At 63.8% G+C, this 41,313-nt stretch carries 36 protein-coding genes (1 of these 36 cut by a window edge); 23 read left to right on the forward strand and 13 right to left on the reverse strand.

Annotated features, from left to right (window positions below; all coding sequences use genetic code 11):
* From K1X71_07840 to K1X71_07855, 4 genes are all read left to right on the forward strand, one after another.
* On the forward strand, positions 1 to 2,554 hold the 3' portion of the coding sequence (locus K1X71_07840) for an error-prone DNA polymerase (protein ID MBX7073045.1). Its footprint begins 650 nt before the window's first position; the window shows 2,554 of its 3,204 coding nt (coding positions 651-3,204); its start codon lies off the left edge, out of view; the stop codon is at positions 2,552 to 2,554.
* 121 nt (positions 2,555 to 2,675) lie between these two features.
* Entirely contained in the window at positions 2,676 to 3,761 is a 1,086-nt protein-coding gene (locus tag K1X71_07845) for a saccharopine dehydrogenase NADP-binding domain-containing protein (GenBank protein ID MBX7073046.1), read from the forward strand.
* 4 nt (positions 3,762 to 3,765) lie between these two features.
* Positions 3,766 to 4,968, forward strand: coding sequence for an exo-alpha-sialidase (locus K1X71_07850; GenBank protein ID MBX7073047.1), 1,203 nt, complete (start codon positions 3,766 to 3,768; stop codon positions 4,966 to 4,968).
* 164 nt (positions 4,969 to 5,132) lie between these two features.
* Positions 5,133 to 5,873 carry a hypothetical protein gene (locus K1X71_07855; GenBank protein MBX7073048.1) on the forward strand — a complete coding sequence of 247 codons (741 nt, stop codon included), beginning with the start codon at positions 5,133 to 5,135 and terminating at the stop codon, positions 5,871 to 5,873.
* An 87-nt stretch (positions 5,874 to 5,960) separates the two neighbouring features.
* Here the strand turns inward: K1X71_07855 and K1X71_07860 are convergent, their stop codons facing one another.
* From K1X71_07860 to K1X71_07875, 4 genes are all read right to left on the reverse strand, one after another.
* A complete protein-coding gene (locus K1X71_07860) occupies positions 5,961 to 7,511 on the reverse strand; it encodes an HDOD domain-containing protein (GenBank protein ID MBX7073049.1) in 1,551 nt (516 codons plus the stop codon).
* Between the two features lie 173 nt (positions 7,512 to 7,684).
* The gene (locus K1X71_07865) at positions 7,685 to 9,895 is read right to left on the reverse strand and encodes a penicillin acylase family protein (GenBank protein ID MBX7073050.1); all 2,211 of its coding nucleotides are present in this window, start codon (positions 9,893 to 9,895) and stop codon (positions 7,685 to 7,687) included.
* A gap of 160 nt (positions 9,896 to 10,055) precedes the next feature.
* On the reverse strand, positions 10,056 to 10,859 hold the full coding sequence (locus K1X71_07870) for a UvrB/UvrC motif-containing protein (GenBank protein ID MBX7073051.1): 804 nt from the start codon (positions 10,857 to 10,859) through the stop codon (positions 10,056 to 10,058).
* 200 nt (positions 10,860 to 11,059) lie between these two features.
* On the reverse strand, positions 11,060 to 12,232 hold the full coding sequence (locus K1X71_07875; GenBank protein MBX7073052.1) for a DUF4912 domain-containing protein: 1,173 nt from the start codon (positions 12,230 to 12,232) through the stop codon (positions 11,060 to 11,062).
* A gap of 789 nt (positions 12,233 to 13,021) precedes the next feature.
* Here K1X71_07875 and K1X71_07880 point away from each other — a divergent pair.
* From K1X71_07880 to rpmG, 11 genes are all read left to right on the forward strand, one after another.
* Complete coding sequence (locus tag K1X71_07880; protein MBX7073053.1) at positions 13,022 to 13,195, forward strand: AtpZ/AtpI family protein; 174 nt, start codon at positions 13,022 to 13,024, stop codon at positions 13,193 to 13,195.
* Positions 13,196 to 13,293: 98 nt separating this feature from the next.
* Positions 13,294 to 13,659 carry a hypothetical protein gene (locus K1X71_07885; GenBank protein ID MBX7073054.1) on the forward strand — a complete coding sequence of 122 codons (366 nt, stop codon included), beginning with the start codon at positions 13,294 to 13,296 and terminating at the stop codon, positions 13,657 to 13,659.
* 14 nt (positions 13,660 to 13,673) lie between these two features.
* On the forward strand, positions 13,674 to 14,531 hold the full coding sequence (gene atpB / locus K1X71_07890; GenBank protein ID MBX7073055.1) for a F0F1 ATP synthase subunit A: 858 nt from the start codon (positions 13,674 to 13,676) through the stop codon (positions 14,529 to 14,531).
* Positions 14,532 to 14,661: 130 nt separating this feature from the next.
* Positions 14,662 to 14,898 carry an ATP synthase F0 subunit C gene (atpE, locus tag K1X71_07895; protein ID MBX7073056.1) on the forward strand — a complete coding sequence of 79 codons (237 nt, stop codon included), beginning with the start codon at positions 14,662 to 14,664 and terminating at the stop codon, positions 14,896 to 14,898.
* An 86-nt stretch (positions 14,899 to 14,984) separates the two neighbouring features.
* Entirely contained in the window at positions 14,985 to 15,677 is a 693-nt protein-coding gene (gene atpF, locus K1X71_07900) for a F0F1 ATP synthase subunit B (GenBank protein ID MBX7073057.1), read from the forward strand.
* Positions 15,678 to 15,688: 11 nt separating this feature from the next.
* On the forward strand, positions 15,689 to 16,330 hold the full coding sequence (gene atpH, locus K1X71_07905) for an ATP synthase F1 subunit delta (protein MBX7073058.1): 642 nt from the start codon (positions 15,689 to 15,691) through the stop codon (positions 16,328 to 16,330).
* Complete coding sequence (atpA, locus tag K1X71_07910) at positions 16,281 to 17,825, forward strand: F0F1 ATP synthase subunit alpha (GenBank protein ID MBX7073059.1); 1,545 nt, start codon at positions 16,281 to 16,283, stop codon at positions 17,823 to 17,825. Before atpH ends, atpA begins: the two co-directional genes overlap by 50 nt.
* Positions 17,826 to 17,846: 21 nt before the next feature.
* Positions 17,847 to 18,731: an ATP synthase F1 subunit gamma gene (atpG, locus tag K1X71_07915; GenBank protein ID MBX7073060.1), complete on the forward strand. Its 885-nt coding sequence runs from the start codon at positions 17,847 to 17,849 to the stop codon at positions 18,729 to 18,731.
* A gap of 72 nt (positions 18,732 to 18,803) precedes the next feature.
* The gene (atpD, locus tag K1X71_07920) at positions 18,804 to 20,276 is read left to right on the forward strand and encodes a F0F1 ATP synthase subunit beta (GenBank protein ID MBX7073061.1); all 1,473 of its coding nucleotides are present in this window, start codon (positions 18,804 to 18,806) and stop codon (positions 20,274 to 20,276) included.
* Between the two features lie 70 nt (positions 20,277 to 20,346).
* A complete protein-coding gene (gene atpC / locus K1X71_07925) occupies positions 20,347 to 20,826 on the forward strand; it encodes an ATP synthase F1 subunit epsilon (GenBank protein MBX7073062.1) in 480 nt (159 codons plus the stop codon).
* A 157-nt stretch (positions 20,827 to 20,983) separates the two neighbouring features.
* Complete coding sequence (gene rpmG, locus K1X71_07930) at positions 20,984 to 21,148, forward strand: 50S ribosomal protein L33 (protein MBX7073063.1); 165 nt, start codon at positions 20,984 to 20,986, stop codon at positions 21,146 to 21,148.
* Between the two features lie 76 nt (positions 21,149 to 21,224).
* On the opposite strand, the gene K1X71_07935 is transcribed toward rpmG, so the two are convergent.
* Positions 21,225 to 22,892 carry a serine/threonine protein kinase gene (locus tag K1X71_07935; GenBank protein MBX7073064.1) on the reverse strand — a complete coding sequence of 556 codons (1,668 nt, stop codon included), beginning with the start codon at positions 22,890 to 22,892 and terminating at the stop codon, positions 21,225 to 21,227.
* Positions 22,893 to 23,144: 252 nt separating this feature from the next.
* Here K1X71_07935 and K1X71_07940 point away from each other — a divergent pair, with 252 nt between their 5' ends.
* From K1X71_07940 to K1X71_07970, 7 genes are all read left to right on the forward strand, one after another.
* Complete coding sequence (locus K1X71_07940) at positions 23,145 to 23,951, forward strand: hypothetical protein (GenBank protein MBX7073065.1); 807 nt, start codon at positions 23,145 to 23,147, stop codon at positions 23,949 to 23,951.
* Between the two features lie 177 nt (positions 23,952 to 24,128).
* A complete protein-coding gene (locus K1X71_07945) occupies positions 24,129 to 25,496 on the forward strand; it encodes a hypothetical protein (protein ID MBX7073066.1) in 1,368 nt (455 codons plus the stop codon).
* Between the two features lie 54 nt (positions 25,497 to 25,550).
* Positions 25,551 to 27,527: a serine/threonine protein kinase gene (locus tag K1X71_07950; GenBank protein MBX7073067.1), complete on the forward strand. Its 1,977-nt coding sequence runs from the start codon at positions 25,551 to 25,553 to the stop codon at positions 27,525 to 27,527.
* Between the two features lie 12 nt (positions 27,528 to 27,539).
* On the forward strand, positions 27,540 to 29,273 hold the full coding sequence (locus K1X71_07955; protein ID MBX7073068.1) for a hypothetical protein: 1,734 nt from the start codon (positions 27,540 to 27,542) through the stop codon (positions 29,271 to 29,273).
* Positions 29,274 to 29,373: 100 nt separating this feature from the next.
* Positions 29,374 to 30,021 (forward strand): RNA polymerase sigma factor, encoded by a 648-nt coding sequence (locus tag K1X71_07960; protein MBX7073069.1) that lies wholly within the window; start codon positions 29,374 to 29,376, stop codon positions 30,019 to 30,021.
* Complete coding sequence (locus K1X71_07965; GenBank protein ID MBX7073070.1) at positions 30,018 to 30,425, forward strand: hypothetical protein; 408 nt, start codon at positions 30,018 to 30,020, stop codon at positions 30,423 to 30,425. The genes K1X71_07960 and K1X71_07965 overlap by 4 nt, the downstream gene beginning before the upstream one ends.
* Before the next feature lie 92 nt (positions 30,426 to 30,517).
* The gene (locus K1X71_07970) at positions 30,518 to 31,060 is read left to right on the forward strand and encodes a gamma carbonic anhydrase family protein (protein ID MBX7073071.1); all 543 of its coding nucleotides are present in this window, start codon (positions 30,518 to 30,520) and stop codon (positions 31,058 to 31,060) included.
* Positions 31,061 to 31,074: 14 nt separating this feature from the next.
* Here the strand turns inward: K1X71_07970 and K1X71_07975 are convergent, their stop codons facing one another.
* Complete coding sequence (locus K1X71_07975; GenBank protein MBX7073072.1) at positions 31,075 to 31,641, reverse strand: hypothetical protein; 567 nt, start codon at positions 31,639 to 31,641, stop codon at positions 31,075 to 31,077.
* A 160-nt stretch (positions 31,642 to 31,801) separates the two neighbouring features.
* Between K1X71_07975 and bioB the strand changes: the two genes are divergently transcribed.
* On the forward strand, positions 31,802 to 32,851 hold the full coding sequence (bioB, locus tag K1X71_07980) for a biotin synthase BioB (protein MBX7073073.1): 1,050 nt from the start codon (positions 31,802 to 31,804) through the stop codon (positions 32,849 to 32,851).
* An 18-nt stretch (positions 32,852 to 32,869) separates the two neighbouring features.
* Here bioB and acs read toward each other — a convergent pair whose 3' ends face one another.
* The 7 genes from acs to K1X71_08015 all read right to left on the reverse strand — a co-directional run.
* Positions 32,870 to 34,819, reverse strand: coding sequence for an acetate--CoA ligase (acs, locus tag K1X71_07985; GenBank protein ID MBX7073074.1), 1,950 nt, complete (start codon positions 34,817 to 34,819; stop codon positions 32,870 to 32,872).
* Between the two features lie 206 nt (positions 34,820 to 35,025).
* Positions 35,026 to 36,222, reverse strand: a complete 1,197-nt coding sequence (locus K1X71_07990; protein ID MBX7073075.1) for a Gfo/Idh/MocA family oxidoreductase — start codon at positions 36,220 to 36,222, stop codon at positions 35,026 to 35,028.
* 101 nt (positions 36,223 to 36,323) lie between these two features.
* Positions 36,324 to 37,265 carry a 16S rRNA (adenine(1518)-N(6)/adenine(1519)-N(6))-dimethyltransferase RsmA gene (gene rsmA, locus K1X71_07995; GenBank protein ID MBX7073076.1) on the reverse strand — a complete coding sequence of 314 codons (942 nt, stop codon included), beginning with the start codon at positions 37,263 to 37,265 and terminating at the stop codon, positions 36,324 to 36,326.
* 14 nt (positions 37,266 to 37,279) lie between these two features.
* Positions 37,280 to 37,873 carry a riboflavin synthase gene (locus K1X71_08000; GenBank protein ID MBX7073077.1) on the reverse strand — a complete coding sequence of 198 codons (594 nt, stop codon included), beginning with the start codon at positions 37,871 to 37,873 and terminating at the stop codon, positions 37,280 to 37,282.
* An 11-nt stretch (positions 37,874 to 37,884) separates the two neighbouring features.
* On the reverse strand, positions 37,885 to 38,739 hold the full coding sequence (gene pssA, locus K1X71_08005) for a CDP-diacylglycerol--serine O-phosphatidyltransferase (protein ID MBX7073078.1): 855 nt from the start codon (positions 38,737 to 38,739) through the stop codon (positions 37,885 to 37,887).
* A complete protein-coding gene (locus K1X71_08010) occupies positions 38,736 to 39,701 on the reverse strand; it encodes a phosphatidylserine decarboxylase (protein ID MBX7073079.1) in 966 nt (321 codons plus the stop codon). Before K1X71_08010 ends, pssA begins: the two co-directional genes overlap by 4 nt.
* 104 nt (positions 39,702 to 39,805) lie before the next feature.
* On the reverse strand, positions 39,806 to 41,313 hold a 1,508-nt coding region (locus tag K1X71_08015), incomplete at its 5' end, for a glycosyltransferase family 39 protein (protein MBX7073080.1).

The following is a 41,313-nucleotide window of genomic DNA, read 5'->3' on the forward strand; positions in this document are numbered from 1 at the left end:
GCAGGCCCGCTTGCCTTTGGCGGCCTCGGGCGACGCGCATTATCACGTCCCTCAAAGGCAAGCGCTCTGCGATGTGCTGACGGCGGTGCGCTGGGGCTGCGACGTCTCGCAGACTGGCCAGCGGATCTTTGCCAACGCCGAGCGGCATCTGCAGTCGCCGCGCGAGCGACTCGCCGCCTTCGCCGCTTGCCCGGAGACGGTCGCCCGCACCGTCGAGATCGCCCAACGCTGCCACTTTTCTCTCGATCAGTTGCGCTACGAGTATCCCGAAGAGCTTTCGCCGCCGGGCGAAACCCCCTTGGCGTATTTGCGGCGGCTCACCGAAGCCGGCGCCCAAGAGCGATACCCGCATGGCGTTTCCGACCATGTACGCGGACTCTTGGCGCACGAACTGCAGTTGATCGAGGAGCTGCGCTACGAGGCTTATTTTCTGACGGTCTGGGACTTGGTGCGCTTTGCGCGCTCGCGCGGCATCTTGTGCCAGGGGCGTGGCTCGGCGGCCAATTCCGTCGTTTGCTATTGCCTCGGCGTCACGTCGGTGGCGCCAGAGCAATTAGATGTGCTGTTCGAGCGGTTCATCAGCAAGGAACGCAACGAGGCGCCCGATATCGACGTCGATTTCGAGCACGAGCGCCGCGAGGAGGTGTTGCAGTACATCTACGAAAAATATGGCCGCCAGCGCGCCGCCATGACCGCCGAGGTGATCTGCTACCGGCCCAAGTCGGCCATTCGCGACGTCGGCAAGGCGCTGGGCATTTCGCTCGATCGCGTCGACGCTTTGGCCAAGCTGGTCGATCCCTATGGCGACTCGGCGCAAATCGCCCAGCGTGTGCGCGAGGCGGGGCTCGATCCCCAATCGCCCGTCGTTCAGCGACTCATTCCCCTGGTGCGGGAGTTGCTGGGCTTTCCGCGGCATCTCTCGCAGCACGTAGGGGGCATGGTCATCACCCGCGCGCCGCTTTGCGAACTGGTCCCCATCGAAAACGCCGCCATGCCAGGTCGCACTGTCATCGAGTGGAACAAGGACGACCTCGATGAGCTCGGCATCCTCAAGGTCGATTGCCTGTCGCTCGGCATGCTGACCGCCATTCGCAAGTGCTTTGATCTGATCCGTGAGCGCCACGATCGTCGCCTGACGTTGGCCGATGTGCCCGAAGGGGATCAGCAGGTTTACGACATGATCTGCCGGGCCGACACGATTGGCGTGTTTCAGATCGAGAGCCGCGCGCAGATGAGCATGCTGCCGCGTCTCAAGCCGCGCTGCTACTACGATCTGGTGGTCGAGGTGGCGATTGTTCGCCCCGGCCCCATTCAAGGCAACATGGTCCATCCTTACTTGCGCCGGCGGACCCAGCAGGAAAAGGTGACTTATCCCAACGAGGCGGTGCGCCAGGTACTGGAAAAAACCCTTGGTGTCCCCCTCTTTCAAGAGCAGGCCATGCGCTTGGCGGTCGTCGCGGCGGGCTTCACCCCTGGAGAGGCCGATCAACTCCGCCGCGCGATGGCGGCCTGGCGGCGGCCGGGTCTGATCGGCGAGTTTCGCAAAAAGCTGATCGACGGCATGTTGGCCAATGGACTGTCGGAGGAGTTCGCCATTCGCCTCTTTCAGCAGATTCAAGGATTTGGCGAGTATGGCTTTCCCGAGTCGCATGCCGCGAGCTTCGCGCGGTTGGTGTACGTGTCGGCCTGGCTCAAGCGCTATTACCCGGCCGAGTTCTGCGCGGCGCTCGTCAATAGCCAGCCGATGGGTTTTTATGCCCCGTCGCAACTGGTGCGCGACGCGCGCGAGCATGACGTGGAGGTGCTGCCCGTCGATGTGAATTACAGCCACTGGGATTGCGTCCTCGAAGGGGGCGCGGTGCGGCTTGGTCTGCGCCTGGTCAGCGGCCTTTCCGCGGCGCATGCCGCGCGCGTCGAAAAGGGGCGGCGTCCCTTTCGCTCGCTCGACGATCTGGTCCGCCGCACGGGGCTTAAGCCTGCGACCATCGCCTTGCTGGCCCGCTCCGACGCCTTTGGGTCGCTCGCGCTCACGCGGCGGCAGTCGCTCTGGCAATCGCTGTCGCACGAAACCAAATCGCAACCCTTGCTCGCCGATCTGGAAGACGACGAACCGCTGGCCGAATTGCCGGCCATGAGCGACCAGGAGGAAGTCGCCGCCGATTTTCGCCTGTTGGGGCTCTCGCTCAAGGCGCATCCCATGTCGTTTCTTCGCGGGGAGATGGAGCAACTGCGCGTCACGCCGGCGGCCCAACTGCGCGCTGGAAAAGACGGCGGACTGGTGCGCGTGGCCGGCATCGTGCTGGTCCGCCAGCGCCCCAGCACGGCCAAGGGAATCACCTTCGTCACGCTCGAAGACGAGACCGGCGTCGCCAATCTGATTATCCGCATGCAGGTGTGGGAGCGCTACCACCGAGTCGCCCGCACGGCCGTGGCGCTCGTTGCCCAGGGACGTTTGCAAATCCAGCACGACGTGGTCCACGTGCTCGTCTCGAAGCTGGAAGACGTCGGCGCGCGGCTGCGCGTCGCGGCGTCGCAGTCGCGCGATTTTCACTAGCGGTCTGCATCCGCTTGGCCCGCCGCGCGCCGAGCGGCGACCAACGACCAAGCGCCAACCGGCGAAACCGCCGCAAAACTGCTAAACTATCGACATCATTGGCTACCCCTGGAGCGCAATCATGAACGACTCGAACTGGATGATCTACGGCGCCAACGGCTACACCGGCGAGCTAACCGCCCGCGAGGCGGCCCGCCGCGGCCTGCATCCCGTGCTGGCCGGACGCTCACGCGACAAAGTCGAACGGTTGGCACGCGAACTCGATTGCCCCAGCCGAGTCTTCGATCTGCAAAGCCCCGACCAGATCGCGCGCGAGATCAAAGACATGGCGGTGGTCGCACACTGCGCGGGGCCCTTTTCCGCCACTGCTCGGCCGATGATGGACGCCTGCCTCAAAGCCTGCGCTCACTACTGCGATATCACCGGCGAACTCGAAGTGATCGAGGCGGGCGCCGAGCGCGACGGCCGCGCCCGCGAGGCCGGCATCGCGATGATCCCGGCGCTCGGCTTCGATGTCGTCCCCAGCGATTGCCTGGCCGCCACCGTCGCCGAGGCGCTTCCCGGCGCCAGCCAATTGCAATTGGCCTTTGCCGGCAGCGGCGGCTGGAGTCCCGGCACAATGAAGACCATGATCGAAAGCCTGCCCAAGGGGGGGCGTGCCCGCGTCGCCGGCCGCATCACCAAAGTGCCTGCCGCCTGGAAGGACATGGAAGTTCCCTTTGCCAGCGGCCCCAAGCGCTGCGTCACCATTCCCTGGGGCGACGTCGCCAGCGCCTACTACTCGACCGCCATTCCCAACATCGAAGTCTACACGGCCGTGCCGCCGAGCCAGATCAAGCAGATGCGCCGCACCCGCTGGCTGATGCCGCTCGCCGGCATCACTTTCGTGCAGAAGATCATGAAGGGACGCGTCGAGCGCTCGATCAAAGGGCCGAGCGAACAAGGCCTGCGTGAAAGCCGCTCGTCCCTCTGGGCGCGGGCGATCCATGCCGATGGACGCCGGATCGACGCCACATTAGAAACCGCCGGCGGCTATCCGCTGACCGTGCTCACCACGCTGGCCGCGGTCGAAAGGCTGCTCGCCGGGCTAGGCCCCAAAGGCTTCGCCACGCCGTCGCGTGCCTTCGGCAAGGAGTTTATTTTAGAAGCCGCTCCCGAATCGAAACTCACCCTGCAACAGCCGGTTGTCGCCGGCGCCACGAGGTAACACCATGCGTCATTGGGTCAGTTGTTTGGTTGGACTGGTCGCCCTCTCGTTTTCTCTGGTCAGCGCCGTGGCGGACGAACCGCGTTACAGCGAGTCGTTCGTGTTTCCGTTCAGCGAAGAGCACAATCACGCGCCCGGCGTGGTCGAGTGTCCCAATGGCGATCTCTTGGTCTCCTGGTATCGCGGCGCCGGTGAGCGCAGCGCCGACAACGTGGCTGTCTACGGCGCGCGCCAGCGTAAAGGGTCGGGCGAGTGGAGCGAGGCATTTCTCATGGTCGACACGCCCGGCTTTCCCGATTGCAACACCACCATGATGATCGACTCGCAGCAGCGCCTCTGGCTGTTCTGGCCCGTGATTCTGGCCAACACCTGGGAGTCGTGCCTGACCAAGTATCTGGTGTCGCAAGATTACGAGGGCGACGGCGTTCCCAAATGGCAGTGGCAAGACATCATTCCGCTCAAGCCGCAGAACTTTGAAGAGCGCATGACCACCGGCCTCGACGCGCTGGAAAAGCAGTACCCCAATGCCGGCCCGCGCGAAAAACAGTTTGTCGCCTTCGTCCGCAAGACGCTCAAGGAAAAGCTCTCCAATCGGCTCGGCTGGCAACCGCGCTGCAAACCGACAGTGCTCCCCAGCGGGCGAATCTTACTGCCCCTCTATACCGACACCTATTCGGTGTCGCTCATGGCCATCAGCGACGATCAAGGAAAAAGCTGGTACGCCAGCGAACCCTTGGTGAGCTACGGCGGCATTCAGCCCGCGGTGCTGCGCCGCAACGATGGCACGCTGGTCGCCTACATGCGCGAGAATGGGCCGCTAGAGAAGATTCGCGTTTGCGAATCGAAAGACGACGGTATCACCTGGGGGCCCTGCGGCACGATCGACTTGCCCAACCCAGGCGCCGGCATCGACGCGGTACGCTTGGCCAACGGGCATTGGGTGCTGATCTACAACGACACCACCGAGCATCGCAATAGTCTGGCGCTGGCCATCTCAGAGGACGAAGGCAAGACCTGGCCCATCAAGCGCCACCTGGAAAAGCACGAGTCGGGCTCCTACCACTATCCGGCCATCATTCAAGGCGCCGACGGCACGATTCACGCCGTTTACAGCTACTTCCGGCAGGAAAAAGGGAAGCCCGAAGGAAAAACCATGAAACACGCCGCATTTAACGAGGCGTGGATTCGGGAGGGGGATAAATCCTGACCGCCAGGGATCAGTCGCCCCCTTGCGCTTGGCCTGAGAAAACGGGCCAAAATATTGCGAAAAATAAATTTAGACATTTTTATCCAAATTTGGGAACCTGAAGCGATCTTTGGGGGTTCTATTGGTTAGCAGTACCCCCTCTTCCTCCCCAAAAGGATCGCGACATGAACCGAACGCTCTGCATCGCCGCGGCGATGGGTCTTTTCTGTCTGGCCGCCGCTTCCGCCAGCGCCGACGAGCGTCGAGACGCTCGGCTGGAATCGATTTGGGCCGCCATTCTGGAACGCGTCGACACCAACAAGAACAGCTCCCTGGAAGTGGAGGAGTTGACCAAGCAACTCGAATCGCTGGCCGCGCAGATCGACGCCGACAAGAACGGCTCGGTGAGTCGAGAGGAGCTACAGGCCGCCGCTCGTGGCGCCCGGCGCGAAGCGAAGAAGGTAGTGCAAACCGCCGTCAGCGAGTCGCGCGACAAAAACAAAGCGGTCAAGATCGCCGATGTGGAGCAGCACGTCCACCAGGCGCTGACGCGGGTCGACGCCGATAAGAACGGCGAGATCACGCGCGGCGAGGCGCGGCAGGCCGTGCGATTCGTGATGGCCCAGGCGCACAAGCGGGCCGAAGCGCATTGCAAAGCGGGGCGAACCGAAGTGGCCAAAGTCCTCGGACAAGCGAAGAAGTCCGACCAGGTGGTGTTAACCGCGGTGATTCAGCGACTCGACACCAACAACGACAAGAAACTGCAAGGCGCCGAATTGCAGGCCCGCGCGCAAGCCGTCTTCGTGGCGATCGACACCGACAAGGACCAGGCCTTGTCCAAGGAGGAGATCAACCATGCTGCGGCTCGGGCGGCCCAAAAGGTTCGCCGCGAGTTGGAAAAGCGTGTCGCGATGCTGCTGAAATAGCGATTCGCGCGCGCTCGGCGCCATGCGCCATCGTCGTCGCGACTGGCCGCTCGTGGGACGGCCAGTCGCGGCTTGGCGCGCGCCGATCTAAATAATCTCGATGCTCTTGAGCACGTCGCCGCCAGATGCTCTTGCGCCATACAGGCACCGATCGGCGGCGTGCACCAGATCTTCGGCGGGAAAATTCTTAGGAGGCAAGGTCACGCTGGCCGCGCCGATCGACACCGTGAACGCCGGCCCCTCGCCGTCTCCCAACGACGTTTCGGTCGCGCGCACCGCGCGCAATAACTCGTTGCCCAGCCGCGCCGCTTGAGCGCGATCGCAGTCGGGCAGCATCACGGCTAGCCGCGCCTCTCGTGTTTGCAGGCACACCAATCCTTCGTGGTCGATGCGCTCGCAGGCGCCGCGCAGCCAGTCGATCCACGCTGTGGCGCTCTCCAACCCTTCGCGAAAGATCACCTCGGCGAAACGATCCGCCTCGACAAGCAGCAGGCTCAGCGCGGTCCGCATCTGCCGGCATGCCGCCACTTGCTCGCATAGCCCCGCGAGCAGCAACTGGTCGTCCTCGGCCGCGATCGGCGCGCTCGCCACCGGCTGCGGCCGGCGCTGGGTCGTCGGCTGGGCGAATGCCGCCTCCAGCGCCGCCGACAGCGCCCGCGCGTCGTTGTCGATCCACTGCGGCGCATCGAGTGGGGCGCCGGCGCGCTCGCGCAGCAGGTCGGCCACCACTTCGTTGGCCATGCTGGCCATTTGTTGCCGCGCTCGATCGAGCACCTCGCGGTAGTTCAGCCCGCGCGGCAATTCCAACGACAACACATCGGCCAGTTGTTTCACTTTTTCTTCGAGCGTCGCGATCAGTTGGTCGAGCCACGACCGGGTCAGCGAGCGATTCGCCGGCTCCTTCAACAATTCCGGCAGCGCTAGCGTCCGGCCGTCGCACAATAGCGCGGTGACCAGTTCGGCCAGGTCGAGCACCCGCGACAATGGCGTCGACTCGCCGAGCGCGCCATCGCGTCCCTCCACCGCCTCCACCAGCGAAGTCGGCAATCGCCAATGCTCCAGCAAACGTGCCGAGAGCTGGATGTGATCGAAGCCGAGCGCCAGCCGCTCGAACTGCCGCAGATTTCCCTGCTCCTGCCACACGCGATCCAAAAACTGCACGTACGCCGGCCCCACCTGCTGCACCAGCGCCAAGAGTCCCAGGTCTTGCAGCAAACCGGCGATGAACGCCTCGTCGCTGTGTTTCGCCCCCGAGCGCTCGCAAATCTCGCGCGCCGCCACCGCCTTGACCAGCGTCCGTTGCCAGTAGCGCGTCAATACATCGCCCGCCACCTCCGAGAAGAGCGCGTCGGGCAGACTGAACCCCAGCACCAGCAACTTGAGCGGTTTCAGTCCCAAGAGGGCCAGCGCTTGATTCAAGTCGTGTACTTGCTTGCTCAAGCCAAACAGCGAGCTGTTCACCACCCGCAGTATCTTGGTCGTCAGCGCCGGGTCGCGCTCGATGCAATCCTTCAACTGCCGCGCGCTGGTCTGCGGATCGCTGGCAAGCTGCAACACCTCCACCGCCACGGCGGGCAGGCTATACAGCTCGCCGCTCTGCTGCACGAGGCGATCTAGTGTCGAAGTGGCGACCGACATGGCAATCTGCGCTGGGGTGGGGAGTGATCGCCAGCGGCTCGCGTGGGGGCGCTCGGCGGGGGGCAATGCAAGTCTAGCTTGCCACTGTGGTTGTGCCGGCAAATTCAAGCGTCCCATAGTTCGCGCCGCGCGACGCAGGCGACACAAGGCGCAAAACCGGCCCCGAGCGCCGATTAACTCGGGCTTTGCGGGGCGCCGTCGGGCGACAGCCGCTTGTAGACCCCAGCGCACCAGCGGGGGATTTCGTTCTTGTACCAACCGCTGAAGCGCCCCTCGCTCGGCCCCCCCGGCAGGTTGGTCCAGGCCTCGTTGGTCGATAGATCGGTGGTGAAGTGATACGACGGCGCGAACGTCGCCTCGCGCGTCGCCACCCGTAGCAGGTGCCCCTGAAAGGGAGTCGCGTGACAGCCCGGCATCGGCAATTCGCCCGTCTCAAAGCCGAGCGCCCGCCCCACCAGTTGCCCTTCAAAGAAGCGGCTGGTGAAGCGAAACGAGTTGGTCTTCGACCAGGGATGGTCGTCTTCAGGCGTGAGCTTGAGCGCCGCGATGCGGATTAGCTCTCCCTTGTCGCGCCCCTTCCACCACAGCGACTGCTCCTTTTGCAGCAACTTGTCGATCGACGTCACGACCATCAGTGAAAAGCCGGATCGCGAACAAAGAAACAGCATCCGCCGCCAGCCGATGCCCCCTTCGGGCTGGCCAAAGATCTCGAGCAGCACATTGCGATACAGCCGCGAGAACAACGTGGCCTCGTGGCTGTCCACGCTGTAATTGCCGTCCCAGTTCGCCAGGCGATCGCGCAGTTGCCCATCGGTCAGGTGCGGCAGAAAGACCTGGAGCACGTCGCGCGCCTGCGTGCTCACCACGTCGTACTGCATCGCCTGCATGTCGGCCATCGTGGCGTGAGGCAACTCCGCCAGGCGCTCGTCGATCCGCCGCTTGCGATAGTTCGGCACCGGCTGGGTGACAAGCTCTGGCCCATTCTCCGGATTGATGTTCTCGTTCGCGGTCGCCACGTAGCCGCACGGCGGATCGTAGACTCGCGGCAACTGAGAACTATCCAGCCAGCCTTGCCAATGGTTCGCTTCGTCCCAGGCGGGGATCGGCAATAGCCCACTATGCCCGTTGCCACGCTTCGGAAACCAACCGCTCGCCTGATAGCCAATATGTCCTTCGCGATCGGCCACCACCCAAGTGAGCGTGGGCTGTGGGCATTCGCGCACCAGGTCCAAGCCGTCGATGGCCGAGCGGCACTGCGGCAGATCGAGCCAGGTGGTCATCGATTGCCGAACGCCGCCATGATCGCCGGTCCAGGAAGTCGCCAGATAGTAGCCCGCGCCCCCCGCCTCTGGGTCGCTATCGAGCGTACCTTGGGGTGTCGAATAGATATGCATCGTCTCCGCGGCGCCACCTTTGGATTCGATCGTTTCGACGCGCACATCCAGATCGCGCCATTGCTCCCTTCGGCGATACTGCCAGCCGGTTTCGCCTTGTCTAACGTCCTCGATAAACGAGTCGCTCGTGTCCCCCTTGAGGTACGTCACACCCCAGGCGATCTCGGGGGTGCGCCCAATGCCGAACATCGGGCAGCCTGGCAGCGTGGCGCCCATCACATAGCGGTCGTCCCACGCCAGCACCGCCTCGTACCAGATGGCGGGCAGTCGATTGATTTCCAAATGCGGATCAGAAGCCAATAGCGTGCCGCCGCTGGCACTGCGCCGTGGCGCCACCGCCCAGGCGTTGCTCCCCGCCAGTCGCGGCAAATCGGTAATCAGCTCCATCGCCGGATCGGAGATGCGGTTGGAGATCTTGATCTGCCGCAGCAGGTCAAAGTCGGCGCGGTCCAGCGCCGGCTCGAACAACTCCCGCATCAAGGCGTCGTCGACGCCGGCCTGGATCAGTTCCAACAGCAAGCGTTCGTTCTGCTGCTGGCCCACCGCCAGGCCGCCAAAGTTCAGCAGGTTGCCAATCAACACCACCGCGTGCTGATTCCATGGCTGCACCTGAAAGCCGGTCGCCCACATCGGCAGCGAACGACCGGCCTGCTTCATGCCATCGTTCACCCCTTCGCAGTACGATGTAAGATCGCCAAAGTGGTGATCGTCTAGGTCATCGACTTCGCGATTCAGATTGAGATACAGCCCCACCCGCCGGAAGAAGCGATCGGTCTCGACCAGTTCTGGCTTGTCGGCGATCAACTCGGCCGAGCGGCCGCTCGCCACGGCGCGGGCAAACAGCATTTGCGTGGGGCGGTCGATGGCATGCAGATAGCCCAAGCCATATAGCGCGTCGCGCCAACTATGCGCCCGCACGTGCGGCACGCCGTTGTCGTCGCGCTCGACCTGAAACGGTCGGCGAGCGAATTTATTCCTCAGTGGCTTCATGCGGAAAGGCTGACAGGACTTGGGTTTGCCGTGCAAACGTAGCACAGACTCGACAGGGCGACCATTGCAGCGCCCCGCCAATCGCTACTATTGCTACGCACGGCGTAATCCATTCGCCCGAGACACCGTCCATGACGGCGTCCGACCATCGAATGGGGCCCTACAACTGCTCACCCTGTCGGGGCGAGCGCGACTCTTGCATCCGATGGATCTCGTCGCGCAGTTGGGCCGCCTCTTCAAATCGCTCCTCGGCCACGGCCAAAGTCAGCTTGTCGCGCAGTTGGACGATCGGGTCGTACGGCCGGCGCTTGCTATGACTGTTCTGCTTTGCCACCACCTGATCGCGCCAGCGCTGCATCTGCGCCAACTCGTTGCACTCGTCCGACCGCTCGCGCTGGTTGTAGTCGTCCAAAAACTGCCAGATGGCCGCCACCGCCGAATCGATCACCTGTAGCGCCGTGTCGTAGTCGCGCAGTTCCACCAGCGGCGTCGCCACCGCGCGGGCGTGCATCATGGTGACGTAGGGGCGCCACTGATCGAATTGCAACTTGTCGCGCTCGTTCTCGGCGTGATCGCGCACAAACGAAAAGAGCTTCAGGTTGCGCGCCGTGTCGCGCGCGCAAAGCTCGTAGCGACCCAGGTGCCAAAAGCTGAGATAGCGGTGGTAATACTGCACCCCTTCGCGCATCAACCGGCCCAGGCTGGCCGCGTCCAACCGATAGGGCATACCGTCAGGGTTGCCTTGATCGTGCTTGCGCTGCTCTCCCACGTAATGGTCAAGCCACGATTCGCACCCCTCGGGCCGCACGCCATCGGGCCGCCCATCGACCTCCATTTGCAACAGCCCCAGATCGAGACGCAGTTGCAGCTTCTCGCGGCCATCGTCCCCCGGCACCAACCGCACGGAGAAACCATCCGGCTCGTATTCCCAGCCATCGACGATGCTAGAAATATCCTTCGACACGTGCCACCCAACCTGTCATGGGAGGGCCCGCCAGCTCGACAGTTCGATCCGGCGCAAACCCAAGTGATGATGCGACTTGCCGACACAATGGCGGGCCCCGCTTCGCCTGCCAGCCAGCAATGCAAGTTTAGAGCCGACGCCAAAGTGGGACAATCCCGCGCCAAAGGCGCGCGCCGGCGAGAAACGCGCTAAAAATGCGCTCAGTCGGTCGTGTCGCGAGTGACCGGTTCCATCGTCTTGGTGTTCCGCTCCACCGCCAGCACCACCGTGCGCTGTTCCACGCCGTCGGCGCTGGAGGCCACGGCCGGAATCACCTGCCGGCAGTTCGGCATCGACACCCGCACCGTAAAGGTGCCGTCGGGCCGCAATTGCACCGGTTCGCCTTGCAACATGACATGCGCGTTCGATTCGGTGCGACCGTACACGATCATCTCGGCGTCGACTTCAAACTGAAACTCTTTCTTGCGCGGCGTGGCGATCATCCGCTCGCCGCCTGCGCCATAGCGCGTCATCACCGGCGAGCCCATCGGCCGACGCAAGCGCTCTTCGAACAACTCTTGCAGTTCCGAACTGTTGATCTCCGGCGAATAGCCGCCGCTCATGGCAAAGATCTTGTCGAAGTTCTCCGCCACGTCCGACCAGTTTTCGTCCAGTTCCGACGAGGCGGCCGCTTTCGGAGTTGACACCACATTGCTGCGGGCCAACGTGTAGAACTTGCCGCTCGGCGCCAGATAGCCAATATCAACGCGATAGGTGCGCGGCGAGTCGTTGAGATCGATGTACCAATTGTTCACGCCGCCATGAATGTCGATGTCGCGGATCACCCGCTCGGCGGCCGAGGTCGTGCTATTGCTCGAAACGTCCAACAGTCGCAGCACTGCCCGAGAGGCGTGCCACTCCTGGGCCAATGCCGCCTCCGCGCGAACCACCCCGTGGCGGGTGATCTCCCAATAGGCATGCAGCCAGTACGGATCGCGGACCATCACCACCAACCGGTCGCGGGCGTACCCCTCCGGCTTGCCCGCCGGCGTGCGGAACGCCAGGTTCTTCAGACGGCGCTGTTCTGTCTTGGCCTGGCCAATCCGGCGGGCCACCGCCGGCGACTTGGGCTTGGGGCGGGGAGCGGACTTGGAGCTGACTACGGACTTCTTATTGGTCTTGGTGCGATTCACCGCCGTCGCGCTGCTCGTCTGGCTGCGGCTGGTGGCGGGGCGCTTCTTCCCGTTGACCGGCGTCGACTTGGCTGCTGCCTTGGGCGCTAGCGCTTTGACAAGCTGCTCCTTGCGCATCGTTTGCCAACCGCGTACGCCTTTGCGCTTTGCGATTTGAGCCAAGTCTTTGAGAGTAAGAGCTTTAAGGGTTGCTGCGGTCATAGAGAGGGTATCTCTGTGCAGGGTGCGAAGAGGCGGGTCGGTGGACAACCTGTCCCACGGCGACGAGCTTCCCTGCTGCCGCTCTGACGCGATCTATCGAATGAGCGGTTGGGCCCCACGAAGCGGATTCAAACCAGTCGTTGCTTGCAGGCCCAGGTTGGTGATTGAGTCACCATCCCCCCGAAGCGAGGGCCCATCAACGCAGTCCCGATCTTAACCGTCTGAGTATTAAAACGCAACAATCCGCGAGATGGTTCGCTGCCAAACGGCACGCTTTTTGATCGCCGTAAATCGTTATGACCGTTAAGGCTGGATAAGTCCCCAGGCAGGCGAATCGACGCCGGCCAAACCAGGCCCGCTAGCTGTGTCCTCTGGCGGGTCATCTCAAGGCCTGTCGCGCGATCCAATTTGGGCGTGTGCTGCCATCAAGCTCATTTCGCAACTCGTTAATCAGATTTATGTTGCGAGCCTATTTCCGACTTTGTGAAAAAAAACACGAATTTTGCCGCCGACTCATTGACACCCTCTATTCGGCCTGAGTAAAGTGCCCTCGTTACGACAGTTATGGCCCACAGTTTCACCCCCCGGGTCCCTGCGTCGCCGACCAGGAAATTGCCCTGTTCGGCGGTTCGCCAGGCACTCCCCCCGCTTTTAAGTCCGCGGAGCCCCCGCTCGACCGGTTCGAGAAGCTCCCGGCCGACCGCCGACGTGGTTCCCACGCCCGATGATCGTGCTCCCTTGGCGATTGCCGCCCAGTGGGCAACTGTTGCCATCACTGTCGCCCTCGAGATGGCGGTCCCGGCCCTCATTGGTTTCGGGATCGATTCCTGGTTGGGCACGCGGCCGGTGTTGGTTTCGATTGGCGCCGTGCTTGGGCTGGTGCTCGGAATGTGGCATCTCGTTCGGCTGTCGAACTCGGGTCGGTTGGGTCAATCAGACGATCGTCATCGGCGGCGGTCGTGACTTTGCAAGGCGAAAGAGCGATTGTGAGCGCGGCGCGTGCAGTTGGGTGGTTGCCCAGTGCCCCTCGTGGGTTGGCGGGCGGCTGTGCGCTGCTCGCTGTGGCTACCCTTCTTACGCTGCTCATCGCCGGCTCGATTGGTTTTGCACTGTATGGCATGTGGGGGCTGCTCGCCGCGTCGCTCGCCGCAGTGCTCTGCCTTGGCGGCGCCGAGGCGGCGCTGGTCGCCAGCCGGCTGGCGCAGCGCGCCAGGCCCGATCAGGCGCTCGCCGGCATGCTGCTGGCGATGCTCTTTCGCATGACCGCGCCCTTGGCCGGCGCGCTTTGGATTTACTTGCAAGGCGATCGGCTTGTCGCGGCTGGCGCCTGGTATCAGTTGATCGTGTTCTATCTGGTCACGTTGGCCGTCGAAGTCGGTCTTCAGTTGCAAGGCCTGCCGGCGCCCCGGCTGGCTCCTCGTCGGTGATAGGGTGACCCGTTATGGCATCTGACGTCGCACATCACATCTCGCACGTTCAAGACTCGACCTACTTCGAGTTGCCGATGAGCCTCGGCGGCAAGTGGCACATTCCACAGCCCTTTGCCGGCAAGATGTCGATCGAACTGCCAGCTCCGTTTCAGCCGATCGACCTCAAAATCACCAAGTTCATGGTGCTCGAAACAGTCATCGCCGTCGTGATGGCGATTGTGTTCATCTGGGTCGCGCAGCGCGTCGTCACGGCGGGCGCCCCCAAGGGTCGCATCTGGAATCTGTTCGAAGCCTTCCTGGTCTTTATTCGCGATGGCATTGCCCGACCCGCGATCGGCAGCCACGACGGCGACAAGTTCCTGCCGTACCTCTGGACCGTCTTCTTCTTTGTCTTGTCCTGCAACTTGATTGGCATGCTCCCCTGGAGCGGCACCCCCACCGGCGCCATGGGCGTCACCGCCGCTTTGGCGCTCTGCACCTTTACCGTCGTAGTGGGCGCGGGCATGAAAAAAATGGGCGCCGTCGGTTTCTTCAAGGGGCTGGTGCCGCACATGGACCTGCCCAAGCCGATCGCCATCTTCGTCATTCCCTTCATTTTTGGGATCGAGTTGTTTGGGTTGCTCGTCAAGCATTTCGTGTTGGCTGTCCGCTTGCTCGCCAATATGTTCGCCGGTCACCTGGTGCTCTCCGTCATCCTCGGCTTCATCGCCGTCAGCGCCAGCAGCATGGCCTGGTATGGCGTTATGCCCGCCAGCGTGTTGGGCGCGGTGGCGCTCAACATGCTCGAGCTGATGGTGGCGTTCATTCAGGCGTACATCTTCACGTTTTTGTCCGCGTTGTTCATCGGCATGGCGGTTCACCCGCACTGATGACCGTTTACACATTTGGTTTTTCTGAATCCATCGTTCTGGCAACCCGTAAGAGGAGACGACTCTAGTGAACAAGTTCTTCAAAATTGCCGCTCTGTGCGTGGTGATGTTGCTCATGGCCTCGCCAGCCATGGCTCAAGAGGCTGCCGCGGCCGCTCAGCCGCTCATCAGCTTCAGCGGCGCGTTTGGCGCGGGCCTGATCATCATTGGCGCCGGCCTGGGCATTGCCCGCATCGGCGGCAACGCGGTGGAGAGCATGGCCCGTCAGCCCGAGGTGGCCGGCAACATCCAAACGGCCATGTTGATCGCGGCGGCCCTGATCGAGGGCGCCACGTTCTTCGCGCTGATCGTTTGCATGCAGGGCTAAGCGACTTGGTTTGGCAAGCGCGCCCTTGTGGCCAGCGGTTGGCCCAGGGGCGCTCGGGTCCGCACGCGCAGGAAAGAGCCTGACTTATGAGATCGCAGGTGCTTCGTTCATCGCTCGTCGTCGCCTGGTGCGCCCTGGCCGCCTGGTGCTTTTCGGCAAGTTTGGCCGTTGGACAAGAAGCCGCCGAACATCCCACCCCGGCGGCGACGCATGACGCCGCGCATGCCGAGGCTGGCCACGGCGAGGCCGAGCATGGCGGCGAACATGGCGACACCAACCCGTTGACCACCGATGTCGATCTGGCGGTTTACACGGCGGTCGTCTTTCTGCTGTTGGTGTTCATTCTCGGCAAGTTCGCCTGGAAGCCGATCGCCGAGGGGCTCGACCGGCGCGAGCAGACGATTGCCGAGCAGATCGAGGCCGCCAATCGCACGCACCAGGAGGCCAAAAACCTGCTGGCGATGTACGACAAGCGGTTGACTGGCGCCCAGGACGAAGTGAAGGCGATGCTCGATCAGGCCCGCCGCGACGCCACGCAGGCCAGCCAGGAGATGCTCAACAAGGCCACTGCCGACGCCACCGACATCAAAGATCGCGCTGTCCGCGACATCGAAACCGCCAAGGGCGCCGCGCTCAAGGAACTGGCCGAGTCGAGCGGCCGCATGGCCGTTGATTTGGCGGGCAAAATCGTGCGCGACGAGCTCGACGCGGGTCGCCACCAGCGGCTTATCCAAGAGTCGCTGGAGCGGTTTCCCGCCGGCAGCGCAGGTCGCGGCTAGGAGTCAACCGCATGTCGAACCAAGAGTCGTCGCCCAAGCCCACCGCCAACGTCGATCCCGCGCGCCAACAGCTCGGGGCGATCTACGCCAAGGCGCTCTTGGGCGCCAGTGAAAGCGCCGGCCAAACCGACGCCCTCATCGCCGACTTGGACGCGGTCGTCTCCCAAGCGCTCGATCCGCATCCTCAGTTCGAGGCGTTGCTCAACTCCGGCGTCATCTCGATCGACGAAAAAGAGCGCATCATCGATCGCGTGCTCGGCGCTCGCTTGGCGCCATTGACCGTGAATTTTCTCAAGGTGCTCGCGCGTCGTGGCCGTCTCAACGCCATTCGCGACGTGCACCGCGCCGCCCATGACCTGTTCAACGAGCTACGCGGCCGCGTGCGGGTCGAAGTCGTCACCGCCACGCCGCTCGATTCCCAATCGTCTCAACAACTCAACGATCGGATTCGCGACATGCTCAGTCGCGAGCCGGTCCTGGTTCCCCGCGTCGATCCCCATGTGATCGGCGGCGTTGTCTTGCGCGTGGGCGACACGGTTTACGACAACTCCGTCGCCACCCAGCTACAACGTCTCAGCGGGCAGATTATCAGCAGGAGCGTCCATGAAATTCAAAGCCGACGAGATCGCTTCAGTTATCCAGCAGGAAATTGAAAACTTTCAATCGCAGATCGACGTCCGTGAAGTCGGACGCGTGATCGAGGCGGGCGACGGCATTGCGCGCGTCTACGGCCTCTCCGGCGTCATGGCCGGCGAAATGGTGCAGTTCGCCAATGGCGTCTACGGGCTGGCCTTCAACCTTGAAGAAAACTCGGTCGGCGTGATCATTCTCGGCGATTTCCTCGGCATCACCGAGGGAGACGAGGTCCGCAGCACCGGGCGCTTGCTTAGCGTGCCGGTGGGCGACGCCGTGATTGGCCGCGTGGTCGATCCGCTCGGCAACCCGCTCGACGGCAAGGGCCCCATCGTCACCAGCGAGTCGCGCCCGGTGGAGAGCCCCGCCCCCGGCGTGGCCGAACGTCAACCGGTGCGCGAGCCGCTACAAACCGGCATCAAGGCTATCGACGCCATGACCCCGATCGGCCGCGGCCAGCGCGAGCTGGTGATCGGCGACCGCAAGACCGGCAAGACCGCCATCGGCGTCGACGCCATCATCAATCAGCGCGACTCCGGCGTGAAGTGTTTTTACGTCGCCATCGGCCAGAAAGAATCGACCGTCGCCGGTGTGATCGAGGCCTTGCGCAAACACGGCGCCATGGACTACACCACGGTGATCGTGGCCGGCGCCAGCGATCCGGCGCCGCTGCAATTCATCGCCCCGTATGCCGGCACCGCCATGGCCGAACACTTCATGTACAACGGCGGCCACGCCTTGATTGTCTACGACGATCTCTCCAAGCAGGCCGCCGGCTATCGCCAGATGGCCCTGCTCATGCGGCGGCCGCCAGGTCGCGAGGCGTTCCCCGGCGACGTGTTCTATCTCCATAGCCGCCTGCTGGAGCGTTCGGCCAAGCTCAGTGCGGAACTGGGGGGCGGTTCGCTCACCTCGTTGCCCGTCGTCGAAACGCTCGAAGGCGAAGTCTCCGCCTACATTCCCACCAACGTCATCTCGATCACCGACGGCCAGATCTATCTGCAGCCCGACCTGTTCTTCTCCGGTCAGCGTCCGGCCATGAACGTCGGCATCTCGGTGTCGCGGGTGGGTAGTTCGGCACAAATTCCGGCCATGAAGAAGGTGGCCGGCGGTTTGCGGCTCGATCTGGCCGCCTTCCGCGAGTTGGAGGCGTTTGCCCAACTCGGCACCGATCTCGACGCCGCCACGCAATCGCGGCTCGACCGCGGTTATCGCATGGTCGAACTGCTCAAGCAGGGCCAGTACCAGCCGATGAACGTCACCGACCAGGTGCTTAGCATCTACGCCGGCACGCGCGGCCATCTCGACAAGATCCCCACGCAACTGGTGCATACCTGGGAAAAGGGCTTCTTGCAGTTCGTTCGCGAGGAGCGCTCGTCGCTCGTCCAAAAGATCAGCGACACCAAGAAGATCGACGACGAAACCGAGCGCGAAGTGGAGCAGGCGATCGCCGACTTCCAAAAGCGCTTCGCCGCCGAGCATCTCAAACAGCGCGAAGCGGCCAAGGTCGCCTAGTTTCACGGGAAGCAACGACTCATGGCCAAGGCCCGAGCACTCGATAAACGTCGCAAGTCGATCCGCAACATCCGCAAGATCACGCGGACCATGGAGCTGATCGCGACCGCGCGCTTCAAAAAAGCGATGGACCGCGCCGCCGCGGCCACCAGCTATACACGCCGCATCACCCAGTTGGTGGCCGATCTGGCCCACGCCGGCCTCGAGGTCAGCCATCCGCTGCTCGAAGAGCGCGCAGAAACCAAGCACGCCGCTCTGCTGGTGCTTACCGGCAACCGCGGCCTCTGCGGCGGTTACAACTCCAATGTCCTCCGCCAGTCGCTCCCCCGCTTGCAGGAGCTCAAGGCCGCCGTGCCACGCGTCACCGTCTCGGTGTCGGGCAAGCGCGGCCTGACGGCGTTCAAGTTTCGTAACCTCGCGGTCGACACCAGCTTCACCCATTTTGAAGACAAGCCCTCGTTCGACGAAGTCGACCTGCTGGCCAGTTGCTATCTGGAGCAGTACATCACCGGCGAAATCGACCGGCTCGACGTCGCCTACACACGGTTCATCAGCGTGTCGCGACAAGTCGCCGTGGTCGAAACCCTGCTGCCGCTCGGTTCGCTCGATGGCGGAGCGGAAAAGGCCGAGGCCACTCCCTCACACGTGCCGTACGAGTTCTTGCCCTCGGCCGCCAGCATCTTGGAAGAAGTGGTCCCCACCAGCTTCAAAGTTCGGCTGTTCAAGTGCTTTCTCGATGCGGCGGTCAGCGAGCAAGTAGCCCGCATGATCGCCATGAAATCGGCGACCGAGAACGCCGATGGCCTGATCAAGATGCTCAGCATGACCTACAACCGCGCTCGCCAAACGCAGATCACCAGCGAACTGCTCGATGTGCTCGGCGGCGTGGAGGCCCTCAAGGGTTAGTCCACCGGCACGGCCTGCCAATCACACAATAACCACACACATTCACCCACCAGCCGCTGCAAAGGCATCCACATGGCTACCTCGCAACTCTCCCGCGCCGGCGCCAACGGCCAGTCCGCCAAAGTTGGCCACATCACCCAGGTGATTGGCTCCACGTTCGACGCCGAGTTTCCAGAACGTCAACTCCCGGCGATCTACAACGCCATCAAGATCAAGGCCAACAACAAGGGGGTCGAGGTCGATCTCACCGGCGAAGTGCAACAGCACCTGGGCGGCAATCGCATCCGCTGCGTCGCGCTCGGCAGCACCGAAGGGCTCATCCGCGGACAAGAGTGCCTCGACACCGGCGGGCCGCTGTCGGTCCCGGTCGGCAAGGGTGTGCTCGGTCGCGTGCTCAACCTGTTGGGCGACCCGATCGACAACCGCGGCCCGATCGATGCCCAGGAGCGCTGGAGCATCCACCGCGACGCGCCCGAAATGTCCGACCTCTCGACCAAGACAGAGGTCTTTGAGACGGGCATCAAGGTGATCGACCTGCTCACGCCGTTTGTCCGCGGCGGCAAGGCCGGCCTGTTCGGCGGGGCCGGTCTCGGCAAGACGGTCATTCTCACCGAGCTGATCGCCCGTATCGCCAGCAGCTACGGCGGCTACTCGGTGTTCGCCGGCGTGGGCGAGCGCACCCGCGAAGGAACCGACCTCTGGCTCGAAATGCAAGAAGCCAAAATCGGCGACACCGGCCGCAGCGTCATCGAGCAAACCAGCATGGTCTTCGGTCAGATGAACGAGCCGCCGGGCGCCCGCCTCCGCGTCGCCCTCTCGGCACTCACCATCGCCGAGAACTTCCGCGACACCACCGGCGCCGACGTCCTCTTATTCATCGACAACATCTTCCGCTTCTCGCAGGCGGGCAGCGAGGTGTCGGCCCTCTTGGGGCGCATGCCGTCCGCCGTGGGTTATCAGCCCACGCTGGCCACCGAGATGGGCGCGCTGCAGGAGCGGATCGCCTCCACCGACAAGGGCGCCATCACCTCGGTGCAGGCCGTCTACGTGCCGGCGGATGATCCCACCGATCCCGCGCCGGCCACTGCGTTCGGCCAGCTTGACGCGTTTCTCTACCTGGAACGCTCGATCGCCGAAAAGGGCATCTACCCTGCGGTCGATCCCTTGGCCTCGTCCAGCCGCATCCTCGATCCGGCCTACGTCGGCGATCGGCATTACGCCGTTGCCCGCCGCGTGCAAGGCATCTTGCAGCGCTATCGCGAACTCAAGGACATCATCGCCATCCTCGGCGTCGACGAACTGAGCGAAGAGGACAAGCTGGTGGTGCATCGCGCCCGCCGCATCGAGCGCTTCCTGTCGCAGCCCTTCTTGGTCGCCGAAGTCTTCACCGGCAAGCCGGGCGAGATCACGCCGCTGGCCGAGACGATCCGCAGCTTCGAGGAGTTGTGCAACGGCAAGTGGGATCACCTGCCCGAAAGCGCCTTCATGTATGTCGGCGTCATCGAGCAGGCCGAAGAACAAGCCAAGAAGGCCGCCAAGAAGTAGTTGACCCGCCACCCATCGTTCGTCGAGCCCACATCCCAATACCGCCACCAGGCGCCAACCCCCAAGAGCCATGTCCGACACACATTCCGCCGGAGTGACCACAGGCGTGCCTGATGTAGCTCATGCTCGAGTCGACGTCCTGGAGTGCATCGTGGTCACTCCCGAGGCCACCGTCTTCGAGCATGCCGCGCAATTCGTGGTCCTGCCGTTGTTCGACGGCGAGATCGGCATTGCCCCCGGACATACCCCCGTCATTGGGCGGTTGGGGTTTGGCGAACTGCGCATGGTCGAGGCCGGCGTCACCACCCGGCTCTACATCGATGGCGGCTTCGCGCAGGTGCTCGGCAACGTCGTGACCGTCCTCACCCCCCGCGCGGTCATGTCCGACAAGCTCGATGTGGCCGTCATCGAAGAGCAGCTTCAATCGGCGCAAGCCAAGCCGGCCCATTCGCCAGAGCGGCTCGCGCTGCGCGATCGGGCGGTCTCCCAGGCCCGCGCCCAGCTTCGCGCTGCCCGCCGCGCCCATGGCAAGCAGCCGGCCGCCCACTAGCAAGCAGCCGGCCGTCAGCGCGGCGATGACCCGCCAAAATCGCGCGCGGCCATCGCCAACTTCCCCCTATGCGCCCAGGGGGCCAAAGGGCTAAAATCCCAAGTTCCCGATCATTCACCGCCGATCCCTCGTCGGAGCCGCTCCGCGGAGCCAAGCCATGGCCAAGTCGAAAAAGAAAGTCGAAACCGTGTTCCTCGTTTGCGAGGAGACCGGCGATTACAACTACGTGCTGCGCCGCAAGCCGGGGGGCGAAAAGCTCAAGCTGAGCAAGTACTGCCCGCGCCTCCGCAAGCACACCATGCACCTCGAAAAGAAGAAATAAGCCACCGCGTGAATCGCGCACAGCCTGGGCCCTCTACCGATTCGGCGAGGGCCCTTTCGCTGCGCCGCGTCAGGTGTCAGACCTCTGCCAGCGCCGGCTCGCGCCCCGCTTGCTCCTGCCACCACGCCGCCGCCGCGGCGCTGTCCCAGTGTCCCGCGCAGCAGCAATCCTCCAGGGCACGCTTCAACTCATCCGCCGTTTGATAGCGATCCCCCGGCTGTTTGGCCAGGCAGCGCAGCACCACGCGATCCAGATCGTCGGGCACGTCGCCGTTCATCGCGGCGGGCCCCGTCGGCTCTTGATGCGCATGGGCAAACAACACCTGCAGCGGCTTGGCCGCCTCGAACGGTGGCCGCCCCGTCAACAAAAAATACGCCACCGCGCCCAGCGAGTAGATGTCGCTTCGTCCATCGGGCGATTCGTCCAGCGCCTGCTCTGGCGACATGTACAGCGGCGATCCGGTGATCGATCCTTCCAGTGTCAGTTGCAGGTCGGCCGTGGTGGCGACCGGTCGCACCAGGCCAAAGTCGAGCAACTTCGCCACGTCGTACACGCCCCCCCGTTGCGCCGCGAAGATGTTGCCCGGCTTGATGTCGCGGTGAATCATCCCCATCGCGTGCGCCTCGGTCAGCGCGTCGCAGGTCTGCGTTAACAGATGCACCACTCGCTCGGGCGCCAAGGGGCCGTGGCGTCGCACCAGGTCGGCCAGGCTTAGGCCCGGCAGATACTCCATCACATAGTAAAAAGTGCCGTCGGCGGCTCGGCCGTAGTCGAAAATCTCAATCGAGTTCCAATGCGACAATCGCGCGGCGGTGCGCACCTCGCGCTCGAAGCGCGCCAGCGCCCGCGGATCGCCCGCTTGGGTCGGTCGGATAAGCTTGATCGCGCAGGGGCGTTTCAGCATTTGGTGTTCGGCCAAAAACACCTCGCCCATGCCCCCCGCGCCAATTCGTTCGCGCAATCGATATTGGCCAAATTGCCGCGCTTCGTATGCCTCGCGCCGCAAGGCGCCCATCTTGTAGATGCCGTAAATCGCCGCGATGAACGCGATGACCATCATCATGACCATCTCGACCATCTGGTTCATGTCGGCTACTTCGGCCACCAGCGCGAACTTCTGCCGCGCCAATAGCGTGCCCACCACTGGCGCCGCCGCCATCAGGCCCACCACCGGCGCCGCCCGCTGGGGCGAGTTGGGAATGAAGATCGCATACGTGAAGATCAGCGCGTACCAGTACGTGATCACCGCCTTCATCATCGCCATCAGGCTCATCGGCTGATGCGTCTTGGCGTAGTGCGCAAACGCCTCGTGCTGCATCACCACGAAAAACGCCGCCGTTAGCCCAAACACCAACAGTTCCAGCCAGCGCAGCCGGTTGAGCCGCCCCGGGCAACGAGCGCACAAAAATAGCGCTGTCGAACCCAACACCAGCACCAGCACCACGTGAAACGCGGTCAACAGCAGGCTTGCCTCGCGAGCAGGCGCCGGCGAATAAAGCCCATAGGCCAAGAACATGCCCGAGCCAAGAAACAGCACCAACGCGGCCGCTCGCAGCCGGGTGCGCAAGATGAGCGCTAGCTCGTCCCCCAGTTCGGGCCCGCTCCCCTCCACCAGGGCCACGTGCCGCGCCGGCCCCGCGACAGGCGACAGGCTACTGACCTCGGTCGCACGGGCCGAAATCGGCGCGTCGAGGGTGGGATCGAACGGCGAGTGGTTGCTCGTACTGGCGGAGTGCTCAGGCATCGAATCGCAAATCCAGTCCTGGTAAGTACTATTCATCATATCGGCCGGGGCAATGGGGGGCGATTCCGTTCCCCGCCGCCGGCCGCTCATCAACCGCGCCCAGCGCAAAAAAGTCTTGCCTCAATCCCAAGAATTTCCCCAAACCGGCGACTTACCTCTCTGAGCAGCGCCGTTGTGGCGCTCGAATCGCCAAGCCAGCAAGTGCACGAGACCCGCGGCACGCTTGGGTTTAGGGAAAGGATGGATGAGTCGATGATTAAGAAGCTTGTCATCGGGAGCGGGATCGCCGTGCTCCTGGGAACCTTGTTCTTCGGCCGAGACGCCTGCAGCTATGTCGGCACGTCGGTCGGCTGGGTCAAGGATTCCGTCAAGGACAACGTGCCCATCGAGTTCGAGATCGAGCGAGCGCGCCAGATGGTCAAAAACCTGGTGCCCGACATTCGCAAGAACATGTACACCATTGCCAAGGAAGAGGTGGAGATTCAGCGAATCGCCCGTCAGATCGCCGACACCGAGTCGAAGCTCGCCCAGGACAAGACCAGCATGCTGAAGTTGAAGGGCGACCTGGAACAAGGCGGCGACGTCTTCCAGTACGCCAGCCACAAATACAGTCGCGACGACGTCCGAGCCGATCTGGCCAGCCGCTTCGAGCGGTACAAGGTCAATGAGGCCACCTTGTCGAGCCTGCGAGAAATCGCCGCGGCCCGCAACCGCAGCCTGCATGCGGCCCAGCGCAAGTTGGAGAACATGATCGCCCAGCGGCGTCAATTGGAGGTCGAAGTCCAAAACGTCGACGCGCGTCTCAAGATGGTCGAGGCGGCCCAAACCACCGCCGAGTACAACTTCGACGACAGCCGCCTCGGGCGTGTCAAGGAACTGCTGGCCGACCTGCACACCAAGCTCGAAGTCAGCGAGCGGCTGGTGAACAGCGATGCCCGCTTCGGCGGAGAGATCCCCGTTATCGAGCCGGTCTCCGACAACATCGTCGACGACGTGACCGAGTACTTCTCCGATGCGGACGACGCGCCGCAAGTCGCCGCCAAGCCCGATACGGAGTAACCAGGCTTCCCCGCTGGGCCGAGACAGCCGCGCGCCATTTTCACCTGCGCGGTCACCAGAACACGCGGCTGCCTGCGGCAGCGGCTGTCTCGCCGGCCCGGCCCGATCTCGATTAGTCTGTAACCATCGCGGGCGCGATCCATCTCTTGTCGGGGCGTGGCGGAGCACGAAGCAAGCATGTTCCAAAGCTGGCGCGGCAAACTTCGAGCAGCAGAACTGGCCTATCGCAGCGGCCAGTTGGAAGAGGCCAGCCGCCTGCTCTGCGACGCCGAGCTAAGGCAATTCCTCCCCGCTCAAAAGTTGTTGGCCAAAGTCGCCGGGCAAATGGCGACTCGCGGCGAACAGCGCATGACCCGTGGCGAAACACTGGCCGGTTGGCGCGATGTCGAGGCCGCTGCCCTGTTTGGCGCCGAGCCCGCCCGGCTGACGAAGGTTCGAGAGAAGATGCTCGCCCAAATGCTTAGCGAAGTCGAACAATACGTGGCGGCTGGCGACTACCGGGCGGCGCTGGGCCGGCTCGACGAGTTAGAACGCCGCCGCGCCACCAGCCAAGACACGCGCCGCTGGCGGCAGGTGGCCGAGAAAATGGCCGCCGCTCAACGATTGGCCCGCCGCGGCCGCTTCGCCGAGGCCGAGGCAGAACTCTCCGTGGCCATGCCCTTGTCCGGCGGCATGAAGTTGTTGGGAGAGTGGCTCGAAGAGTATAGGCTCAAGGGACGGCGCCTGCGCGAGTTGGCCGCCGAGCTGCACACTTGCGTGGCGAGCGAGGATTGGCATCACGCCCTGGGGCATGCCGACGCCATTCTCGAGCTTGCTCCCGACGATCGCGCCGCTCGCGACGCGCGCTGTCGCGCCTGGTCGGCGGTCGGCATGAAGATCGCCGAGACAACCTTTCCCAGTTCGCGGCCGCACCAAAACGGCAGCCCCATGCACGATGCCGCCCATCACCATTCGCAGCCGCGCGGCGAGCGCTTCGTCCTCTGGGTCGATGAAGTTGGCGCGTTTCTGGTTTGCCAGGGAGACGAGGTCTCGCTGGGGCAGCCCACCTCGGGCGCGCAGGTCGATATCCCGCTCTTGGCCGATCTGTCGCGGGTGCAGGCCCGCATTCGCCGCGAGGGAGAGGGTTACCTGCTCGAACCCGTGCGCACCACCCGGTTGAATGGCGCCCTCGTCACCGAACTGGCCCCGCTCAAAGACGGCGACCTGATCGAACTGGGATCGAGCGTCAAGCTGCGGTTCCGCAAGCCACATGCCTTGAGCGCCAGCGCTCGGCTCGAATTTGTCAGCCGCCACCGAACCCAACCCTCGGTCGATGGCGTCATCCTCATGGCCGAATCGTGCGTCTTGGGACCCGGCGCCGCCAGCCATGTGGTCTGTCCCGATTGGTCCAGAGATGTGGTGTTGTATCGGCAAGCGGGCACGCTCTGCTGCCGAGCCACGGACTCGTTCGCGGTGGATGGACAGGACCACCAGCAACGAGCCGAAATTGGCCGCGGCTCGACAGTCAGCGGGCCAGATTTCTCGTTCACGCTGGAAGCGGTTTAGGCTTATCCTGATATGAAATCAGTAGCGGCGACACTGGACACCGATGGTGCGGTCATGAACTTTCCTGCAACGGAACCCGGCAATCTGCGCGAGCCACGCAGCGGCCCCACCAAGTTCTTGTATCCCAGCGGCTCGCGCCCCGTCGATGGCTACACGATCAAACGGGGCATCGGTCGCGGCGGCTTTGGCGAGGTCTACTACGCCACCAGCGACGGCGGCAAGGAGGTCGCGCTCAAGCTGATTCGCCGCAATCTCGATGTCGAGTTGCGCGGAGTCGCTCACTGCATGAACGTCAAGCATCCCAACCTCTTGGCGCTGTTCGACATCCGCCGCGACGCCGACGACGACACCTGGGTGGTCATGGAGTACGTCGGCGGCGAAACGCTCGATCAGGTTATCGCCCGCAACCCCAACGGCATGCCGCTCGAAGAAGTGCTCTCCTGGATGCACGGCATCGCCGGCGGAGTGGGCTACCTGCACGATCATGGCATCGTCCATCGCGACCTGAAGCCCGGCAACATCTTCAGCGACGAAGGCATCGTCAAGCTCGGCGACTATGGACTGTCGAAGTTCATCTCGGCCAGCCGTCGCAGCGGACAAACCGAAAGCGTCGGCACCGTGCACTACATGGCCCCCGAAGTGGCCAACGGCCGCTATGGCAAAGAGATCGACCTCTACGCACTCGGCGTGATTCTCTACGAGATGCTCACCGGGCATGTGCCGTTCGAAGGCGAGAGCGTGGGCGAGGTGCTCATGAAGCACCTCACCGCCAAGCCCGATCTGAACAAAGTCGACGCGCGGTTCCGTCCGCTGCTGGAACGCATCCTCGATAAAGACCCCAGCCAGCGCCCGCAATCGGTGCAAGAGATCCTGGCCGCGCTGCCGCAGCCGGCGAGTGGCACGGCGAGCTATATCCAAAACGGATCGAATCCCGTTCCGCCAATCCGCGACACCATGCTTTATGTGCCGGCGGCCGCCGTTTCCCCCGCGTTGCCACCGCCGCTGCCGGTCGCAGCGCCGGAAGAGCCCATTTGGAAGGCGATCAAAGAAAACTGGACCGAGCTTTACTCCGCCTGGCAAAAGGCCGACCTGAATATCTTTCTGCGGGTCGCCATCATCGCCTTGGCGGGTCTGTTGGTGCTGTCCACCAGTTGGCTCTGGCTCACCGCCATCCCGATTTATCTGATCCATCTCATCGTCTGGCACCTGGTCAATGCGGGCCGGCAGTCGACGGCCGCCGCTGGTGGCGCAGCGCTTGGCGCCTCGCCACCGCAATTTTCACCATCGCCTCCCCCACAGGCGACGCCAGCGGCAATGCGCGGCGAGCAGTCGGCGGCGCCCTATGCCGCGCCGCTCACCGGCGAAACGACCGCCTACGTGCTGCCGGTCAAATCCTCGCGCGAAAAGGCGACCGAACTGGTCACCTCGCTGTTGGTCAGCGCGCTGGTGGCCGCCGCGGCCTGTTTTGTCGTCGATTCGTTCGCCAATCTCGACCTGGGGCAAATGATGTGGCTCACCCTCGTTAGCACGGTCGCCGCCTGGGAGGTGATTGTGGCGGCCAGGTTCGCCGATGGCGTCCGCGCGGACAACGAAATGACTCGCCGCTTTGTGCTGCTGATTGGCGGTTTGGTGCTGGGCTACTACGCCTGGGGCCTCGATCGGATGTTGCTGGTCGACCTGCCGTACAGCATGAACTCGCATCTCCGCGATCATGCGGTTCAGTTGCCTCACGCGCCCTCCGCGCTGGCCCTGTATCGCGGCGATGGCTCCCCCACCCTTACCGCATACCTGGCCTATTTTGGTTTCTTGTTGCCAGTGCTGCGCTGGTGGCGCCTGGCCGATCCGCAGCGCCGCCGCCGTTTCAGTTTGTGGGCCACGATCGTCTATGGTGGCTGGTCCTGGATGCTGTCGTGGTTCTGGCCCTTCCCCGATCAATTCGGCGTGGCGGTGGCGACGATCGCTGCCGTGGCCGTTCAACTCAGTAGCCCATGGACCCATTGGCGCGCCCGCGACTCGTGGCGCCGCTTTTAGGAGGATGCAGCGATGTGCCCGCTTGCGATGGATACTTTTGCCTGCTCAGCGGAATCGCTGACCGCGCTGGTGGCGCTGGCGCCCTTGGCCATGGCCTGTGGCTGGAACAAGTGCAAAAAGCCGCACCAGCACGACGCGCGGCGCGCGCATCGCCGCAATGGGCGTCACGGTTGGTTGTGGGTCATCGGCATCATCCTCGCGTTCATGTGGCTCGCCGGCAAAGTACCATTCCGCGATCATCGCCATCACTGGGATCACGAATCGGACAGCGAAACCGAGGAATTCGTGACCGTGCGCGAAGTGGACCGCCGCAATCACGTGCGTCTCAATCCCGTGATGCGTCTGGCCAGCGCGGATGGCCGCCCCGTCGCCGCGCTCGACATCAAGGTGGCGCCAGAACAATGCGCCGATCGCGGCGTGCGAGCCACTGATCTCGCCGCCGGCATCCTGGCGATTGTCGACGCGGTGACTAAGTTCCATGCCGACCAACCCACCGCCGAGCGCGGACCCGAATTGAGCGAACTGGAAAAGATGGTGGTCAGCGCCTCGGGCGAGCGCTCCGTCGAACTGCGCGAGGTGGCCCGTCTCTCGCGGCGCCAACCACTTGGCGCCCGGCAGTCGCAAATCGGCGTGGTGCGCGTGTACCTGGACGGTTCCGACCGCTCATATCGCCGCCGCGGTCGCGGCGAACTCATGGAGGATGTCTACGACCGGCTAGCTGCCGTGCAAGTCGCACGCGAGGAAAAGGGCCAAAGATCGTACGACGTAGACCAATCTCAAGGCGCCCTGCTCATCACCCTCCCAGAGGTTACGAAGACCGAGATGGTGGCGCAATCGCCCGCTGTGCCCGCGCCCCCGGCGCCCGTTCCGCCTGTTGAACCGGCCGAACCAATCGAGCCCGCCGAGCCGGTCGCCGCCCAAGGCGACGACAATATCGGCCATCTCGTCGACGCCGCGGTGGGCTGGGCCCTCGGCAGCGACTACGACGAAGTGCGCCGGGCGCTTGTTGACGCCAAACGAGAAGTGCGCGATGAAACAGCCCGCGCGATGGCAGAGGCTAAGCAGGAGACGGCCGCTGCACTCGAGGAGGCCAAGCACGAAGTCGCCGCCGCGCTCGCCGAGGCGAAACGCGAAACTCACGACGCGATCCAAGAGTCGACAGCGCAGCGCGCCATTCAAGTCGACGCCGACGCCATCGATCCCAACCAGGCCAGCAAACGCCCCTCGTGGGTCGATGCCCCGCCGCAGCAACGGCTCGATGAGCAAGGCGACTTTGTCATCACCGGCAGCACCGGCCCCTTGTACGCCACGCAGCAAGAAGCCCGCACCGCCTTAGCCGGCGTGCTGGAAGAAATGACCCAAAGCTACGTCGATCTGATGCTTGGTCCCGGCGCCAGCAAACAGTTCAACGCCGCAGAGGTCCGTCGTGGCAAGCGCCCCGTCATCTGGACCGGCCCGGCGGTTGGCCCCTCGGGCATGACCTACTACGAGGCGCACGCCATGCTTCGCTTTGGCGACCGCGACCACCGCGACCTGTTGCGCCAATGGCGGGGGATGCACAATCGCCAGCAAGCCTTGGCGGCCGGAGTGATCGGCGCCGCGGTGCTGTTGATGCTCGCCACTTTGCTCGGTTATCTCAAGCTCGATACGGCCACGCGCGGCTATTACAGTGGCCGCTTGAAACTGGCCGCCGGCTTGGTGGCGCTGGCGGTGGTGGGGCTGGCCACGATTGCGGTCAAGGGCTGAGCGCCGAGCGCGCGTTTCCGTCTCCCTGGCCATCCGAGTAAACTATCGTCATGCCACGGCGCCCGAGCGCCTCGATATCCAACCAGAGCTCTGTGTACGTATGCCAGCGCCAACCCAGTTCGATCGTCTGTTGATCGATCGCGTGCGGCGTGGTGAGGACTCGGCCTGGGGAGAATTGATCGAGCGTTTCGAAGGGCGCCTGCTGGCCTTTGTCGAAAGCCGGCTCCGCAGCCGCGCCACCAGCGAAGATGTGGTGCAGGAGACCTTCATCGGCTTCCTTACCAGCTTGCCGAACTACGATGGCGGCCGCCCGCTGGAAAGCTACCTGTTCAGTATCGCCGCGCATAAGCTCACAGATCATCTGCGCCGCGAAGGTCGCCGCCCCACCATTCCGCTCACCGCCGATTCAACCAGCGCCAGCGCCTGGGAACTGCCCGGCGGCGGACGCGGCGCAAGCAGCATCATGCGCAGCGGCGAGCGGCGCCAGATCGAGGAGCAAGCGCTGGTGGCGGCGCTGGCCGATCAGATCGAGCGCTGGCGCGAGCGCGGTGATTGGGAAAAGATCAAATGCGCGGAGTTGTTGTTCGTCCGCGGCCTGGCGAACAAGGAGGTCGCCCTGGCGCTCGGCGCCTCCGAGCAAACCGTGGCGAATTACAAATTCGAGTTTCTGGCTCGCCTCAAATCCACGCTCAAGAAGCAAGGCCTGCCGCAAGACGTCTTCCCCGAACTGGCGGAGGCGCCCGGATGAGCCACTCGCCGCGCCCCCAAGACCTGGAGGCCTATCTCGACGAGGCGCTCCCCGCCGGAGAGATGTCTCGCCTCGAAGACGCTATTCGCGCCGATGTCCAGTTACGCGCCCAGTTGGCGCTCATCCACTCGCGGCGCGACGCCGGAGTCCACTCGCTCGGCGAAATCTGGCGCCGCCACCGCCTCAGTTGCCCCGCCCGCGAGCAATTGGGCAGTTATCTGTTGGGCGTGCTTGTCGGCGAGGCCGCCGAGTACGTCCGCTTTCATTTGGAAGTCGTCGGTTGCCGGCTGTGCCAGGCCAACCGGGCCGATCTGGAAGCGCAGCAGCGCGAAGCCGCCGAACATGTCTCCTCGCGGCGGCGCAAATACTTCCAGTCCAGCGCCGGCTATCTACGCGCCAAGTAAGCGCCCCGCGTTGCTTGCACTGGACTGTCCTTTCGTGTTTGATTGACGCCCAGCCCCCCCCGACTCTCACCCGCAACGGACAAACTTCGCACATGGAAACCACGCCCCCGGTCTTTCGCGCCGACCTGGTTCACTCGTCGGTCTACATTGCCCCTGGCGCCGTGGTGGTGGGCGATGTCGCCATCGCCGCCGACTCCAGCGTGTGGTTTAGCGCCGTAATTCGCGGCGACTGCGCGCCCATCCGCATCGGCCGCGGCTCGAACATTCAAGACGCCGCCGTGCTGCACGCCGATCCCGGCTTTCCCACCACAATTGGCGACGGCGTGACGGTGGGGCATGGCGCCATCGTGCATGGCGCCACCATCGAAGACAACGTGGTGGTCGGCATGAAAAGCGTGGTCCAAAACGGCGCCCGCGTCGGCGCCAATTCCATCATCGCCGTCGGCTGCGTCATCCCCGAGGGGGTGCAGATTCCCCCTGGCTCGCTCGTCATGGGACTGCCGGGCAAGATCAAGCGCCCGCTCGAACCGCATGAGGTCGAGATGAACGGCTACAGCGCACAGCACTATGTGGAGAACGGCAAGCACTTCGCCCAGGCTGGCCAGTTGCTGCGTGGCACGGCCAGCGGCGCCTAGCGAGAGTCAATCCATCATGGTGCGCGCGCCGCGCGTCCGCGAACCCCGCAGGCGTCGGCCACCGCGCAGCCCGTCGCGCAGCTTCCGCAGCCGCCAGCCTCGCCCGTGCCGCAATCGGGTCCGCAGCCGGCCAGCAACGTTTCGGCGAATTTGCGAATCTGCGCCTGCGCCTCGTACGCTTCCGCCAACTCGTCGGTGATCGCGGTCAACTCCGGCGTCGTCTCCCCCAAGAAATAAAACGCCAGCGTCTGCCCGTCGAAAAGTTGCTCCACGTCCATCAGCGCCACCGGCAGTCCATGCTCGGCGATCTTTGCCGCGCACGCCTCGTAGGCGCGATCGCGATTCTTCTGCAGCCGCGCTTCCAGTAGTTCGTCTTCTGGCGTCACCGCCCGCAAGACGAGTCCCGCGGTCTCGCCTTCCGGATCATCCCCCTCGGGCGGCGAGAGCACCTGGCCCAGTTCCAATCCCCGATCGCTGCGCAGCACCACCCGCGTGCCGCGGCCATACCGTGTGGCGTCGGCCGCCACAAAGCCGCCGATCATGCCCAGCGAACCGTAGCGAACCTGATGCAGGCGCGGCATGGTGAAATCGCAAGAACTGGTTATGAAACTCTGATTTACGACATTCTACCCCGCCGCGCGGCCACCCGCGGGGCCGGCCGCGGACTTGTGCCATTCATCCTAGTGGATATCGTAAGAAGGCTGTAGCCAATTGGAAAAGCGTCTCCGAGAGCCAAGTTGCATGTCGACCTCAGCCGCATCGTCCGCACTGACATCGCCTGCGTCCGCATCGCCCGCCAGCCGCTGGCAGGCTGTGGCCGACCTGGTGCTCTCCGGCGGCGAACTGCAACGCGCCCAGGCCGAGGCCATTCTCCGCTCGCCAGACGATGAACTGGTCGATCTGCTGGCCGCCGCTTACCGCGTCCGCCGTCAACATTTTGGCAACAAAGTCCAGCTCTATTTCCTAATGAACGCCAAGAGCGGTCTCTGCCCGGAAGACTGCTCCTATTGTTCGCAATCTAAAGTCTCCGACGCCGAGATTCCGCGCTACAACCTGCTGAGCGAAGACAAGCTGCTGGCCGGCGCAAAGATGGCCGCCGAGTCGCAGGCCAAAACCTATTGCATCGTCATCTCGGCGCGCGGCCCCAACGAGCGTGAGATTGCCGCGATCGAAAACATCGTGCCCAAGATCAAAGAGACCTACAACCTCAAGATCTGCGCCTGCCTCGGCTTGCTCAAGCCCGAGCAGGCGCGGCGCCTGGCCGCTTGTGGCGTCGACCGCGTGAACCACAATCTCAACACCAGCGAAAGCCACTACGCCGAAATCTGCTCTACCCACACCTTTCAAGATCGCCTGGACACCCTGCAAGCCGTGCGCGAGGCGGGCATGGAGCTCTGCTCCGGCGGCATCATCGGCATGGGCGAGCAGCAGGGTGACATCGTCGATATGGCGTTCGATCTGCGCCGCCTCGGCGTCGACTCGATCCCCATCAATTTCTTGAACGCCATCCCCGGCACGCCGCTCGCCGGCGTCGGCGGCCTCAACCCGCGCTACTGCCTCAAAGTGCTGTGCATGCTGCGCTTCGTCAATCCGACCTGCGAGCTACGCATCGCCGGCGGACGCGAACTGCACCTGCGCAGCTTGCAACCGCTCGGCTTGTATCCCGCCAATTCGATCTTTGTCGGCGACTATCTCACGACCAAGGGGCAGGACGCCGACGACGACTATCGCATGCTCAAAGATCTCGGCTTCGAGGTCGCCCGCAATCCAGAACCCGCCACGGTCTGCTAGCGGGTCGCGCTGCCCCACCTACTCTTCTTCGCGCAGCTTGGCCAGCACCGTGTAATCTTCCAGCGTCGTGGTGTCGCCCACCGTCTCCTTGCCTTCGGCAATGTCGCGCAACAGCCGCCGCATGATCTTACCGCTGCGCGTCTTCGGCAGCGCGCCGGCGAAGTGAATATCGTCGGGCTGCGCCAAGGCGCCAATCTCCTGACGCACGTGTTTGCGCAACTCGTCCTTCAAGGCGTCGCTTGGGTTCGAGTCCTTGAGCGTGACGAACACTGCCACCGCTTGCCCCTTGAGCTCATCTGGTCGACCGACCGCCGCCGCCTCCGCCACCCGTGGATGGCTGACAAGCGCGCTTTCGATTTCGATCGTGCTCAACCGATGGCCAGAGACGTTGATCACATCGTCGATGCGCCCCATGATCCAATAGTAGCCGTCGGCGTCGCAGCGCGCATTGTCGCCGGCCAGGTACTTGCCCGGAATCTTCGACCAGTACTGCTCGCGGTAGCGCTGGTCGTCTCCCCAAATGCCGCGCAGCATGCCCGGCCACGGCTTCTCCATCACCAGCCAGCCCCCCGCGCCTTGCGGCACCGGCTTGCCCGCCTGGTTCACAATCGCCGGAATAATCCCCGGCAGCGGCCGCGTGCAACTACCCGGCTTGGCGGCGATGGCGCCGGGCAAGGGACTCATCATGATGCCCCCCGTTTCGGTCTGCCACCAGGTGTCCACGATCGGGCATCGTTCCTTGCCCACGCGCTGGTGGTACCACATCCAGGCTTCCGGGTTGATGCCTTCGCCCACCGTGCCCAACAGCCGCAAACTCGAGAGGTCCTTGCCTTCCAACCACTGGTCGCCCCATTTGATGAATGCGCGAATCGCGGTCGGCGCGGTGTAGAGAATACTCACCCGATAGCGCTCGATGATCTCCCAAAACCGACCTTCGTTCGGCCAGTTCGGCGCCCCTTCGTACATCACCGTCGTGGCGCCGCAGGAGAGCGGGCCATACACGACGTAGCTATGCCCGGTCACCCAGCCGATGTCGGCGGTGCACCAAAATGTGTCCTCTTCTCGCAGGTCGAAGACCCACTCGGTTGTTTTCTTGACAAACAGGTTGTAACCGGCGGTGGTGTGCTTGATGCCTTTGGGTTTGCCCGTCGAGCCGCTGGTGTACAGGATGAACAGCGGCGCCTCGCTGTCCATCGGCGTGGCGGGGCAATCGGCCGACGCCTCGGCCATCAGGTCATGCCACCAAAAGTCGCGACCCGCCTGCATCTCGACCGGCGCGCCGGTCCGCCGGAAAACGACGCATTTCTCGACCGTCGGCGACTTGGCGAGCGCCGCGTCGACATTCGCCTTGAGCGCCAACTGGTGTCCGCGCCGCCAGCCGCCATCCGCCGTGATCTGAATCTTCGCCTTGGCGTCGTTATTGCGGTCGGCGATCGCCTCGCTCGAAAAGCCGCCAAAAATCACCGAATGCACCGCCCCGATCCGCGCGCACGCCAAGAGCGCCACCGCCAACTCCGGCACCAGCGGCATGTAGATCGAAACCACGTCCCCCGGCTTCACGCCCAGCCCTTTGAGCACGTTGGCGAACTTGCAAACCTCCCGGTGCAGCATTTGATACGTCAGCACGCGCTGCTCGCCCGGCTCCCCCTCCCAGATTAGCGCCGCCTTGTTTTTGCGCGGCGTGTTCAAATGCGCGTCCAGGCAGTTGTAGGCCACGTTGGTTTGCCCGCCGACGAACCACTCGGCGAACGGCTCCTTCCAGCGCAACACCTGCGAATACGGCTTGAACCAATGCAGTTCCTGACCCAGCTCCCCCCAAAACTTTTCAATGTCGCCCGCGGCCCGCTTCCATAGCGCTTCGTACGCCTCCAGCGAACCGATGCTCGCTCGCGCCGCAAACTCCGCCGGCGGTGGAAATACGCGATCCTCATGCATCACGTTGTCGAGCTGTGCGGCGTTGTCGGCCATGCGTTTCCTCACGATCGCGGCAGTGATTTAAGTTGGCTCGCGGCGCCATGCCTGCGTCGACAGACGAGCGCCGCGGTCAGGATCGGTCTACAGGTTTCCCGCGCGGTGGCCAGCCTCGGCGCCAGCGCGGCGGCAACCACTAGTGGCCGCGACTTAGAATAGGAAAATTCTCTGGCCGACGCAAAGCACCGGCAATCCCACGCGCTCTACTTGCGCGCGCGGGCATGTTTGAGCGGCAACCAGGCGCCATTCTCCTTGGCGCTGGCCACGCTCTGCTGAATGAAATACATTCCCTCCACCCCATCGTTGATGTTGGGGTAAATGGTGTTGGTCCGCTCGAACTTCTGGCCGCTGGCGCGCCGCGCCATGTCGTCGAAGGCAAAGCGGTAGATGTTGGCGAACGCCTCAAAGAACGCCTCCGGATGGCCGCTCGGCAAGCGGCAACTCGCCACGGCGGTCGGCTTCATGTAAGACGCGTTCGGGTCGCGCGTGTACAGCGCGTGCGGATGGCCGTTGCGGCGGAAGACCAGCACATTCGGCTCTTCCTGCCGCCATTGCAGCGCCCCCTTGGTGCCGTCGATTTCGATGGCAATGTCGTTCTCGCGGCCGTGGCTGATCTGCGAGGCAGTCACCGTGCCCAGCGCCCCGTTCTCGAACCGCACCACCGCATGGCCGTAGTCGTCCAGTTGCCGGCCCGACTCGTAGGTTCGCAAGTGGCAGCTAATGTCGGTCGGCAGCAGCCCGCTGATGTAGCGCCCCAGGTTGTAGGCGTGTGTGCCAATGTCGCCAAAGCAGCCGGCGGCGCCGCTACGCGTCGGATCGGTGCGCCAAGCCGCTTGCTTCTGGTCCGATGTTTCCAACCGCGTCCTCAGCCAACCCTGAATATAAGTCGCCCGAATCGCCTGAACCTCTCCCAAGTCGCCGGCCGCGACCATCTCGCGCGCCTGTCGCACCAATGGATAACCCGTGTAGTTGTGGGTGACGGCGAACACCACCCCCGATTGATCGACCGCCTTGGCCAGGTCCTCTGCCTGCCCCAGATCGAAGGTCATCGGCTTGTCGCACAGCACATTGAAGCCCGCCTCCACCGCTGCTTTGGCGATCTCGTAGTGCGTGTGATTCGGCGTCGCCACGGTCACAAAGTCAACGCGTTCCCCCTCCGGCAATTTGCTTTCGGCGCTGAGCAGTTCGCGGAACGAACCGTAGGCCCGGTTCGTCGGAATGTCGTAGTCGGGCGCCGAGGCCTTCGACTTTTCGGCGTTCGAAGATAGCGCGCCGGCCACCAAGGCCGCCCGGTTGTCCAGCACCGCCGCGGTGGCGTGAACGCGACCAATAAACGAACCTTGGCCACCGCCGATCAGGGCCATCTTGAGTTTGCGGTTCAAGGGTGGGTTGGTGGCCATGACGATCAGTCTCCGCAAGTTGCTATTGAATTGAGAATGGCGCTTGGTTTGTCACTTTTTAGCGGCCCCGAAGCCACTTCGCCAGTCACCGCGCCGCGCGCTCAGCCGGCAGCGCCAAGCCGCTCGCGCACCAGTTCCGCCAGCCAAACGAATTGCTCGATCTCCAACTGCTCGGCCCGTGTCTCGGGCCCCAGACCCATCGTCTCCAAAATCGCGTCGACCGCCGACTTATCCAGTTCTTGCTTGTACGCCGCCACCATCACGCTCCGCAGGAACTTGCGTCGATGCAAGAACATCGATCGCACAAAACCGTGAAAAAATACCGTGTCCCCCAGCCGCGCCCGCCGCTCGGGCTGAAACACAATCCGCACGATCGACGAGGTCACCTTGGGCCGCGGCCAAAAGGCGCTCGGCGGCAAGTTGCGCACAATCTCCACCGCGCATTGGCTCTGCACCCAAACCGATGTGGCGCCATAGTCCTTGGTTCCCGGCGTCGCGCGCAGCCGATCGGCCACTTCTTTCTGAATGGTCACGGTCATCGAGTGCGGCAACGGTTCGCCAACCAACAGATTGCTGATGATCGGCGTGCCGACATGATACGGCAGGTTGGCGACCAGCTTCAGCCGCCGTCCGGGCGCGGCAGCCAACTTCTCGCCCACGGCATCCATCACCACCGGGTTCAAGTGATTTTTGTTGCGCAGCGCGTCGGCCACCAGCAGCGTCACTCGATCAAGCGACGCCAGGTTCTCCTCGGCCAGCGCCGCCACTTCGGAATCGATTTCCACCGACACCACCGCCGCCGCGCGCTCGGCCAGCATGGCGGTCAGCGCGCCTGTGCCGGCGCCCACCTCCAGCACCACGTCGTTCCCCGTTACCTCGGCGCTGTCGAACAATAGCCGCAGCAGGTTCAAATCGATCAAAAAGTTTTGGCCGTGCTGCGTCTTGGGCCGAATGCCCACCTCGCGGAACCGCCGCTGCAAGAACGATAGTGTTTGATTGGCCGAAGCCGAGAGCGCGTCGGGCAAAGCGTTGCGAGGCTCCATCGGCGATTGATTCCTCATGCCCGCCACGCCAGCAAGCGCTCGACATACTTGGCCAACAGGTCGGTTTCCAGATTCACCGCCTCACCGACCGACAGACCGCCCAACGTGGTGACCGCCAGCGTATGCGGGATGAGCGCCACGCTAAAATGATCGTCGTCCACCTCCACCAAGGTGAGGCTGACCCCATCCACCGCGATCGACGCCTTCGGCGCCAGATATCGCATGATCGCGTGCGGCGCGCGAAAGCGAAAATGCGACCAGGCCCCTTCGTCGCGCCGCTGCGCCAAGTAGCCCACCGCGTCGATATGCCCGCTGACAAAGTGCCCCCCGAGCCGGTCGGTGGGTCGCAGACTGCGTTCCAAATTCACGCGGTCTCCGGCGACCAACTCTCCCAGGTTGGTGCGGCTCAGCGTCTCCGACCCCGCCTCAAACGCCAGCGTGTCGCCAGCGACCGACACCACGGTGAGGCAGCAGCCATTGATGGCGATGCTGTCGCCAATTTTGGCCTCGCGCGCGATGGTCGGCTCCGCCAGCAGCACCCTTTTGCCGGGTGGCTCGTCGCGAATCTCGGTGATGGTGGCCAGCGCCTCGACCAAACCCGTGAACATTAAGGATCCAACTAAAACAGCGATTCGCGCTGCGCCCGCTTCAGCACCACGCGCTCATAAAAATATCGCGCCGGACCACCCAGCACGAACGCGCAGCACAGCACCGGCACGGCGTAGCCGCGCACCGTCATGATCGCCACCGCCGCGAACAACAGCGCCACGATATGGTTAAAGCTGCGATGCCCGCGAAAAATCTGGTTGACAACGTGCGGATACGGCACGCGCGACACCATGAGCAGCGCCACCAGCAGCGCGAAGAACGGCAGCGCCATTTGCACCGCCACGTCCATCTCCGCGGCGTACGGCAACGGGTTCGCCGGATTGCGCAGCGTGTTGAACAGAATCGCGAAGCCTGCGATCGAGGCCGCAGCGGCCGGCGACGGCAACCCGCTGAAGTGCAAGTGATCGTCGTCGGTCACCACCTGCACGTTGAACCGCGCCAGCCGCAGCGCGGCGCACGCCGCGTAGCCGGCGGCGATCACCCACACCGCCTCGCGGTGCAAATACGTGAAGTTGGGGCACATTTTCACCAGCAAGATGCCGGGCGCCACGCCAAATGTCACCACGTCGCACAAGCTGTCGAGCTGGCCGCCAAAATCGCTCGTCGTGCGCGACAAGCGAGCCAAATGCCCATCTAGCGCGTCGAACGCCATGGCCAAAAAGATCAGCCAGGCGCTATACATCACGTTGCGCGCGTCGTTCGGCTCGTTCAGCACCACGTCGCGGCGGATGTTCGGCGCCTCGGTCGTGGTGGCGGTCGGCGCTTCGACTCGCGACGCCACCACAATCGCAAAGAAGCCGCACACCAGGTTCGCCAGCGTGAACATGGTCGGCAGCACGGCAATGGTCCGAATGCGTCGCATCATACCGCGGGACTCCCCACCCAATGTGCCATGATGCTGGCGCCAGCCTTCACGCGGTCGCCCACTTTCACATCAACCGAAAGCCCTTCGCTCGCGGGTAAGATCAACTCAGTGCGCGAGCCCAGCTTAATCATGCCAAACTTCTGCCCGCGCTGCAGCACTTCGCCCGGACGCAGGTCGCACACAATCCGTCGAGCGATGGCTCCGGCGATCTGCCGCACCACGAAGCGGCGGTACGGCGACCGCGTCTCTTCGAGGCCGATCCACATATTCTCATTGTAAATCGCGCTCTCAGGATCGAGCGCGTTGCGAAACTCCCCCGGCGAGTAGATCAGCCGGATCACCCGGCCGCTCATCGGCGCGCGGTTGATGTGTACGTTGAAGATCGACAGGAAAATGCCGATCCGCACCGCCGGCCCGCCGACAAATGGGTCGTGCTCCAGCGGCGTCACCTCGGCCACCTGTCCGTCGGCCGGCGAAACGATCAGCCCCGGCCCGCTCGGCACATGTCGCGCGGGGTCGCGAAAGAAGTACACCACCAGCGCCAGCGGAATGGCTGTCAGCGGCGCCAAATACCAATGGTAGAGCGCCAGCCCCAGGGTGATCGCCAACAGCGGACCCGCCATCAGCAATAGCTCGGCCAGCCCCCAGCGCGCAAACGGCAGCCGCTCGCGCCACCGAAACGAGTCGGCTTCGGCTGGCCAGACGCAATCGTTCTGGTTGCGAAAGAATTTGAGGTCGCGCTGGTCCAGCACCTCATGCGGGCACCCCGTCACGCTGCCGCTCCGCAGCCTCGCCATGCGGCCCACGTAGCCCGGCCAGCAGCGCTTCAGGTACCAGCGGCGCAGCCTCCCCCAGGCCAACTCGATGCGGTAGCAAACGCCCCCCCCCGGTTGAATGCTCGGGATGTTCGCCGGCAATGGTTCGGCAGCGGTAGGACCAGGCGCCAATTCGACGTCGCTCATGCGTGCTCGCAAGACCGGGGAAACGAATCACTCGATCTTACGGCAATTGCCGCCGTCGCAACATGCCCCCAAAAATGGCCCATTTCGCCGTGCTCGGCCAGAAATCAGCTCAACCGCTCTTGGATGCGGGCAATGTCGACGGTGATGATCTCCGTCACCCAGCCCCCCACCAGCACCAACACGATCGCGCCGGCCAGCCACCCCTGCCATTTTCCGCGATACGACAACAGCCGCTGCCGCTGCGCGATGGCGCTGGCCGCAAAAATGACCAACAGCGGAACCAGCGGCAAATGGTAGCGCGAATGCGCGAAAACCAGCGTATGCAACAGGCAGATGTAGGCCATCACCAATAGCAGCAGCGTGTACGCTCGCCAATCCCCCGGCGGGAACAGCACCGCGCCAGCGATCGCCAGCAGGATGACGACTGCGTAGCCTCCGGCCACGACCAGCGCGATCAAAGCCACTGCCGGTTTGGGCATGGCGCCAAACTCCCCCGCCAGCGCCGCCGAAACAAGCTCGCGCTCCAACTGCCAGAAGTTGAAGAACTTGATCACGTCGCGCTGGATCGTCAGGCCTGGATGGGCCATCACAAAGCGAATCCCTTCGCGCATCGCCAGTTTGTCGCGCTGCCCTTGGGTCATTTGTCGAAATTCTGGATACCGTCGGGCCAACACGCGGTACCACGCCTGTTCGCCCCCCACGCCAATCGCGTCCCACGAGCGCGTAAGCGGTGTGTGCTCATAGTTGCCCATCATCAAGTTGCGCCCCCCCATGCAATCAATAGTGATCAGCGTCTGTTCCAGTCGCGTGTTGCGCCAGGCCCATGGCGCGATGACCACCAAAAAAGCGACCACCATCAGCGCCACGCCCGCCAGTCGCCGTGGCCACGCCACCGGAGCGACGATCAACAGATAGCCTCCCAGCACCGGCGGAAACAGCCACAAGACGCTGCGCGTCAGCGCTCCCACTCCGACCAATGCGCCCACCAGCGTCATCTTCGCCAGCGACGGAGATTGCAGGTAGCTCACCGTCGCCAGCACGATGGCCGCCAGCCCGAGCGTGAACAGCGCCTCCGACAACAGCAAGTTGTTGTAGACCAACAGCGAAGGATAAAAGCACGCTAGCCCCGCCGCCCACAGTGCCACTCGATCGTCGTACAATCGCCGCGCGAGCAAAAACACCAGCACAACCGTTCCCAGGCTCAATAGCCCCTGCGCGGCGCGCACCGCCTGAAAGTTGCCTACGCCAAATAACCGATAGATCGCGGCCACGCTGGCGGGAAATAGCGGCGGACGAATCGAGGTCAACTGCCCTTGCGCCGCGGCAAAGCGTCCTTCCTCCGCCAAGTGGGTGGCAATTTCGTTGTACTCCACCTCGTCGTGATGCAGCAGAACCCCCGCGAACGACTGCCACAGCGCCACGCGCGCCACCAAGCCAACCGCCAGAATCGCGGCCAGAATCAGCCAAACGCGAGGCGACCGGGCCACCGCAACGTCGCGCGGCGCGGCGCCATCGGCCGGTGGGAGAGTATTGGCGCTCACAGTTCCCACAACGGCGGCAAACCCGATTCGGCCACGTTGAACCACTCGTACAACACGTGAATCCGCACGAA

The organism is Pirellulales bacterium (assembly GCA_019694455.1).
Taxonomy (GTDB): Bacteria; Planctomycetota; Planctomycetia; order Pirellulales; family JAEUIK01; genus JAIBBY01.

What these genes read in the sequence shown, in the direction of transcription:
- K1X71_07875 (MBX7073052.1), bottom strand. Translation starts at nt 12,232, where the DNA reads ATGACCGCAGCAACCCTTAAAGCTCTTACTCTCAAAGACTTGGCTCAA.
- K1X71_07935 (MBX7073064.1), bottom strand. Translation starts at nt 22,892, where the DNA reads ATGCCTGAGCACTCCGCCAGTACGAGCAACCACTCGCCGTTCGATCCC.
- K1X71_07970 (MBX7073071.1), top strand. Translation starts at nt 30,518, where the DNA reads ATGGAAACCACGCCCCCGGTCTTTCGCGCCGACCTGGTTCACTCGTCG.
- atpA (MBX7073059.1), top strand. Translation starts at nt 16,281, where the DNA reads ATGAAATTCAAAGCCGACGAGATCGCTTCAGTTATCCAGCAGGAAATT.
- atpE (MBX7073056.1), top strand. Translation starts at nt 14,662, where the DNA reads ATGGCTCAAGAGGCTGCCGCGGCCGCTCAGCCGCTCATCAGCTTCAGC.
- K1X71_07950 (MBX7073067.1), top strand. Translation starts at nt 25,551, where the DNA reads ATGAACTTTCCTGCAACGGAACCCGGCAATCTGCGCGAGCCACGCAGC.
- K1X71_07855 (MBX7073048.1), top strand. Translation starts at nt 5,133, where the DNA reads ATGAACCGAACGCTCTGCATCGCCGCGGCGATGGGTCTTTTCTGTCTG.
- K1X71_08000 (MBX7073077.1), bottom strand. Translation starts at nt 37,873, where the DNA reads ATGTTCACGGGTTTGGTCGAGGCGCTGGCCACCATCACCGAGATTCGC.
- rsmA (MBX7073076.1), bottom strand. Translation starts at nt 37,265, where the DNA reads ATGGAGCCTCGCAACGCTTTGCCCGACGCGCTCTCGGCTTCGGCCAAT.
- K1X71_07865 (MBX7073050.1), bottom strand. Translation starts at nt 9,895, where the DNA reads ATGAAGCCACTGAGGAATAAATTCGCTCGCCGACCGTTTCAGGTCGAG.
- K1X71_07955 (MBX7073068.1), top strand. Translation starts at nt 27,540, where the DNA reads ATGTGCCCGCTTGCGATGGATACTTTTGCCTGCTCAGCGGAATCGCTG.
- K1X71_07880 (MBX7073053.1), top strand. Translation starts at nt 13,022, where the DNA reads ATGGCGGTCCCGGCCCTCATTGGTTTCGGGATCGATTCCTGGTTGGGC.
- acs (MBX7073074.1), bottom strand. Translation starts at nt 34,819, where the DNA reads ATGGCCGACAACGCCGCACAGCTCGACAACGTGATGCATGAGGATCGC.
- atpC (MBX7073062.1), top strand. Translation starts at nt 20,347, where the DNA reads ATGTCCGACACACATTCCGCCGGAGTGACCACAGGCGTGCCTGATGTA.
- K1X71_07960 (MBX7073069.1), top strand. Translation starts at nt 29,374, where the DNA reads ATGCCAGCGCCAACCCAGTTCGATCGTCTGTTGATCGATCGCGTGCGG.
- atpD (MBX7073061.1), top strand. Translation starts at nt 18,804, where the DNA reads ATGGCTACCTCGCAACTCTCCCGCGCCGGCGCCAACGGCCAGTCCGCC.
- K1X71_07845 (MBX7073046.1), top strand. Translation starts at nt 2,676, where the DNA reads ATGAACGACTCGAACTGGATGATCTACGGCGCCAACGGCTACACCGGC.
- rpmG (MBX7073063.1), top strand. Translation starts at nt 20,984, where the DNA reads ATGGCCAAGTCGAAAAAGAAAGTCGAAACCGTGTTCCTCGTTTGCGAG.
- atpH (MBX7073058.1), top strand. Translation starts at nt 15,689, where the DNA reads ATGTCGAACCAAGAGTCGTCGCCCAAGCCCACCGCCAACGTCGATCCC.
- K1X71_07945 (MBX7073066.1), top strand. Translation starts at nt 24,129, where the DNA reads ATGTTCCAAAGCTGGCGCGGCAAACTTCGAGCAGCAGAACTGGCCTAT.
- K1X71_07850 (MBX7073047.1), top strand. Translation starts at nt 3,766, where the DNA reads ATGCGTCATTGGGTCAGTTGTTTGGTTGGACTGGTCGCCCTCTCGTTT.
- pssA (MBX7073078.1), bottom strand. Translation starts at nt 38,739, where the DNA reads ATGATGCGACGCATTCGGACCATTGCCGTGCTGCCGACCATGTTCACG.
- K1X71_07940 (MBX7073065.1), top strand. Translation starts at nt 23,145, where the DNA reads ATGATTAAGAAGCTTGTCATCGGGAGCGGGATCGCCGTGCTCCTGGGA.
- bioB (MBX7073073.1), top strand. Translation starts at nt 31,802, where the DNA reads ATGTCGACCTCAGCCGCATCGTCCGCACTGACATCGCCTGCGTCCGCA.
- K1X71_07860 (MBX7073049.1), bottom strand. Translation starts at nt 7,511, where the DNA reads ATGTCGGTCGCCACTTCGACACTAGATCGCCTCGTGCAGCAGAGCGGC.
- K1X71_07975 (MBX7073072.1), bottom strand. Translation starts at nt 31,641, where the DNA reads ATGCCGCGCCTGCATCAGGTTCGCTACGGTTCGCTGGGCATGATCGGC.
- atpF (MBX7073057.1), top strand. Translation starts at nt 14,985, where the DNA reads ATGAGATCGCAGGTGCTTCGTTCATCGCTCGTCGTCGCCTGGTGCGCC.
- K1X71_08010 (MBX7073079.1), bottom strand. Translation starts at nt 39,701, where the DNA reads ATGAGCGACGTCGAATTGGCGCCTGGTCCTACCGCTGCCGAACCATTG.
- atpG (MBX7073060.1), top strand. Translation starts at nt 17,847, where the DNA reads ATGGCCAAGGCCCGAGCACTCGATAAACGTCGCAAGTCGATCCGCAAC.
- K1X71_07965 (MBX7073070.1), top strand. Translation starts at nt 30,018, where the DNA reads ATGAGCCACTCGCCGCGCCCCCAAGACCTGGAGGCCTATCTCGACGAG.
- K1X71_07990 (MBX7073075.1), bottom strand. Translation starts at nt 36,222, where the DNA reads ATGGCCACCAACCCACCCTTGAACCGCAAACTCAAGATGGCCCTGATC.
- atpB (MBX7073055.1), top strand. Translation starts at nt 13,674, where the DNA reads ATGGCATCTGACGTCGCACATCACATCTCGCACGTTCAAGACTCGACC.